General features: G+C 59.4%; 56 protein-coding genes and 1 pseudogene (2 of these 57 only partly in view). 33 read left to right on the top strand and 24 right to left on the bottom strand.

Features of this window, described 5'->3' with window-relative positions:
* The 5 genes from mnmE to rpmH all read right to left on the bottom strand — a co-directional run.
* Positions 1–761: the 5' portion of a tRNA uridine-5-carboxymethylaminomethyl(34) synthesis GTPase MnmE gene (mnmE, locus tag JQR87_RS19975; RefSeq protein ID WP_407293911.1), read on the bottom strand. The gene continues 607 nt to the left of window position 1, outside the view; the window shows 761 of its 1368 coding nt (coding positions 1–761); it begins with the start codon at positions 759–761; its stop codon lies beyond the left edge, outside the window.
* Between the two features lie 66 nt (positions 762–827).
* Entirely contained in the window at positions 828–2504 is a 1677-nt protein-coding gene (gene yidC, locus JQR87_RS19970) for a membrane protein insertase YidC (RefSeq protein ID WP_407293913.1), read from the bottom strand.
* Positions 2505–2506: 2 nt separating this feature from the next.
* Entirely contained in the window at positions 2507–2752 is a 246-nt protein-coding gene (yidD, locus tag JQR87_RS19965; RefSeq protein WP_407293914.1) for a membrane protein insertion efficiency factor YidD, read from the bottom strand.
* Complete coding sequence (gene rnpA, locus JQR87_RS19960) at positions 2745–3140, bottom strand: ribonuclease P protein component (protein ID WP_407293916.1); 396 nt, start codon at positions 3138–3140, stop codon at positions 2745–2747. The genes yidD and rnpA overlap by 8 nt, the downstream gene beginning before the upstream one ends.
* Before the next feature lie 17 nt (positions 3141–3157).
* On the bottom strand, positions 3158–3292 hold the full coding sequence (gene rpmH, locus JQR87_RS19955) for a 50S ribosomal protein L34 (RefSeq protein ID WP_019340723.1): 135 nt from the start codon (positions 3290–3292) through the stop codon (positions 3158–3160).
* Between the two features lie 511 nt (positions 3293–3803).
* On the opposite strand from rpmH, the gene dnaA reads away from it, so the two are divergent.
* The 5 genes from dnaA (at position 3804) to ahpF (ending at position 11705) form a co-directional block, all read left to right on the top strand.
* Complete coding sequence (gene dnaA / locus JQR87_RS19950; protein ID WP_407293918.1) at positions 3804–5264, top strand: chromosomal replication initiator protein DnaA; 1461 nt, start codon at positions 3804–3806, stop codon at positions 5262–5264.
* Positions 5265–5301: 37 nt separating this feature from the next.
* Entirely contained in the window at positions 5302–6405 is a 1104-nt protein-coding gene (gene dnaN / locus JQR87_RS19945) for a DNA polymerase III subunit beta (protein ID WP_407293919.1), read from the top strand.
* 9 nt (positions 6406–6414) lie between these two features.
* A complete protein-coding gene (gene recF / locus JQR87_RS19940; protein ID WP_407293921.1) occupies positions 6415–7527 on the top strand; it encodes a DNA replication/repair protein RecF in 1113 nt (370 codons plus the stop codon).
* Positions 7524–9938 (top strand): DNA topoisomerase (ATP-hydrolyzing) subunit B, encoded by a 2415-nt coding sequence (gene gyrB, locus JQR87_RS19935; RefSeq protein ID WP_407293922.1) that lies wholly within the window; start codon positions 7524–7526, stop codon positions 9936–9938. The genes recF and gyrB overlap by 4 nt, the downstream gene beginning before the upstream one ends.
* 201 nt (positions 9939–10139) lie before the next feature.
* Positions 10140–11705 (top strand): alkyl hydroperoxide reductase subunit F, encoded by a 1566-nt coding sequence (gene ahpF, locus JQR87_RS19930; protein WP_407293924.1) that lies wholly within the window; start codon positions 10140–10142, stop codon positions 11703–11705.
* A 66-nt stretch (positions 11706–11771) separates the two neighbouring features.
* Here the strand turns inward: ahpF and JQR87_RS19925 are convergent, their stop codons facing one another.
* Genes JQR87_RS19925 through glyQ form a run of 4 tightly spaced genes read right to left on the bottom strand, consistent with a single transcriptional unit; the run spans position 11772 to position 16051 of the window.
* A complete protein-coding gene (locus tag JQR87_RS19925; RefSeq protein WP_407293926.1) occupies positions 11772–12509 on the bottom strand; it encodes a lysophospholipid acyltransferase family protein in 738 nt (245 codons plus the stop codon).
* Positions 12506–13048 (bottom strand): D-glycero-beta-D-manno-heptose 1,7-bisphosphate 7-phosphatase, encoded by a 543-nt coding sequence (gene gmhB / locus JQR87_RS19920; protein WP_407297878.1) that lies wholly within the window; start codon positions 13046–13048, stop codon positions 12506–12508. The genes JQR87_RS19925 and gmhB overlap by 4 nt, the downstream gene beginning before the upstream one ends.
* A gap of 4 nt (positions 13049–13052) precedes the next feature.
* The gene (gene glyS / locus JQR87_RS19915) at positions 13053–15107 is read right to left on the bottom strand and encodes a glycine--tRNA ligase subunit beta (protein WP_407293928.1); all 2055 of its coding nucleotides are present in this window, start codon (positions 15105–15107) and stop codon (positions 13053–13055) included.
* Entirely contained in the window at positions 15104–16051 is a 948-nt protein-coding gene (glyQ, locus tag JQR87_RS19910) for a glycine--tRNA ligase subunit alpha (RefSeq protein ID WP_407293930.1), read from the bottom strand. Before glyQ ends, glyS begins: the two co-directional genes overlap by 4 nt.
* Before the next feature lie 138 nt (positions 16052–16189).
* Here glyQ and JQR87_RS19905 point away from each other — a divergent pair, with 138 nt between their 5' ends.
* The 3 genes from JQR87_RS19905 (at position 16190) to JQR87_RS19895 (ending at position 18019) form a co-directional block, all read left to right on the top strand.
* A complete protein-coding gene (locus JQR87_RS19905; protein ID WP_407293931.1) occupies positions 16190–16765 on the top strand; it encodes a DNA-3-methyladenine glycosylase I in 576 nt (191 codons plus the stop codon).
* Positions 16766–16832: 67 nt separating this feature from the next.
* Positions 16833–17720 carry a lysophospholipid acyltransferase gene (locus tag JQR87_RS19900; RefSeq protein ID WP_407293932.1) on the top strand — a complete coding sequence of 296 codons (888 nt, stop codon included), beginning with the start codon at positions 16833–16835 and terminating at the stop codon, positions 17718–17720.
* A 26-nt stretch (positions 17721–17746) separates the two neighbouring features.
* Complete coding sequence (locus tag JQR87_RS19895) at positions 17747–18019, top strand: PilZ domain-containing protein (RefSeq protein ID WP_407293935.1); 273 nt, start codon at positions 17747–17749, stop codon at positions 18017–18019.
* Between the two features lie 14 nt (positions 18020–18033).
* Here the strand turns inward: JQR87_RS19895 and JQR87_RS19890 are convergent, their stop codons facing one another.
* From JQR87_RS19890 to ehuB, 5 genes are all read right to left on the bottom strand, one after another.
* A complete protein-coding gene (locus JQR87_RS19890) occupies positions 18034–18351 on the bottom strand; it encodes a tetratricopeptide repeat protein (protein ID WP_407293937.1) in 318 nt (105 codons plus the stop codon).
* Positions 18352–18414: 63 nt separating this feature from the next.
* Positions 18415–19245 (bottom strand): ectoine/hydroxyectoine ABC transporter ATP-binding protein EhuA, encoded by an 831-nt coding sequence (gene ehuA / locus JQR87_RS19885; protein ID WP_407293939.1) that lies wholly within the window; start codon positions 19243–19245, stop codon positions 18415–18417.
* Positions 19242–19901: an ectoine/hydroxyectoine ABC transporter permease subunit EhuD gene (ehuD, locus tag JQR87_RS19880; RefSeq protein WP_046163264.1), complete on the bottom strand. Its 660-nt coding sequence runs from the start codon at positions 19899–19901 to the stop codon at positions 19242–19244. Before ehuD ends, ehuA begins: the two co-directional genes overlap by 4 nt.
* Positions 19898–20557, bottom strand: a complete 660-nt coding sequence (gene ehuC / locus JQR87_RS19875; protein ID WP_407293942.1) for an ectoine/hydroxyectoine ABC transporter permease subunit EhuC — start codon at positions 20555–20557, stop codon at positions 19898–19900. Before ehuC ends, ehuD begins: the two co-directional genes overlap by 4 nt.
* 241 nt (positions 20558–20798) lie before the next feature.
* A complete protein-coding gene (gene ehuB / locus JQR87_RS19870; RefSeq protein WP_407293944.1) occupies positions 20799–21653 on the bottom strand; it encodes an ectoine/hydroxyectoine ABC transporter substrate-binding protein EhuB in 855 nt (284 codons plus the stop codon).
* 244 nt (positions 21654–21897) lie between these two features.
* Here ehuB and JQR87_RS19865 point away from each other — a divergent pair, with 244 nt between their 5' ends.
* Positions 21898–23307 carry a PLP-dependent aminotransferase family protein gene (locus JQR87_RS19865; RefSeq protein WP_407293946.1) on the top strand — a complete coding sequence of 470 codons (1410 nt, stop codon included), beginning with the start codon at positions 21898–21900 and terminating at the stop codon, positions 23305–23307.
* A gap of 196 nt (positions 23308–23503) precedes the next feature.
* Positions 23504–24157: a 7-cyano-7-deazaguanine/7-aminomethyl-7-deazaguanine transporter gene (locus JQR87_RS19860; RefSeq protein WP_407293948.1), complete on the top strand. Its 654-nt coding sequence runs from the start codon at positions 23504–23506 to the stop codon at positions 24155–24157.
* Positions 24158–24220: 63 nt separating this feature from the next.
* Here the strand turns inward: JQR87_RS19860 and trkA are convergent, their stop codons facing one another.
* The 4 genes from trkA to def all read right to left on the bottom strand — a co-directional run bounded on the left by trkA (position 24221) and on the right by def (position 28485).
* Positions 24221–25594, bottom strand: a complete 1374-nt coding sequence (trkA, locus tag JQR87_RS19855) for a Trk system potassium transporter TrkA (RefSeq protein WP_407293949.1) — start codon at positions 25592–25594, stop codon at positions 24221–24223.
* 72 nt (positions 25595–25666) lie between these two features.
* Positions 25667–26989, bottom strand: coding sequence for a 16S rRNA (cytosine(967)-C(5))-methyltransferase RsmB (rsmB, locus tag JQR87_RS19850; RefSeq protein WP_407293952.1), 1323 nt, complete (start codon positions 26987–26989; stop codon positions 25667–25669).
* A gap of 5 nt (positions 26990–26994) precedes the next feature.
* The gene (gene fmt / locus JQR87_RS19845) at positions 26995–27936 is read right to left on the bottom strand and encodes a methionyl-tRNA formyltransferase (protein WP_407293955.1); all 942 of its coding nucleotides are present in this window, start codon (positions 27934–27936) and stop codon (positions 26995–26997) included.
* Positions 27937–27978: 42 nt separating this feature from the next.
* Positions 27979–28485: a peptide deformylase gene (gene def / locus JQR87_RS19840; protein WP_407293957.1), complete on the bottom strand. Its 507-nt coding sequence runs from the start codon at positions 28483–28485 to the stop codon at positions 27979–27981.
* A 148-nt stretch (positions 28486–28633) separates the two neighbouring features.
* Between def and JQR87_RS19835 the strand changes: the two genes are divergently transcribed.
* From JQR87_RS19835 to JQR87_RS19825, 3 genes are all read left to right on the top strand, one after another.
* A complete protein-coding gene (locus tag JQR87_RS19835; RefSeq protein WP_407293959.1) occupies positions 28634–29659 on the top strand; it encodes a LysM peptidoglycan-binding domain-containing protein in 1026 nt (341 codons plus the stop codon).
* An 87-nt stretch (positions 29660–29746) separates the two neighbouring features.
* A complete protein-coding gene (dprA, locus tag JQR87_RS19830) occupies positions 29747–30838 on the top strand; it encodes a DNA-processing protein DprA (protein ID WP_407293961.1) in 1092 nt (363 codons plus the stop codon).
* Between the two features lie 63 nt (positions 30839–30901).
* Positions 30902–31459, top strand: a complete 558-nt coding sequence (locus tag JQR87_RS19825; protein WP_407293964.1) for an L-threonylcarbamoyladenylate synthase — start codon at positions 30902–30904, stop codon at positions 31457–31459.
* 34 nt (positions 31460–31493) lie between these two features.
* Here JQR87_RS19825 and JQR87_RS19820 read toward each other — a convergent pair whose 3' ends face one another.
* Positions 31494–32471, bottom strand: coding sequence for a quinone oxidoreductase family protein (locus JQR87_RS19820; protein ID WP_407293966.1), 978 nt, complete (start codon positions 32469–32471; stop codon positions 31494–31496).
* A 151-nt stretch (positions 32472–32622) separates the two neighbouring features.
* Between JQR87_RS19820 and hemF the strand changes: the two genes are divergently transcribed.
* Together hemF and aroE are read left to right on the top strand one after the other, a co-directional pair.
* Positions 32623–33540 carry an oxygen-dependent coproporphyrinogen oxidase gene (gene hemF / locus JQR87_RS19815; protein ID WP_407293968.1) on the top strand — a complete coding sequence of 306 codons (918 nt, stop codon included), beginning with the start codon at positions 32623–32625 and terminating at the stop codon, positions 33538–33540.
* Positions 33541–33622: 82 nt separating this feature from the next.
* A complete protein-coding gene (gene aroE / locus JQR87_RS19810; RefSeq protein WP_407293969.1) occupies positions 33623–34441 on the top strand; it encodes a shikimate dehydrogenase in 819 nt (272 codons plus the stop codon).
* Positions 34442–34446: 5 nt separating this feature from the next.
* Here the strand turns inward: aroE and JQR87_RS19805 are convergent, their stop codons facing one another.
* Together JQR87_RS19805 and JQR87_RS19800 are read right to left on the bottom strand one after the other, a co-directional pair.
* Positions 34447–35058 carry an NAD(P)-dependent oxidoreductase gene (locus JQR87_RS19805; RefSeq protein WP_407293971.1) on the bottom strand — a complete coding sequence of 204 codons (612 nt, stop codon included), beginning with the start codon at positions 35056–35058 and terminating at the stop codon, positions 34447–34449.
* A gap of 15 nt (positions 35059–35073) precedes the next feature.
* Positions 35074–35385: a glycine zipper domain-containing protein gene (locus tag JQR87_RS19800; protein ID WP_407293974.1), complete on the bottom strand. Its 312-nt coding sequence runs from the start codon at positions 35383–35385 to the stop codon at positions 35074–35076.
* A 432-nt stretch (positions 35386–35817) separates the two neighbouring features.
* On the opposite strand from JQR87_RS19800, the gene pbpG reads away from it, so the two are divergent.
* From pbpG to JQR87_RS19780, 4 genes are all read left to right on the top strand, one after another.
* On the top strand, positions 35818–36759 hold the full coding sequence (pbpG, locus tag JQR87_RS19795) for a D-alanyl-D-alanine endopeptidase (RefSeq protein ID WP_407293976.1): 942 nt from the start codon (positions 35818–35820) through the stop codon (positions 36757–36759).
* A gap of 265 nt (positions 36760–37024) precedes the next feature.
* Entirely contained in the window at positions 37025–39094 is a 2070-nt protein-coding gene (gene treS / locus JQR87_RS19790) for a maltose alpha-D-glucosyltransferase (RefSeq protein ID WP_407293979.1), read from the top strand.
* A 124-nt stretch (positions 39095–39218) separates the two neighbouring features.
* Positions 39219–39803 carry an eCIS core domain-containing protein gene (locus JQR87_RS19785; RefSeq protein ID WP_407297880.1) on the top strand — a complete coding sequence of 195 codons (585 nt, stop codon included), beginning with the start codon at positions 39219–39221 and terminating at the stop codon, positions 39801–39803.
* An 87-nt stretch (positions 39804–39890) separates the two neighbouring features.
* The gene (locus JQR87_RS19780; RefSeq protein ID WP_407293981.1) at positions 39891–40073 is read left to right on the top strand and encodes a hypothetical protein; all 183 of its coding nucleotides are present in this window, start codon (positions 39891–39893) and stop codon (positions 40071–40073) included.
* 93 nt (positions 40074–40166) lie between these two features.
* Here the strand turns inward: JQR87_RS19780 and JQR87_RS19775 are convergent, their stop codons facing one another.
* Positions 40167–41978 (bottom strand): sensor domain-containing phosphodiesterase, encoded by a 1812-nt coding sequence (locus JQR87_RS19775; RefSeq protein WP_407293983.1) that lies wholly within the window; start codon positions 41976–41978, stop codon positions 40167–40169.
* Positions 41979–42424: 446 nt separating this feature from the next.
* Between JQR87_RS19775 and JQR87_RS19770 the strand changes: the two genes are divergently transcribed.
* From JQR87_RS19770 to JQR87_RS19725, 10 genes are all read left to right on the top strand, one after another.
* Entirely contained in the window at positions 42425–42625 is a 201-nt protein-coding gene (locus JQR87_RS19770) for a DUF2934 domain-containing protein (protein WP_407293986.1), read from the top strand.
* Between the two features lie 159 nt (positions 42626–42784).
* Entirely contained in the window at positions 42785–44833 is a 2049-nt protein-coding gene (locus JQR87_RS19765; RefSeq protein WP_407293988.1) for an ATP-binding protein, read from the top strand.
* 208 nt (positions 44834–45041) lie between these two features.
* On the top strand, positions 45042–46040 hold the full coding sequence (locus JQR87_RS19760; RefSeq protein ID WP_407293990.1) for an NAD(P)H-quinone oxidoreductase: 999 nt from the start codon (positions 45042–45044) through the stop codon (positions 46038–46040).
* A gap of 245 nt (positions 46041–46285) precedes the next feature.
* A complete protein-coding gene (locus JQR87_RS19755; protein WP_407293992.1) occupies positions 46286–46765 on the top strand; it encodes a hypothetical protein in 480 nt (159 codons plus the stop codon).
* Positions 46766–46852: 87 nt separating this feature from the next.
* Complete coding sequence (locus JQR87_RS19750; RefSeq protein WP_407293994.1) at positions 46853–47269, top strand: VOC family protein; 417 nt, start codon at positions 46853–46855, stop codon at positions 47267–47269.
* A gap of 128 nt (positions 47270–47397) precedes the next feature.
* Entirely contained in the window at positions 47398–47637 is a 240-nt protein-coding gene (locus tag JQR87_RS19745; RefSeq protein WP_434157913.1) for a YrhB domain-containing protein, read from the top strand.
* 102 nt (positions 47638–47739) lie between these two features.
* On the top strand, positions 47740–49140 hold the full coding sequence (locus JQR87_RS19740; protein WP_407293996.1) for a nucleotidyltransferase domain-containing protein: 1401 nt from the start codon (positions 47740–47742) through the stop codon (positions 49138–49140).
* 108 nt (positions 49141–49248) lie between these two features.
* Positions 49249–49596 (top strand): hypothetical protein, encoded by a 348-nt coding sequence (locus tag JQR87_RS19735; protein ID WP_407293999.1) that lies wholly within the window; start codon positions 49249–49251, stop codon positions 49594–49596.
* Between the two features lie 526 nt (positions 49597–50122).
* Positions 50123–50689, top strand: a complete 567-nt coding sequence (locus JQR87_RS19730) for a DUF1993 domain-containing protein (protein WP_407294002.1) — start codon at positions 50123–50125, stop codon at positions 50687–50689.
* Positions 50690–50882: 193 nt separating this feature from the next.
* The gene (locus JQR87_RS19725; protein WP_407294004.1) at positions 50883–51200 is read left to right on the top strand and encodes a hypothetical protein; all 318 of its coding nucleotides are present in this window, start codon (positions 50883–50885) and stop codon (positions 51198–51200) included.
* 157 nt (positions 51201–51357) lie between these two features.
* Here JQR87_RS19725 and JQR87_RS19720 read toward each other — a convergent pair.
* Positions 51358–51436: pseudogene (locus JQR87_RS19720) on the bottom strand (hypothetical protein); the annotation flags it as partial.
* Between the two features lie 30 nt (positions 51437–51466).
* On the opposite strand from JQR87_RS19720, the gene JQR87_RS19715 reads away from it, so the two are divergent.
* The 4 genes from JQR87_RS19715 (at position 51467) to JQR87_RS19700 (ending at position 56547) form a co-directional block, all read left to right on the top strand.
* Positions 51467–52177 (top strand): class I SAM-dependent methyltransferase, encoded by a 711-nt coding sequence (locus JQR87_RS19715; RefSeq protein ID WP_407294005.1) that lies wholly within the window; start codon positions 51467–51469, stop codon positions 52175–52177.
* 339 nt (positions 52178–52516) lie between these two features.
* On the top strand, positions 52517–54352 hold the full coding sequence (locus JQR87_RS19710) for an ABC transporter ATP-binding protein (protein ID WP_407294008.1): 1836 nt from the start codon (positions 52517–52519) through the stop codon (positions 54350–54352).
* 161 nt (positions 54353–54513) lie between these two features.
* Positions 54514–54918 carry a hypothetical protein gene (locus tag JQR87_RS19705; RefSeq protein ID WP_407294010.1) on the top strand — a complete coding sequence of 135 codons (405 nt, stop codon included), beginning with the start codon at positions 54514–54516 and terminating at the stop codon, positions 54916–54918.
* Positions 54919–55065: 147 nt separating this feature from the next.
* Positions 55066–56547, top strand: a complete 1482-nt coding sequence (locus tag JQR87_RS19700; protein WP_407294012.1) for a YdgA family protein — start codon at positions 55066–55068, stop codon at positions 56545–56547.
* A gap of 122 nt (positions 56548–56669) precedes the next feature.
* On the opposite strand, the gene JQR87_RS19695 is transcribed toward JQR87_RS19700, so the two are convergent.
* On the bottom strand, positions 56670–56778 hold the 3' portion of the coding sequence (locus JQR87_RS19695; RefSeq protein ID WP_407294014.1) for a bifunctional metallophosphatase/5'-nucleotidase. 1709 nt of this gene lie beyond the right edge of the window; only the last 109 of its 1818 coding nucleotides appear in the window; its start codon lies off the right edge, out of view — the gene reads right to left on this strand; its stop codon occupies positions 56670–56672.

Genomic DNA, 56778 nt, shown 5'->3' with positions numbered 1-56778 from the left:
AGATCGCGAGTGGTACCAGCGATATCTGTCACAATTGCGGCCTCTCTCCCTGCTAGAGCATTCAGCAGGCTGGACTTGCCGGCATTGGGGCGGCCTGCGATTACCACGTTCATTCCGTCACGCAGCAACGCTCCCTGCCCTGCCTCTCTCATCACAGCGGATAATTCGGTTCGAACATCGTCGAGAAGCGCTAGTACCCGTCCGTCTGCGAGGAAATCGATCTCTTCTTCCGGAAAATCGATCGCAGCCTCTACGTAAATCCTCAGTTGCACCAGGCTCTCGGTGAGCAGTCGAACCCGGCGAGAAAATTCGCCCTGCAACGACCTCACAGCGTTGCGGGCTGCTTGCGTAGAACTCGCCTCGATGAGATCAGCTATGGCTTCAGCCTGGGCCAGATCCAACTTGTCGTTCAGGAAGGCTCTTTCGCTGAACTCACCCGGTCGGGCTGGACGTATGCCGAGTTCGACACAACGCTGCAGCAGCATGTCCATGACGACCGGCCCGCCGTGTCCCTGGAGCTCCAGCACGTCCTCGCCTGTGAATGAATGCGGTCCCGGGAAGAACAGCATCAGCCCCTCATCTATGACCTCGCCATCATCGGCATGAAAGGGGCCATAGTGAGCGTGTCGCGGGATTGGCTCGCGGCCGCTGAGTGTGATTGCCACGGCTTTGGCTCGAGGTCCTGAGACGCGGACGACACCGATCCCTCCTCGCCCGGGTGCGGTGGCTACGGCGGCGATGGTTTCACGATCTTGACGCATCGAAGTCTCCCGGTGTCGATAATGCAAAACGCCCCAATCAAGGGGCGTTTTGTTCACTTCAGCGGATCAGCTAGCGCTGGCTGTCTGCCCCGTGATCTGGCGGGTAATGTACCACTGCTGCGCAATCGACAAGCAGTTGTTAACGACCCAGTACAGTACGAGACCAGCCGGGAACCAGAGGAAGAAGAAGGTAAAGATGATCGGCAACAGCTTCATCACCTTGGCCTGCATCGGATCCGGCGGGGTCGGATTCAGCTGCTGCTGAATGAACATGGTTACGCCCATGATGATCGGCAAGATGAAGAACGGGTCTTTGATCGACAGATCTGTGATCCAGAACATCCACGGCGCCTGGCGCATTTCAACGCTTTCCAGCAGAACCCAGTACAGGGCCAGGAAGACCGGCATTTGTACCAGGATCGGCAGACAACCGCCCAACGGGTTGATCTTCTCTTTCTTGTACAGCTCCATCATCGCCTGGGACATCTTCTGGCGGTCATCGCCAAACTGTTCTTTGAGCGCCTGCATTTTCGGCGACACCGCACGCATGCGCGCCATGGACCTGTAACTGGCAGCCGACAGCGGGAAGAAAGCCAGTTTGATGATGATGGTCAGAACGATGATCGACCAGCCCCAGTTGCCCAGCAATGCGTGGATATTTTCCAGCAGCCAGAAGATGGGCTGGGCGATGAACCAAAGAATGCCGTAGTCGACGGTCAGGCGTAGACCTGGCGACAACTCTTCCAGTTGGTCCTGGCTCTTCGGGCCAGCGTACAGAGTGGCGTGCGTTTCCCCCTGAGCACCGGGCGCCACCGTAACAGCGGGTCCGGTGAAGCCGATGATGTAGTTGCCTTGGCTATCCTTGCGTGTCTGAACGAGGTTGGTTTGATCCGACGCCGGGATCCAGGCAGTCACAAAGTAGTGCTGTAGCCAAGCGATCCAGCCACCCTCGACAGTCTTCTTGAGGCTCTTGTCATCCATGTCGCTCATGGAGACTTTGGTGTAAGGCTCTTCCTTGGTCCAGAGCGCTGCCCCTAGATAGGTGGCAGTACCTGTCGCTGTGCTCGAGGAAGGATCACCGCTGTCATCGCGCTTGAGCTGACCGAACATGTGTCCAGTCCAGACCTTATCGCTCTGGTTGTTGATCAAATAACGCACACCCAGATCGTAATCACCTCGTTTGAAGGTAAAACGCTTGGTGTATTCGATTCCGTCTGCGCTGTAATTCAGATCGACGACCAGTTGGTCCTGATTCTCGCCCAGTTCGTATTGCTGTTGCGCGCTGCTATACAGCGGACGGCCGCTGGCTTTGTCCGGGCCGTCACCGATCAATCCGCTCTGTGCCTCATAGGTCCGTTCGCCGCTACGCTCGAACAGCTGGAACGGGACGTCCGGCCGATCCTGGCGACGGGGATACTCGGGCAAGCGCAGGTCTACGATATCGCCACCGCGTGGATCAATCGCAAGATCCAGAACATCGGTGCGCACGTGAATCAACTGAGAACTGGCCTGGGTATCGGGAACCGCACTTGCCATTGGCTCACTGCTAACGACAGGAATATCGCCCTGTCCGTTTTCGTTGCTGGAGCTGGCTGGAACAGTGGGGACCTGTGCGGCCGCAGATTGCTCCTGGCGTGTCTCGTCAGGTAGGGCGGCCTGGCCGTAATCCTGGTTCCACTGCAACACCATCAGGTATGCAACGACTGCCAGGGCGACGAGCAGGATCGAGCGTTTGATATCCATGGTTACTCGGTCATCTGAGATGAATTGGAGGGGAATTTGGAAGGCACGGGATCATAGCCGCCCGGATTCCATGGATGGCAACGGCTGAGCCTGCGAAGGCTCAACCAGCCACCGCGCAGCAGGCCATATGTTTCGATGGCCTCTTGTGCGTAGCAGGAGCAACTTGGGTAGAAACGGCAATGGCTGGCCATCATCGGACTGATGGCATACCGGTAAATTCGAATTGGGACCAACGCTAGGCTACGCATCAGTCGCGGAACTCTGGAGTCGAGTGGTGGATTCCTGAACAGGGGTGCGAGACAGACGTCTCCACAGTTTGGCAAATTGCTTCGCCAATTCTGCATTGTTCAGTTCTGCCAGACCTTTACGTGAGATGACCACGATGTCCCATCCCGTCAGTTCCGTCTGGTGGAGACGAAAGGTCTCACGCAGTTGCCGCTTTATGCGATTGCGCTCAACCGAGAGCTTGACGCTCTTTTTGCCTATCACCAGGCCTATCCTGGGGTGCGGCAGTTGATTTTCGCGCACCAGAAGCAGGACGTTTCTACCCGGTAACTTGCCGGAGGGAGAGTCGAAGACTGCTTTGAACTGGCGCGGGGTCAGCAGGCGCTTTTCCCGACCGAAGTCTCGACTCACTACCTGTTCCGACGTCTTCAGACTGCCAGACGCTTACGACCTTTAGCGCGGCGACGCGACAGGACGGCACGGCCGTTCTTGGTGGCCATACGAGCACGGAAACCGTGTGTGCGAGCGCGCTTGAGAGTGCTGGGTTGGAATGTGCGTTTCATGATGCGTTACCTGGTGATCCGTTGCGGGCCGGAATGGCCCCCTTTTAAGAGACCGGCGATTGTAGAGAAGCCGTGCAGTGAGGTCAATTTCCAACCAACGCTGACAAGACAGAAAACAAGATATAAAGAGAAAGAATTTAAAGCTTTTCTAAAGCTGTGTTTATAGATGGTACAGCCGCACTCTGTGGATAACCACGTGGAGCGCCCATTTGACGTGGTCTGGGTGATTCCGGAAACCCCTGCGCAACCGGTGTGGCCATGGTGCAAATCCGCTGTGTTTGTTGTGGATAGAGTAGATATTTATACACAGGGCGGTTCTCGCAGCGGCTATCCACACGCTTTTCCAAAGTGTACAGGACGACTTATCAACAGCATTAAGGCCCAAGCTGCTCACGACGATTTCAAATGGGATCGCTAGCCGCGAAATATAGGCATCGCCGACTGTGGATAACTGAGCGGCTGGAGGCTACAATGGGCGCCGTTTAAAGCTCTACAGCGTGTAGGAGATCCCGTGTCGGTGGAACTTTGGCAGCAGTGCGTTGACCTCCTGAGGGATGAACTGCCGGCCCAGCAATTCAACACATGGATCCGCCCGCTTCAGGTTGAAGCTGAGGGGGACGAGTTACGCGTTTTTGCGCCTAATCGTTTCGTTCTGGATTGGGTCAACGAAAAGTACCTTTCTCGTCTTATCGAACTCTTGTCGGAACGCTCAACTGGCATAGCCCCGTCTTTGTCACTGTTGATTGGTAGCAGGCGAGTGGCCTCCGCGCGACCATCTGGGGGTGCTAATGCACGTCCTCAACCGCAGACAGGCGCTCCAGCTGCTGCAGCGCCGCCGCCTGCTGCTCTATCTGAGCCCGACGTTTCTGTATCGCCGGAACCTGCTAGCACACCGAGCGCTCCTGCTCGCCCTGCCGAGCGCAACGTCCAGGTTGAGGGTGGGCTCAAACACACCAGTTACCTCAACCGCACTTTTACGTTTGAGAACTTCGTAGAAGGTAAGTCCAACCAGCTTGCACGTGCAGCCGCGTGGCAGGTAGCAGACAACCCCAAGCATGGCTATAACCCGCTTTTTCTTTATGGCGGTGTTGGTTTGGGTAAAACGCACCTGATGCACGCGGTGGGCAACCATCTGCTGAAGAAGAACCCTAACGCCAAAGTCGTCTATCTTCACTCAGAGCGGTTCGTCGCGGACATGGTCAAGGCGCTTCAGCTCAACGCCATTAATGAATTCAAGCGTTTCTATCGCTCTGTGGATGCGTTGCTGATCGACGATATTCAATTTTTCGCCAAGAAAGAACGGTCTCAGGAAGAATTCTTCCATACGTTCAACGCCTTGCTAGAGGGTGGGCAGCAGGTCATTCTGACCAGCGACCGTTACCCAAAGGAAATTGATGGTCTTGAAGAACGATTGAAGTCGCGTTTCGGCTGGGGGCTGACCGTTGCTGTCGAGCCACCGGAGCTTGAGACTCGCGTAGCGATCCTTATGAAGAAAGCCGACCAGGCCAGCGTCGACCTACCGCATGACGCCGCGTTCTTTATTGCGCAGCGTATCCGTTCGAATGTTCGAGAACTGGAAGGTGCGTTGAAGCGGGTAATTGCTCATGCACATTTCATGGGCCGCGACATTACGATCGAGCTGATTCGCGAGTCCCTGAAAGACTTGCTGGCTCTGCAGGATAAGCTGGTAAGCGTCGACAACATCCAGCGAACCGTAGCCGACTACTACAAGATCAAGATATCCGATCTGCTATCGAAACGCCGCTCGCGCTCGGTTGCAAGACCTCGGCAGGTCGCGATGGCGTTGTCCAAGGAGCTTACGAACCACAGCCTGCCGGAAATCGGCGATGCCTTTGGTGGGCGTGATCACACGACTGTGCTGCATGCCTGTCGTAAAATTGCTGAACTTCGCGAGTTGGATGCAGATATCCGCGAAGACTACAAAAACTTGCTGCGTACTTTGACAACCTGAACAGACTGCGGCCAATTAATAGGCAAGGGACCAGACCATGCATTTCACTATTCAGCGCGAAGCCCTGTTGAAACCTCTGCAGTTGGTTGCCGGCGTCGTCGAGCGTCGTCAGACCTTGCCGGTGCTGTCCAACGTGTTGCTGGTGGTTCAGGATCATCAGTTGTCCCTCACCGGTACGGACCTTGAGGTCGAGCTCGTAGGGCGCGTTGCACTCGAGGACGCATCCGAACCAGGCGAGATTACCGTGCCGGCTCGCAAGCTGATGGATATCTGCAAGAGTCTGCAACCAGACGCGCTGATCGATATCCGGCTGGATGACCAGAAGGTAGTGATCAAATCAGGCCGTAGCCGCTTCTCTCTTTCAACGCTACCGGCTAACGATTTTCCCACCGTCGAGGAAGGACCGGGCTCGCTGAACTTCAGTGTCAACCAGGGCAAGATGCGCCGCCTGATCGAGCGAAGCAGTTTTGCCATGGCGCAGCAGGATGTCCGTTATTACCTCAACGGCATGTTGATCGAGGTATCCAGTGGCATGTTGCGGGCGGTGGCAACCGACGGACATCGTTTGGCTATGTGTTCCATGCAGGCGGGGATCGATCAACCTGACCGCCATCAGGTCATCGTTCCTCGTAAAGGTATTCTCGAGCTGGCACGTCTGTTAACGGATCAGGATGGGGAAGTCAGCATCGTTCTGGGACAACATCACATACGCGCGACGACCGGTGAATTTACGTTCACGTCCAAACTCGTCGATGGCAAGTTCCCCGACTATGAGCGGGTCCTGCCTCGTGGTGGCGACAAGCTTGTTGTCGGCGAGCGCCAGACGTTACGCGAAGCATTTAGCCGCACCGCGATTTTGTCGAATGAGAAATACCGGGGCATCAGGCTGCAGCTCGAAAATGGTCTGTTAAAGATCCAGGCAAACAACCCCGAACAGGAAGAAGCGGAAGAAGAAGTTGCGGTCGACTATTCTGGCGGCTCGCTGGAGATCGGTTTCAATGTCAGCTATCTGCTTGATGTCCTGAGTGTGATGACGACTGACCAGGTGCGGCTGATTCTGTCCGATGCGAACAGCAGTGCTCTGGTCCAGGAATACGACAACGATGACTCCGCGTATGTCGTTATGCCGATGCGCCTGTAACTTCGTTGAATGTCTCTTAGCCGTATCGCTGTCACCGGCATCCGCAATCTGCAGCCGGTGACATTAAATCCTTCCCCTCGTATCAATATCCTCTACGGCGACAACGGGAGCGGCAAGACCAGCCTCCTGGAGGCTATCCATCTTCTCGGAATGGCGCGTTCATTTCGCAGCACTCGACTTAATCCCGTCATAAGCCACGAGCAACTCAGCTGTACGGTCTTCGGTCAGGTTGAATTGGGAAATGGCCAGGCCAGCGCGCTTGGTATATCCAGAGACCGCAGCGGTGAGGTTCGCATACGCATCAACGGGCAAACCGTCAGAAGTGCCGCTGAATTGGCAGAGGCGCTTCCGTTGCAGTTGATTAACCCTGATAGCTTTCGCTTGCTCGAGGGGGCCCCCAAGTTGAGGCGTCAGTTTCTCGATTGGGGTGTGTTTCACGTGGAACCCCGCTTTCTGCCTGCCTGGCAGCGCCTCCAGCAGGCACTGAGGCAACGAAACTCATGGTTGCGACATGGTACACTGGATGCTGCTTCTCAGGCCGCCTGGAGCCGTGAGCTCGTTGGCGCAAGCGACGAAATCGACGGCTACAGACGGGCTTATATACAAGCGCTCAGGCCATTGTTCGAGGCAACCTTAGCTTCACTTTTGGACCTCCCAGACTTCCAGTTGAGTTACTACCGCGGCTGGGACAAGGAAAAGTCTCTGGCTGAGGTGCTCAGTGCTTCAGTCGAGCGCGACAGGATGATGGGGCATACCCAGGCGGGACCGCAGCGGGCAGACCTTCGTCTGAAAATTGCCAGCCATAATGCGGCGGAAACGCTGTCCCGTGGTCAGCAGAAGCTCGTTGTATGTGCGTTGCGGATTGCACAGGGCCATCTGGTCAGTGAAGCAAAACGAGGCCAGTGCATTTACCTGGTCGACGACCTACCGTCCGAGTTGGACGATCAGCACCGGCTTGCGTTGTGCCGATTGCTGGAACAACTGAATTGCCAGGTATTCATCACCTGTGTCGATTCGAACGTATTGCGAGACGGCTGGTGTCACGATACGCCAGTCTCAATGTTTCACGTGGAACATGGCGCTATAACCCATGACCACGGCCCCTCGGGAGTGAAGGCATGAGCGAGAACCACACGTACGATTCTTCGAGCATTAAGGTATTGAAAGGGCTTGATGCCGTACGTAAGCGCCCCGGTATGTATATTGGTGATACGGATGACGGTACCGGCCTACACCATATGGTGTTCGAAGTGGTCGATAACTCGATCGACGAAGCGCTTGCCGGTCACTGCAGCGATATCTCCATTACCATCCATGTAGATGAGTCAATCAGTGTCCGTGATAACGGCCGAGGCATCCCGGTCGATATTCACGAGGAAGGCGTTTCCGCCGCAGAGGTCATCATGACCGTGCTGCATGCGGGCGGTAAGTTTGACGATAACTCCTATAAAGTTTCCGGCGGCCTCCATGGCGTTGGCGTGTCGGTAGTCAACGCTCTCTCGGAAGAGCTGATCCTCACGATTCGTCGAGAAGGCAAAGTCTGGGAACAGACCTACCGCCACGGCGTGCCTCAAGCGCCGTTAACCGCCGTGGGCGAAACCGAGGATTCTGGCACTGAAATTCATTTCAAGCCTTCGGCAGAGACTTTTCAGAACATCCATTTCGTTTGGGACATCCTGGCCAAACGGCTGCGCGAACTGTCCTTCCTGAACTCTGGCGTCGGTATATCGCTGCGTGACGAACGGAGCGCTAAGGAAGAGCTGTTCAAGTATGAGGGTGGCCTTAGCGCGTTCGTCACCTATCTCAACACCAACAAAACACCGGTCAACGAAGTGTTTCACTTTAATGTGCAGCGCGATGATGGTGTTGGCGTTGAGGTTGCGCTTCAGTGGAACGATAGCTTTAACGAAAACCTGCTCTGTTTTACCAATAATATCCCTCAGCGCGACGGTGGGACCCACCTGGCGGGCTTTCGCTCGGCGCTGACCCGAAATCTGAACAACTACATCGAGCAAGAGGGGCTGGCCAAAAAGCATAAGGTATCGACCACTGGTGATGATGCACGGGAAGGTTTGACCGCGATCATCTCCGTCAAGGTACCTGATCCTAAGTTCAGTTCGCAGACGAAGGATAAGCTCGTATCTTCCGAGGTGAAGACAGCCGTCGAACAGGAAATGGGTAAGTACTTCGCCGATTTCCTGCTTGAACATCCCAATGAAGCCAAGGCCGTCGTGGGCAAGATGATCGACGCAGCACGAGCGCGCGAAGCAGCACGTAAAGCGCGCGAAATGACGCGCCGCAAGGGGGCGCTGGATATCGCCGGGCTTCCGGGCAAACTTGCCGACTGCCAGGAAAAGGACCCTGCGCTGTCTGAACTGTACATCGTGGAGGGTGACTCCGCGGGCGGATCTGCCAAGCAGGGCCGCAACCGCAGGACCCAGGCGATTCTGCCGCTCAAAGGCAAGATTCTGAACGTCGAGAAAGCTCGTTTCGACAAGATGATCTCGTCACAGGAAGTCGGCACCCTCATCACTGCGCTTGGCTGTGGTATAGGTCGTGAAGAGTACAACATCGACAAGTTGCGCTATCACAACATCATTATCATGACCGATGCTGATGTGGACGGTTCGCACATCCGTACGCTGCTGCTGACGTTCTTCTTCCGTCAATTGCCTGAGCTGATTGAGCGGGGCTACGTCTATATCGCTCAGCCACCTCTTTACAAGGTAAAGCGTGGCAAGCAGGAGCAGTACATCAAGGATGACGAGGCCATGGACGAGTATCTCACCCAGTCCGCGCTCGAAGATGCCAGCCTGCATGTCAACGAACACGCGCCGGGCTTGTCAGGTGAAGCGCTGGAGCGTTTGGTTAATGACTACCGCACCGTGATGAAGACGTTGCAGCGCTTGTCACGCCTGTATCCAAATGAGCTGACCGAGCATTTCATCTATTTGCCGAGAGTGACTGTCGAGCAGCTAGGTGATCAGGCTGCGATGCAGGCCTGGCTGGAACCCTATGCGGCGTTATTGAAGGGTGTAGAGCGTTCCGGACTGGCTTATAAAGTGAGCCTACGTGAGGATAAGGAGCGTAATCTCTGGCTACCGGAGGTCGAAATCGTCTCTCATGGATTGGCCAGTTACGTTACATTCAACCGTGATTTCTTCGGCAGCAACGACTACAAGACAGTGACCGGTTTGGGCGACAAGTTGAACAGCCTTCTTGAGGAAGGCGCTTACGTTCAGCGTGGCGAGCGCAAAAAGTCTGTTTCCACGTTCAAGCAAGCGCTCGATTGGCTGATGACCGAAGGTACGCGTCGCCATAGCGTCCAGCGATACAAGGGACTGGGTGAAATGAACCCCGACCAGCTATGGGAGACCACCATGGACCCCGCGGTGCGTCGGATGCTCAGGGTTAGCATCGACGATGCGATCGCTGCGGACCAGATCTTCAATACTCTCATGGGGGATGCTGTTGAGCCTCGTAGGGACTTTATCGAATCCAACGCGCTTGCGGTTTCCAACCTCGACTTCTGAGGTATACCCCCAATCGCTGTAAACGAAACCCGGCCTAGGCCGGGTTTTTTGTTCCACGTGGAACCTCTGTACTGCAGCAATAGGCTTAATAAATCGCCACACTTTGCTTAATCAATTTTAAGAAGATCAACACGCTGCGTAAGATTTCCTCATTGAATTTGAATACCCTCAAGTACGTGAGGGAATGACTGGAGATTCGTAATGCTTGATAGCAACCTCAAAACGCAACTGAAGGCCTATCTGGAAAAGGTCACCCAGCCGTTCGAGATCGTCGCGTCCCTCGATGATGGCGCCAAGTCCCAGGAAATGCTCAGCCTGCTGGAAGAAATCACCAGCCTGAGCGACAAGATCACCCTGCGCACCGACGGCAATGACGCCCGCAAACCTTCGTTTGCGCTCAATCGCATCGGTGGCGACATCAGCCTGCGTTTCGCCGGCATCCCGATGGGTCACGAATTCACTTCGCTGGTACTGGCGCTGCTGCAGGTAGGGGGCCATCCGTCCAAGACCGCGCCTGAAGTCATCGAACAGATCAAAGGCCTTGAAGGCGAGTACAATTTTGAAACCTACTTCTCGCTGTCCTGCCAGAACTGCCCGGACGTAGTCCAGGCGCTCAACCTGATGGCCGTGCTCAACCCGAACATCCGCCACGTCGCCATTGATGGTGCGCTGTTCCAGGAAGAAGTTACGGTACGCCAGGTCATGTCGGTGCCGAGCATCTACCTCAACGGTGAGTTGTTTGGCCAGGGGCGCATGGGCGAAGAAGAGATCCTTGCCAAGCTCGACACCGGCGCTTCGGCGCGCGATGCGGAAAAGCTCAGCGCGAAGGATGCTTTCGACGTGCTCGTGGTCGGAGGTGGCCCAGCCGGTGCTGCGGCGGCCATCTACGCGGCGCGCAAGGGCATTCGTACCGGTGTCGCAGCCGAGCGCTTCGGCGGTCAGGTGCTGGACACCATGGCCATCGAGAACTTCATCTCGGTCAACGAGACCGAAGGCCCGAAACTGGCTCGTGCGCTGGAGAACCATGTGCGCGAGTATGACGTCGACATCATGAACCTGCAGCGTGCTGCCCAGCTGATCCCCGCTTCAAGCGACGGTGGCCTGCATGAAATCAAGCTGGAGAATGGCGGCTCCCTGAAAGCCAAGACATTGATTCTCGCGACCGGTGCTCGCTGGCGTGAGATGAACGTCCCGGGCGAGCAGGAATACCGTGGACGTGGCGTGGCCTACTGTCCGCACTGCGATGGCCCCCTGTTCAAGGGCAAGCGCGTGGCGGTGATCGGCGGCGGCAATTCGGGCGTGGAAGCAGCGATCGATCTGGCGGGCATCGTTGCTCAGGTCACCCTGATCGAGTTCGACAGCCAGCTGCGTGCGGATGCGGTGTTGCAAAAGAAGCTGCACAGCCTGTCCAATGTCACCGTGATCACCAGTGCGCTGACCAGTGAAGTCATTGGCGACGGTCAGAAGGTCACCGGCCTGACCTACAAGGATCGCAACTCCAGTGAGTTTCATGAGCTGGAACTCGAAGGCATCTTCGTGCAGATCGGCCTGCTGCCCAACTCCGACTGGTTGAAGGGAACTGTTGAGCTGACCTCGCGCGGCGAGATTATCGTCGACGCGCGTGGCGAGACGTCGCTACCGGGTATCTTTGCCGCTGGTGACGTCACCACAGTGCCCTACAAGCAGATCGTCATCGCTGTGGGCGAGGGCGCCAAAGCCTCGCTGAGTGCCTTCGATCACCTCATTCGAAGCTCTGTCGCAGACTGAGCGTCGACGCAAAAATAAAGGGGAGCAGACCTGGGTCTGCTCCCCTTTTTTTACGCTCGTTTCGGGTCAGACGTGTCGTTCGAGGTCCGACACGGTCGAATTGATCCAATCTTCGGCGCGCTGATTGAGTTCCGCTGCTGCACGAGGGCCTTCGCTTTCGGCGTGCATGGCCGGCCCTATCACGACCTTGATAACACCAGGCCGCTTGCCCCAACCGGACTTTGGCCAGAACGAGCCCGCATTGTGCGCAACCGGCAAGACCGGGAGCTTGGCGTTGACGGCCAAGGCGGCACCGCTTCGCGAGAATTTGCCAACCTGCCCGACTGGAACGCGAGTACCTTCCGGAAAAATCAGCACCCAGGCGCCCTGCTCTAGCCGCTCCATTCCCTGTTTAGCAACTTGGCGTAATGCTTCTTTGGGATTCTCACGATCAATCGCAATCGGCTTGAGGAGCCGGATGGCCCATCCGAAGAAGGGTACGTTGAGCAATTCCCGCTTGAGTACCTGACTTAACGGCTCGAAATAAGCCGAAAGGAAAAAGGTCTCCCAGGTGCTCTGGTGTTTGGAAAGAATGACGCAAGGTTTTGCTGGGATGTTTTCCGCGCCGCTCACTTCATAGCGCAAGCCAACAATGTTCTTGGCTAACCATATGGCACTGCGGCACCAGGTTTGAACCACGAACCGGTAGCGAGTGCGAAACGACATGAACGGCGCACATACCAGACTGATCAGACACCAGGCGAAGGCCGTGAACGACAGCAGCAGATAGAACAGCACGATGCGTATCGGCAGCAGAAAACTCATCGTGCAGCTCCCAACAGATGATCAACAACGGCCGCCAGGTTATCGAACACCTGGGTGCCGGTGGGCAGCGCACCTTTCAAGGTTTTCATACCCTTGCCGGTGCGAACCAGGTAAGGAACGCCGCCCAGACGCATTCCGGCGACCAGATCGCGTTCGCTGTCGCCCACCACCGGGACGCCCTCCAGGTCATCAAGATGGAAGTGTTGCGCTATTTGCTGGAACAAGCCGGGCAGTGGCTTTCGACAGTTGCAGCGATCGTCTGGCCCATGCGGGCAATGCACGATCAGGTCGACTCGACCACCCTCTTCCATCGCCAGCTGCTGCATCTTGAAATGCATGTCGCCAAGGGTAGCGGCGTCAAACAGCCCGCGCGCCAGGCCGGACTGGTTGGTCGCAACCGCCACCGTCCAGCCTGCCTTGCACAGCCGCGCAATCGCCTCGATTGAACCCGGGATCGGAACCCATTCATTCAGGTTCTTCACGTAGGCGTCGGAGTCCTCATTGATCACACCGTCGCGATCCAGCACGATCAGCTTCACCGGCTTAGCCAAGTGCGGAAATATCGGCAACGCCAAGGAACAGTCCTCTCAACCGGGCAAGCAAGGCATAGCGGTTGGCGCGTACCGAAGCGTCTTCGGCGTTGACCAGTACCGCTTCGAAGAAGGCATCCACTGGACCGCGCAGATGCGCCAGACGCTCGAGCGCCTCGCGGTACTGGCGATCGGATGCCAAAGGCAGCACGGCTTGTTCAGCCTGCTGCAGCGCAGAGTAAAGCGAGAACTCAGTGGCATTGTCGAAATAACGGGGCTCGACGGTTTCCGGCAGCTTGGCCTCGAACTTACTCAACAGATTCGAGACGCGCTTGTTCGCAGCCGCCAACGCTTCAGCTTCCGGCAGATTGCGGAACGCCTGTACGGCTTGCACGCGCTGATCGAAGTCCAACGCTGAACCCGGCTGTACGGCGCGAACCGATAGATAGGAGGCCACCTCGACGCCTTCGTCCTCGTAGCGTGCGCGCAAGCGATCAAAGATGAAGTCGAGTACCTGATCGGCCAGGCCCTCAGCCTTGACCTGGCTGCCAAACTGGCCAACAGAGAACTGAATGGCCGCGACCAGATCCAGATCCAAGCGCTTCTCGATCAGGATGCGCAGGATGCCCAAGGCTGCGCGGCGAAGCGCATAAGGATCCTTGCTACCGGTGGGAAGCATGCCGATGCCGAAGATTCCCACAAGGGTGTCGAGCTTGTCGGCTACTGCGAGAATGGCACCAGTCTGGGTGCCTGGCAGATCGGCACCAGCGCCACGGGGCATGTATTGCTCGTTCAATGCCAACGCGACGTCGGTGGGCTCGCCATCATTGACGGCATAGTAATAACCAGCGATGCCCTGCATTTCCGGAAACTCGCCAACCATCTCGGTCGCCAGGTCGCATTTGCTCAACAGGCCGGCACGTGCTGCCCACTGCGCATTGCCCTCGGTACGTTCCGCGATGAATGCTGCCAGCCTTGAGACGCGCACCGCCTTATCGTAGACGGTGCCTAGTTGTGCCTGGAAGACAACGTTTTTCAGGCGGTCATTGAAGCTTTCGAGCTTTTGCTTCTTGTCCTGTTTAAAGAAGAATTCGGCATCGGTAAGTCGGGGACGAACAACCTTCTCATTCCCTGCGATGATCTGAGCCGGATCCTTGGATTCAATGTTAGCGACTGTAATGAAGCGCGGAAGCAGCTTGCCGTTGGCGTCCAGCAGGCAGAAATACTTCTGGTTGTCCTGCATGGTGGTGATCAAGGCTTCCTGGGGCACTTCCAGGAAGCGTTCCTCAAACGAGCACACCAGCGGTACAGGCCATTCGACCAGAGCGGTCACTTCGTCCAGCAGCGCTGGCGGCACGATCGCGCTGCCGTTTTGCTCGCTGGCCAACTGCTCGACACGCTTGGAGATCAGCTCGCGACGTTCTGCAAAATCGGCAATGACATGAGCGCGGCGCAGGTCGTCCAGATAGCTCGTCGGCTTGGAAATGCGTACCGGGCTCGGACTGTGGAAACGATGGCCGCGCGATTCACGACCGGCGCGTTGAGTAAGAATGGTGCAGTCAACGACCTGATCACCCAATAGCATGACGAGCCACTGGGTGGGCCGGACGAATTCTTCCTTGCGATCGGCCCAGCGCATGCGTTTGGGAATGGGCAGCTCGTTGAGCGATGTCTCGACGATAGCAGGCAACAACTCAGTAGTCGCCTTGCCGGGTATCGAGCGGCTGTACCTGAGCTTCGGGCCGCTGCGGTCGATCTGCGCAATATCCACGCCGCATTTGCGAGCAAAGCCGAGGGCAGCCTGGGTCGGTTCGCCTTCAGCGTCGAAGGCCGCCTGCAGAGGTGGCCCGTCAAGGTTGATGCTGCGGTCGGGCTGTTCGGTCTCGAGCTGTTCGATCAGCACGGCGAGGCGTCGGGGCGCTGCAAATGCCTGTACCCGCCCATGCTTGAGGCCGGCGTCCTTCAGGCCTTTCTCGATGCCCGTGCGAAGCGCGTCGGAGAGCTTTCCCAAGGCCTTAGGGGGTAGCTCTTCGGTGCCGAGCTCGACCAGAAAATCCAGTGCACTCATTCTGCAGCCTCCAGCTTGGCCAGTACTTCGTCACGCAGGTCCGGGGTGGCCATGGGGAAGCCAAGTTTGGCGCGTGCCTGCAAATAGCTGTGCGCAACCGAGCGAGCCAGTGCCCGCACGCGCAGGATGTACTGCTGACGCGCTGTTACCGAGATAGCCCGGCGCGCATCCAGCAGGTTGAAGGTATGCGAAGCCTTCAGCACCATCTCATAGGTGGGCAAGGGCAGCTCCAGTTCGATCAACCGGTTGGCTTCCGATTCGTAGAAGTCGAAGAGTTCGAACAGCTTGTCGACGTTGGCGTGTTCGAAGTTGTAGGTGGACTGCTCCACCTCGTTCTGATGGAACACATCGCCGTAGGTAACGGTGCCGAACGGGCCGTCCGTCCAGATCAGGTCGTAAACCGAATCCACACCCTGCAGGTACATGGCAAGACGCTCGAGACCGTAGGTGATCTCACCGGTAACGGGATAACACTCGATGCCGCCAACCTGTTGGAAATAGGTGAACTGGGTGACTTCCATACCGTTGAGCCAGACCTCCCAGCCGAGTCCCCAGGCACCGAGTGTCGGCGACTCCCAGTTGTCCTCGACGAACCGTACATCGTGTACCGAGGTGTCGACGCCGATGTGACGCAGGGATCCCAGATACAGATCCTGGATGTTGTCCGGGTTGGGCTTGAGCACAACCTGAAACTGGTAATAGTGCTGGAGACGGTTTGGGTTCTCGCCATAACGGCCATCGGCAGGACGACGCGAAGGCTGCACATAAGCTGCGTTCCAGGTTTCAGGACCGACAGCGCGCAAGAATGTAGCGGTGTGGAAAGTGCCGGCGCCCATTTCCATATCGTAGGGTTGCAGAACGACGCAACCCTGCTCTGCCCAGTAGCTTTGCAGGGCAAGGATCAAGTCTTGGAAGGTGCGCACGGCAGGCGTAGGCTGGGTCAAAATATCACCTGTGCTGGCTTCGACAGAAAGCTTCGGAGTATACCTGATAACGGCTCGAACCCGTGGTGACGCTTGCTTTACGATAACGCGCCGGTGCGCTGCCGATCTGTTCTTCGCCCCGTTCAAGGACCTGAAAACATGCCCCGTTGCGCCTGGTGCAATGACGACCCGTTATATACCGACTACCACGATAACGAATGGGGTGTGCCCACGCGGGACCCTCAGATTCTGTTCGAATTTCTCATCCTCGAAGGCGCACAGGCGGGTCTGTCCTGGATCACCGTGTTGCGCAAGCGCGAACGTTACCGTCAGGTGCTGTTCGACTTCGACCCGAAGCGTCTTGCACGCATGACGGACGCCGAGATCGACGAGCGCATGCTTGACGCTGGGATCATCCGCAATCGACGTAAACTCGAAGCGGCGCGGCGCAATGCCCAGCTCTGGGTTGAGCTGGAAGATCCGGTCGGCTGGTTGTGGTCCTTCGTGGGTGGCGAGCCGAAGATCAACCATTTCGAGTCGTTCAGTCAGGTACCGACGGTGACCGCAGAAGCCGAGGCGATGAGCCGTGCGCTGAAGAAAGCCGGCTTCAGCTTTGTCGGCCCGACCATCTGTTACGCCTATATGCAGGCGTGCGGCATGGTCATGGACCATACCACTGACTGCGATCGTTATGCCTCGCTGGCGGCGGTCTCGGCTCAAGCCGGTCGGCCATGACTGCTCCAGGAGTAGCCAAGCGCGCGAAGCAGTTACACTAGCGTCTTTGATTTTTCGGGAGAGATGCTTGGACAAGCTCAAAGGTGCGCTGGTGGTTGGCTTTCTGCGCCTGTTCGCCCTACTCCCCTGGCGCGCGGTTCAGGGGTCGGGGCGCTTCATTGGCTGGCTGATGTGGAAGCTGCCTAACCGTTCCCGGGAGGTCGCCCGGATCAATCTTTCCAAATGCTTTCCGGAACTCGATGCTGCCGAACGGGAGCGTCTGCTCGGGCAAAGCCTGAAACAGATCGGCATGGCATTCACCGAGAGTGCCTGCGCCTGGATTTGGCCAGCGGACAAGACGCTGCGGCTGGTCAAGGAAGTCGAGGGGCTGGACGTGCTGGAGCACGCATTGGCTTCAGGCAAGGGCGTCGTGGGCATTACCAGCCATATAGGTAACTGGGAAGCACTCAATCATTTCTATTGCGCCCAATGCAAACCAATCATTTTCTATCGACCTCCCAAGCTCAAGGCCGTCGACGATCTCCTGCAACGCCAGCGGGTTCAGTTGGGCAACAAGGTGGCGCCCTCGACCCGAGAAGGCATCATCAGCGTCATCAAGGAGGTTCGTAAAGGCGGCGCGGTGGGCATTCCCGCTGATCCGGAGCCCAGCGAAGGCGCTGGCGTTTTCGTACCGTTTCTCGGCACCCAAGCGCTGACAAGCAAGTTCGTGCCGGGCATGCTCACGGGGGGCAAAGCGGTAGGCGTATTTCTTCACGCGTTGCGCTTGGAGGACGGTTCGGGCTACAAGGTGATCCTCGAGGCGGCGCCACCAGCCATGTACGATGAGAATGTCGAGGTTGCGGTGGCTGCCATGAGCAGCGTCATCGAGCGTTACGTTCGTACCTGGCCCAGCCAGTACATGTGGACCATGAAGCGCTTCAAGAAGCGGCCAGCCGGCGAGAAACGCTGGTATTAACGACTACCCAGCACAAAGGGAATTCGATGGGAAACCCGAATCAGCGACAGCATCCACGCGCACCGATGAAGTGCCGAATCCGCATCACGCACGAGTCATTTGGTGAAGTGTTCGCGCATACCCGCGATCTTTCGGATGGTGGCGTATACGTCAAGCATCCAACGCTGACCGAGCTACAGCCGGGCATGACCGTCAGTGGGCAGGTTCAGGATCTCCCGATTCCTGCACCGGTGCTGCAGATGGAAGTGATGCGTGTCGATGCCGAAGGTGTTGGCCTGCGTTTCGTCCAGCAAGACTGAAAACCCGGCTGGCGCTAGGCGCCGGCCTGTTTGTTCAGTTTGCGTAAAAAGACATCCATTTCCCTCTCGGCCTGTTTGTCGCCGTGTGCACGAGCGGCGAGCAGGCCCTGTTCCCAGGCGTGCCGCGCACCGTCGAGATCCCCGCAGGTCTGCCGTGCTTTGCCGAGCAGCTTCCAGGCGGCAGAGTATTTCGGATCCTGTTCAACGCAGCGCTGCAGATGATCCGCAGCCCTTGGCGCCTCACCTGCATCCAGGAAGCCCTTGCCAAGCCCGAAGCGAAGCATGGGGTTGTCCATGCCTTGAGCAAGCATCTTCTGCAGTGATTCGAGCATCGCTTCCCCCGTTAGCACTTCGTTGAGCGGAGACTGGAGCAGTGACCTGCTTCCCTCTTCAGCCTAGCTCGCCTGGGTAACCGCGCTGAGGAATTCCTTCGTGCGCGTTTCCTGAGGGTTGCCGAACAGTTCGTCTGGCGTGCCTTGTTCGTGGATCCGACCCTCGTTGAAAAAGCATACCCGGTCGGCGAATTCCCGGGCGAATCCCATCTGATGGGTCACCATCAGCATGGTCAAACTGTGCGCATCGCCCAATCGACGAATGACATTGAGTACCTCACCACACAACTCAGGGTCCAATGCAGAGGTCACCTCGTCGAACAGCATGACCTTGGGCCGCATCGCCAGCGCACGGGCAATGGCAACCCGCTGCTGCTGGCCGCCAGACAGTTGCGAGGGGTAATGGTCGAGTTTGTCCTCAAGTCCGACCATAGCCAGCAGTTCTTCGGCTCGCTCGCGGGCTTCCTTTTTCGAAAGCCCAAGCACTTGAACAGGCGCTTCCATGACGTTCTGTCGGGTGCTCATGTGCGGGAACAGATTGAAACTCTGGAATACCATGCCGACTTTGCCGCGGACGCGACGCAGATGCCGTGCATTGGCACGAACCAGATTGCCGTTGGCATCAGGCATATGGGTCAGCGGTTCGTCACCGACAATGATGACGCCTTCGTCAATGTCTTCAAGCGTCATCAAAGCCCGGAGCAGCGTGGATTTACCCGATCCGCTGGGGCCGATGATGGCCACTTTCTCGCCGGTTCGGACATCCAGGTCAAGATGGTTAAGTACGGTCAGATCGCCGAAGTGTTTGCTCACATCTCGAAACTGGACCATCAGCTCCGGCTCATTGGCGCTGGCTGAGTTCTGTGTATCGCCGGCAGGCATCGATGCGTTCATCGGGCAAGCTCCATACGGTTTTCCAGTCGGCGTACGAACCAGGCGAGGCCGAGGCTGAGAATGAGGAAGAACAGGCCGACCATGGTGATCGGCTCCAGATAGCGGAAGTGTTCCGAGCCGATGTTCTTGGCCCGCTGCATGATCTCCACCACGGTGATGGCGGAAAGCACGGGCGTGTCCTTGAGCATCGAGATCATGTAGTTACCCAACGCTGGCAGGATCGGTCGCAATGCCTGCGGCAGGATCACCTTGCGATAGGCGTTGAGCGGCTTCATGTTCAGTGCCGTCACGGCTTCCCACTGAGCGCGCGGCACCGCATCAAGCCCGGCGCGGTAGACCTCGGCGGTATAACAGGCGTAGTGCAGCGCGATGCCGATGATCCCCGCCTGCAGTGCGGACAGGTTGAAACCATAGTTGGGCAGCACGAAGAACAGGAAATACACCTGGATCAGCAGCGGCGTGCTGCGGATGAACTCGATCAAGCCGGTCATGGGCCATGACAACCAGCGATGTCGGCTCCGGCGCCCTACCGCCAAGAACAGGCCCAGCACAATAGCGATGGAAAATCCGGCGATGGTGATGCCGATGGTTTTCAGCGAGGCATCAAGCAGTCTAGGCAGGATCTCCCAAGCGAACTCCCAATCGAAGAAGTTCATGACATGCCTCCCCGCATCCGGCCGCGCGCCAAACGTCGTTCGAGGCTGCGCATGGAGAAATTGATGATCTGCGCGAGCACGAAGTACATCACCAGCGCCAGACCGAAGATCTCCAGTGTCATCAGTGTGGCCTGGTCGAGCTGACGTGCCCGGAACGCCAGGTCGGACAGCGTGATCAGTGACACCAGCGAGGTGTTTTTCAGCAGTTCGATCAGCAGGTTGGTGCCTGGCGGGATCGCAGCCAGCAATGCCTGCGGCAGGATGACCCGGCGCAAGCGTTGCCCGGCGGTCATGTTCAGCGCCTGGCACGCCTCGTACTGCCCTTCGTGCACCGAGCGTATGGCGCCGCGCAGCACCTCGGCCCCGTAGGCGCCAATGTTCAGACCGAGGCCGATCACTGCGACGTTAAACGCGCTCATGGCGATATTGAAAGGCGGCATCGGCAGAACAAAGTAAAGCCAGAATAACTGCACCAGCAACGAGCTGCCGCGGAACACCTCGATGTATACGATTGCCAACCAGCGCAGCGGCGCAATTGGCGAAAGCCGGCCCAGCGCGCCGACTAGCGCAGCGACGATTGCCAGCAGGGAGCCCCAGAAGGTGATCTGCACAGTCACCCAGGCCCCTTGCAGCATCAGAGGAAGTAATTCGTTCATTGTGGATTTCCAATTGGCGATACGGCCTCAGTGCTGCCGTTGCGGGGTAATTGGTAGGCTTTGCTACGAGGAAACGCATACGTCGAAAGGTCGCGTTTCGCAGCGGGCAACAGGACGGAGCTAGCCGAGAGTGGCCGCATCGCATTGGTGCGACGGGGCTGGAAAGTGATGGCGAATCTGGCGTAAGGCTATTCACTGAAGGTTCGGCGCGGTGTTGAATCAACCGCGCCGGATCCGTTCGTCAGGCTTTGCAGAGCTCTTCGGCGGTCTTGTCGGTGATATTCGAGCGATCGAATCCGAACGGTTCAATGGTCTTGAGGTGCTCTTCGCTACCGAGCCATTTCTTCAACTCAGCATTGACTGCGTCACGAAGCGCTTTGTCCTGTGGACGGAACGCCAACGCGCCGTAACCGGTATTGGCGGGGTCGTCCTTGAAATCATCGGTGGCCTCGACCTGGTCACCGGCCTTCTCGGCCAAGCCACGCATGGTCAGCTGGGTGCCTACTGCCGCATCGGCGCGGCCGGTACGCACGGCCTGCAGCTGCGAGGTGGTGTCAGGCACCTGAACGATCTGCGAGTCCTTGATACCGGCCTTGCGTGCGTAATTGAGATTGACCGTACCGGACATGATGGCCAGCTTGATCGACTCATCCTTGGCGATGTCTTCGTAACTCTGCAGCTGCTTCGGATTGCCCGCCTTCACCAGCAGGGTGTCCTGCAGCTGATAGTGCGGATCGGTAAACAACACCTGCTTGCAGCGCTCGGGCGTGATGTACATGCCGGCGGCGATCAGATCGAAACGGCTGGCGCGAAGGCCCGGAATCAGCGAGCCCCATTCCGTAAGCACTGGTTTGATGGTGTCGATGCCCATCTGCTGGAAGATCTTTTCAACGATCTCCGGGGATTCGCCGGTTACGCTGCCGTCAGTGTCGGTATAGGCGAAGGGGGTTTCGTTGGCATAGCCAATACGGACGCTGCTCTCAGCCTTGATGTCATCGAGCGTATCGGCCTGGGCCAGGCCGCTCAGGGAGAAACTGGTAACGATTGCGGAGGCCAGCAAAAGCTTACCGAAACGGAAAGGTCGTGCGCGATTCATCGTGAATTCTCCTGTGCTTTTTATCGTTCGCGGACCGGAGCCTGCAGTTTTAGGGCAGCTTCAAGAGCATCAGGACAGGGCATTCCCTGCCTCAACGCGGTTGACCCCTTTGTCTGCCAGAGGCGTGCCGCGTTTTTCGCTGTCCGAGCATAGCAAAAGCGGTTTTCCTCGCAGGATTGCACTAGGACAATTGCAGAACATTGCACTTCAGCTGATCCTGTCAGCTCGACAGGGGTTAGACGTCATGTTCGATTGGAAACAGGCCTTGCTCGCCGCTCACGGCGGCGGATCGAAATACAAACTGTTGGTAACCGCCATTGCCAGCGACATCGAGCGGGGTGCGCTGCAGGATGGCCAGCGCCTGCCGACGCAGCGGTTACTGGCCGAGCAGCTGGGCATTAGCGTGCAGACGGTGACCAACGCCTATAAAGAGCTGGAGCGTCAGGGCTGGGTGCGTTGTGAGGTTGGACGGGGCAGCTTTATCAGCCGGCGCATCAGCGAGCGAGTCGCTACCTCCATGCTTGATCGCGGCGAACATTCGCTGCTCGACTTCTCCACGGTCCGCATCGTCCGCAGCGAAGTCCACGACCGATACTGGCGGCAGACCTGCCAGGAGTTGGCAGCCGAACATGAGCAGCCGTGGGTACATGCCTGCCGGCCGATTGCCGGATTCGAACATCACCGGGAGGCCGGCGCGCAATGGCTCTCCGAGCTGGGACTCAGCGTAGCGCCGCGTGATCTGCTGCTGACCAACGGCGCTTCTCAAGCGGTCTTCCTTGCGCTCGCCTCCCTGGCCAGGCCTGACGACCTCGTGCTCTGTGAAAGCTGCACGGATCACGGCGTGATCGGTACTGCTCAGGTACTCGGCTTCAAACTTCAAGGCGTGGAAGCTGATGGCGACGGACTCGACCCGGAGCATTTCGAAGACATCTGCGCCAACGAACGGGTCACCGCTCTGGTTTGCACGCCGAACCTGAACAATCCGACAAGCAGCCTGATGCCGGGCGTGCGCCGGCGGGAAATCGCCGAAATCGCCCGCCGCTATGGTGTGTATGTCATCGAAGACGATGTATACGGCCCATTGTTGGGCGAAACCCGAGCGGCCCCGCCAATCAGCCATTACCTGCCGGAGCTGTCTTTCTACTGCACCAGCCTGACCAAATCCGTGCTGACGGGTTTGCGCCTCGGCTATCTGGCGATGCCCCGACGGTTGGCGTTGCGTACCGAAAGCATCTTCAGGGTGAACAGCTGGATGGCTGCGCCCCTGCTTGGCGAGATCGCTACGCGCTGGATCGAGCGCGGTCGGGCCAGAGAACTGGTGAGCTTGCAGCGGGACCTGATCGCCGCCCGGCAGGCTGCGGTGACCGCCGAGCTGGGTGATTATCTGCGTGGCAGCCACCCCGCCTCGCTCAGTGCCTGGCTGAGTGTGCCCGAACACTGGGACCTCGATGCCCTGCAGCACGAGTTGCGCGCGCGCGGGATCGCGTTGACGCTGCCTGATCCCTTCCTTCCGCCGGGCAGACAGAGGCCTAGGGCGATGCGTCTGTGCATTGGCGCTGAATGCAGCGATCAGCGCTTGCGGACGGGCCTCGCAAGCATACGAGACGTCTTCGAGCAGTACCCGGAAATCCATGAGTTCCGCGGTGCGCGTTAGCCTGCCGGAGGGCGGTTGCAACGAGCAGTGAAAGCCAAAAGCTTTGGCGAACTGGGCTCGGCAACAAGTGAACGCCTCCGGCGTTCCGACCGGCGCGCTATCTTCCGGCCTGAAATGCCACTAGAATGCGCGCCGCTCGGGCCATGTCGGCACGGCAATGGGTTCCCTCACCCCATCACTCCAAAAAGGAAATGCCATGTTGCAGCTCCCTTCATCGGTCCGCCGAGCCACCTTGGCCGGTCTGATTGCGTTTCACATTCTGATCATCATCGCCAGCAATTACCTGGTGCAGCTGCCGATCACCCTGTTCGGCTGGCATACCACCTGGGGCGCGTTCAGTTTCCCGTTTATTTTTCTCGCCACTGACCTCACTGTACGTTTGCTCGGCAAGGGGCCGGCGCGTCGGGTCATCGCTCAGGTCATGATTCCGGCGCTGGCCGCCTCCTACGTGGTCTCGGTGCTGTTTCACCAGGGCGTGTTCGCTGGGCTCGGGGCGCTGGGCGAGTTCAACCTGTTCGTGTTCCGTATAGCGGTGGCCAGCTTTCTCGCCTATGCGTTCGGCCAGATCCTCGACATTCAGGTATTTGATCGCCTGCGCCGCTTGCGCCAGTGGTGGATCGCGCCGACGGCCTCCACGATTTTCGGCAACCTGCTGGATACTTTTCTGTTCTTCTCCATCGCCTTTTGGCACAGCGATGACCCGTTCATGGCGGCGAATTGGGTGGAGATTGCCAGCGTCGATTACGCCATCAAGCTGATCATCAGCCTGGTGCTGTTCGTCCCGCTCTACGGCATGCTGCTGAATGCGATTGTGCGTCTGCTGCCCGGCCAGCGAGCGGCGACGGCATAGGGCATTTTGACTCCCTACCGCTCGGCCTTCAGGCAAGCCGAGCGCACAGCGCACGGCGGACGTTCAGAAGAAGGTGAGCCCCGCCTGGAATAGGCGTTCCACATCGCGAATATGCTTCTTGTCGACAAGGAACAGGATCACGTGATCGCCTGATTCGATGACCGTATTGTCATGGGCAATCAGTACCTCTTCGTCACGTATAACCGCGCCGATTGTGGTGCCAGGCGGCAATGCGATCTTGCCAATGGCCCGGCCAACCACCTTGCTCGAACGAGAGTCACCGTGGGCGATCACTTCGATCGCCTCGGCTGCACCACGGCGCAAGGAATGGGCGCTGACGATGTCGCCGCGGCGCACGTGCGTCAGCAAGGTACCGATGGTGGCCAGCTGCGGGCTGATGGCGATGTCGATTTCACCGCCCTGAACCAGATCGACATAGGCCGGGTTGTTGATGATGCACATCACCTTGCGAGCGCCGAGACGCTTGGCTAGCAGCGACGACATGATGTTGGCTTCGTCGTCGTTGGTCAGCGCCAGGAAGACATCGGCATCGTTGATGTTCTCCTCCACCAGCAGGTCGCGATCCGAAGCACTACCTTGAAGGATGATGGTGCTGTCCAACGTATCGGAGAGGTAGCGACAGCGCGCCGGGTTCATCTCGATGATCTTGACCTGGTAGCGGCTTTCGATGGCTTCAGCGAGGCGCTCGCCGATGTGGCCACCGCCAGCGATGACGATGCGCTTATAGGTGTCATCCAGCCGGCGCATCTCGCTCATCACTGCGCGGATGTGTCCACGCGCCGCGATGAAAAACACCTCGTCGTCCGCTTCGATAACCGTATCGCCCTGCGGCAGGATCGCCTGATTGCGTCGGAAGATCGCCGCTACACGGGTGTCGACATTGGGCATGTGCTTACGAATCTGACGCAGCTCCTGGCCCACCAGTGGCCCACCGTAGTACGCCCGCACCGCCACCAGTTGTGCCTTGCCACCGGCAAAGTCGATGACCTGCAGCGAGCCGGGATGCTCGATCAGGCGCTTGATGTAATTGGTCACGACCTGTTCAGGGCTGATCAGTACATCGACCGGAATTGCCTCGTTACTGAACAGGCCGGAGCGGGTGAGATACACCGACTCCCGCACTCGGGCAATCTTCGTTGGCGTATGGAACAGGGTGTAGGCGACCTGACAGGCGACCATGTTGGTTTCGTCGCTGTTGGTGACGGCGACCAGCATGTCCGCGTCATCCGCACCCGCCTGGCGCAGCACCGTCGGGAATGAACCGCGACCCACCACGGTACGGATATCCAGCCGATCACCAAGATCGCGCAGGCGGTCGGCGTCGGTGTCGACCACCGTGATGTCGTTGGCTTCGCTGGCGAGGTTTTCGGCAAGCGTACCGCCTACCTGCCCTGCGCCGAGAATGATGATCTTCACGCGATCGCTCCTGAAAGGCGGCTCGTAACCGCCACAGCATGAGGCAGCCGAGACATTGGCGTCTGGCTCACCTTAGGATGGTCGGCCATTGGGTTGGGCCGCGATTTTTATCAATTTGGCGTAGTAAAAGCCGTCGTGACCATTGTCCTGCGGTAATAACTGGCGTCCATGTGTCTGTTCGACGCCGAAACCCGTGGGTAGATCCAGTTCGCGCGCGCCTGGCGTCCGCGCTAAAAAGGCTTCGATTACCTCGCGGTTCTCGGTAGGCAGAACCGAACAGGTGGCATACAGCAGAACCCCGCCCACAGCCAGGGTCGTCCATAGCGCATCGAGCATTTCACCCTGCAGCGTCGCCAACGGCGCGATGTCGTCGGCCTGTCGCGCGAGCTTGATGTCGGGGTGCCGTCGGATGACGCCGGTTGCCGAGCATGGCGCGTCAAGAAGGATCCGCTGGAAAGGCTGACCGTCCCACCAGCCGTCGGTCGCGCGTGCGTCGGCAGCGATGAGCTTGGCGTCGAGCTGCAAACGCTCGAGATTTTCCTGCACGCGCTGCAAACGTTTCGGCTCGAGATCCAGCGCAATGACCTCAGCCAGTGCGGGTTCACGCTCGAGGATGTGGCAGGTTTTTCCGCCTGGGGCACAGCATGCATCCAGAACGCGCTGACCCGGTGCAAGATCAAGCAGCCCGGCGGCCAGCTGAGCGGCTTCATCCTGCACACTGACGCGCCCCTCTGCAAAGCCCGGCAGCTGGGTCACATCGCCAGCCACAGCGAGCCGAATGCCGTCTTCGCTATGGCTGCATGGGAACGCATCGATACCGGCTTGCTGCAGTTCCGCAAGATAGGTGTCCCGCTCGGCCTGACGATGGTTGACCCGCAGTATCATCGGGGGATGCAGGTTGTTTGCGGTGCAGATGGTTTCCCAGTGCTCGGGCCAGTGAGCCTTTAACGATTTCTGCAGCCAGCGCGGGTGGGCAAAGCGAATCACCGGGTCACGTTCCAGCTCGGCGAACAAGGCTTCGCCATCACGCTGGGCGTTGCGCAGCACCGCGTTGAGCAGGCCTTTCGCCCAGGGCTTTTTCAGCTTCTCGACGCAACCAACGGTCTCGCCGATGGCCGCATGCGGCGGGATTCGGGTGTAGAACAGCTGGTACAAGCCGACCAGCAGCAAGGCTTCGACATCGCGGTCCGCTGCCTTGAACGGCTTCTGCAGCAGGCGTTCGGCAAGACCTGACAGACGAGGCTGCCAGCGAGCGGTACCGAATGCTAGATCCTGGGTCAGGCCGCGGTCGCGCGCATCGACTTTACCCAATACATCCGGCAGGCTGCTGTTCAGCGAGGCTTTGCCCGACAGCACCGCGGCCAAGGCCCGGGCTGCGGCCAGACGTGGGTTCATCGACATTATTCGAACACCTTGCCGACGGCGAACTGTTCACGGCGGCTATTGAACACGTCGCTGACGGCCAGCGCCTTGCCGCCAGGAAGCTGCAGGCGAGAGAGTATCAGCGACCCTTCACCACAGGCTACTTTCAGGCCGTCCTTGCTTGCTTCGATGATCTGCCCAGGCGCGCCCTGCCCTGTGGATGCGTGCGCAGCGTGGATTTTCACCGGAGCGCCATCGAGACTGCTGTGGCAAATCGGCCAGGGGTGGAACGCACGGACCAGCCGCTCAAGCGCTACTGCAGGCCGCTGCCAGTCGAGGCGCGCTTCATCCTTGTTCAGCTTGTGCGCGTAAGTAGCCAGGGTGTCGTCCTGGACCTCGCCTTTTAGCGTGCCGGCTTCCAGCGCCGCTACCGCTTCTATCACGGCGCGCGAGCCAAGGTCGGCCAGGCGGTCATGGAGCGTGCCGCCCGTGTCCTCCGGCGTGATCGGCGTGCTGACCTTGAGCAGCATCGGCCCGGTATCCAGCCCTGCTTCCATCTGCATGACGGTCACGCCGGATTCGGCATCCCCCGCTTCGATGGCACGCTGGATGGGCGCGGCGCCACGCCAGCGAGGCAGCAGGGAGGCATGGCTGTTGATACAGCCCAGACGAGGCATGTCCAGCACGGCCTGCGGCAGAATCAAGCCATAGGCGACCACCACCATCAGGTCCGCCTGCAAGCGGGCCAGTTCTTCCTGAGCAGCCGGGTCGCGGAGGGTCTGTGGCTGATATACCGGAATATCATGCTGCAGGGCCAGCTGCTTGACTGGGCTGGGCATCAGTTTCTGGCCACGGCCTGCGGGACGATCCGGCTGCGTATACACCGCCACGATCTGACGCTTGGCGTCGAGCAGGGCTTGTAGATGCTGAGCGGCGAATTCCGGCGTGCCGGCGAAAACGATGCGCATAGAAAGACTCATCAATAAAAAAGGCTTGCTGCTGCAAGCCTTTGGGATAGGAGATCAAGCCTGCTGACGGTGAAGCTTTTCCAGCTTCTTCTTGATCCGGTCGCGCTTGAGAGTGGACAGATAATCGACGAACAGCTTGCCGTTGAGGTGATCGCATTCGTGCTGGATGCATACGGCGAGCAACCCTTCGGCAACCAGCTCGTACGGTTGGCCGTCTCGGTCCAGCGCCTTGATCTTCACCTTCTGAGGTCTGTCGACGTTCTCGTAGAAGCCGGGGACTGACAGACATCCTTCCTGGTACTGGTCCATCTCGTCGGTGAGGAACTCGAACTCGGGGTTGATGAAAACCCGCGGTTCGGACTTGTCCTCGGACAGGTCCATCACCACCACCCGCTTGTGCACGTTGACCTGCGTTGCGGCCAGGCCGATGCCCGGTGCGTCATACATGGTCTCGAACATGTCGTCGATGAGCTGACGAATGGTGTCGTCAACCACGTCCACCGGTTTGGCGATGGTGCGCAGGCGTGGATCAGGAAATTCTAGGATGTTCAGGATTGCCATATGCGTTTGTGATGCACTTATGGAATAAAGTCAAAAGCCGCTGCTAAGATGCCGAGCAGCTTGTAAACGGCTTAACGCCGCTTTCCACAAGGGTTTATGCGGCGCTAGGGCGCTTTACGTGAAGGCACATCATAAAGGGATTCACCACATGAGGAAATCACTACTCGCCCTGCTGTTGGTGGCGGTTGGCGGTATCGCAGACGCCGCAGTGCAGCTCAAGGATGGCCATCCTGAGCGGTACACCGTAGTGAAAGGCGACACACTCTGGGACATTTCCGGGCGGTTCCTGAGCGAGCCCTGGAAGTGGCCAGAGCTCTGGCACGCCAATCCTCAGATTGAAAACCCGCATCTAATCTATCCCGGCGACAGCCTAAGTCTGGTCTACATTGACGGCCAGCCGCGTCTGATGCTCAACCGTGGCGCATCGCGCGGGACCATCAAGCTGTCCCCCACCGTTCGTACCACACCGATTGCCGAAGCCATTTCTACCATTCCGCTCGAAGCGATCAACAGCTTCCTGCTGAATAACCGCATCGTCGACAGCGCTGAAGAATTCCAGGCTGCGCCGTACATCGTCGCAGGCAATGCCGAACGCGTGATCAGCGGCTCGGGCGACCGCATCTATGGACGCGGCGAATTCAAGGATGGCATCAGCGTCTACGGCATCTTCCGTCAGGGCAAGACCTACAAGGACCCGGAGACGGGTGAAGTACTCGGTATCAACGCCGATGACGTGGGCACTGCTGAAATCGTCGACACCGAAGGCGACATCGCAACCATGTTGCTCACACGAGTCACTCAGGAAGCGCGCATTGGAGACCGCCTGTTCCCCAGCGAAGAGCGTGCGGTGAACTCCACCTTCATGCCGAGCGAGCCGGAAGGCGACATCAATGGTGTCATCCTGGACGTGCCTCGTGGCGTTACCCAGATTGGACAGCTCGACGTCGTGACGCTGAACAAGGGCGAACGGGACGGCCTGAAAGTCGGTAATGTTCTGGCGGTCTACAAAACTGGTGAAACCGTTCGCGACCGGGTCACCGGCGAAAACGTGAAAATCCCGGACGAGCGTGCGGGCCTGCTGATGGTGTTCCGGACCTATGACAAGCTCAGCTACGGCCTGGTCCTGCAGGCGACTCGCTCCCTGTCGGTGATGGACAAGGTGCGCAACCCCTGATGCTCCCAAGCCCCGCCACTGCGGGGCTTGTCATTTCTGCTGGACAGCACCGCACGGACGCGGTGCGACGAGACAAGGACTGTTCTCATGCCCTCGATTTCCCCTGCCGAACTTGAAGCTCGCCTGCGCCTGCACCTGTTGCCGGAACTGGGCCCGCGTCGCCTGCATAAGTTATTCAGTGCCTTTCCCGATGCGTCGTCAGCGCTCAGTGCGCCTGCGTCTGCATGGCGCTCGCTGGGATTGCCGGCCAGTTGCGCCGAAGCCAGGCGCAGCCCGTCGATACGTGAGCGCGCCGCAGCCAGCCTCAACTGGCTGGAGGCACCGCAGCATCACCTGTTGATGTGGGATGACCCTGCTTATCCTGGGCTGCTGGAGGAACTGCCAGACGCTCCGCCGCTGCTGTTCATAGCGGGTGATCCGAGCGTGTTGGCCCAACCGCAGCTGGCGATGGTTGGTAGCCGTCGCGCCTCTCGGCCTGGGCTGGATAACGCTACCGCCTTTGCTCGCAACCTGGCACGCGGTGGTTTCGTGATCACCAGTGGATTGGCGCTGGGCATCGACGGTGCGGCTCATCAGGGTGCGCTGGATGTGGGCGGCAAGACCGTCGCTGTGCTGGGGACCGGGCTCGAGCAGCTGTATCCACGTCGTCATTCGGGGTTGGCCGCACGAATCGTCGAAGGTGGCGGTGCGGTGGTATCCGAACTGCCACTCGATTGCCCACCGCAAGCGGCCAACTTTCCCCGCCGCAATCGCATCATCAGCGGTTTGTCGCTGGGTGTGCTGGTGGTCGAGGCAAGCCCTTCGAGCGGTTCGCTGATCACGGCTCGGCTGGCTGCCGAACAGGGGCGGGAGGTCTATGCGATTCCAGGTTCGATCCACCATCCCGGCGCCCGTGGCTGCCATCAACTGATCCGCCAGGGTGCGGCACTGGTGGAGAGTGTCGAGGACGTCCTGCAAGCCCTGCGCGGCTGGCAGCAAGCGCCAGCCACACCTGAAACGCAACGATCCGAGCCAACGCACCCACTGGTCGCCCAGCTGCATGCCGCGCCCATGAGCAGCGAGGCGCTGGCCAGCGCCGTCAGCCAGCCCCTTGCGCAGGTCCTCGCAGCGCTCACCGAACTGGAAGTGGAGGGCCTGGTCGCTTGTGAGAACGGCCGCTGGATCGCCTGTGCCGGTTAAGGGCAGCTGTACTGCCATCATCGCTTGGGTACACTTCGCCGATCGGTCTCAGTGGAGGTGGCAATGGTCGGCAATTGGCGTGTGCAGCAGGCGGCGCGGGTGGTAAGACGTGGCGGAGTGATCGCTTATCCGACCGAGGCCGTCTGGGGCTTGGGCTGCGATCCCTGGGATAGCGATGCGGTTCACCGGCTGCTGGCCCTCAAAGAGCGCCCGGTGGAAAAAGGACTGATCCTGATAGCCGATTGTGTCGAGCAGTTCGATTTTCTGCTGGAAGACCTGCCCGAGCGCTGGCTGGACCGCTTGGTTGGCAGCTGGCCGGGACCGAATACCTGGTTGGTCCCGCACCGAGATCGTCTGCCGGACTGGATCACCGGCAAACACGACAGCGTGGCGCTGCGTGTCACTGATCATCCACTTGTTGCCAGGCTCTGTGCCTTGACCGGACCGTTGGTCTCCACCTCAGCCAACCCGGCCGGTCGACCTTCGGCGCGGTCGCGTCTGCGGGTCGAACAGTATTTTCCCCGCGAACTGGACGGCGTGCTTGGCGGCAGCCTGGGTGGGCGCCGCAACCCCTCGACCATCCGCGATATACGCAACGGCGAAGTCATCCGCGCATCCTGACGCCCTGGCGCCAGGGGCGGAGATTTTTGCCAGCTCAGGGCAAGAGGATGGTCGAACCGGTCGTCTTGCCCGCGGCCAACTGGCGCTGCGCCTCGGCGGCTTCGGCCAATGGGTAGCGTTGGCCGATCTCCACTTTGATCTTGTCGGTGGCGATCATTTCGAACAGCTCGGCAGCCATGTCCCGCAGGCGCTCGGCAGAGGTGGCGTAGCCGGCCAGGGTCGGGCGCGTGACGTACAGTGAGCCTTTTTGTGCGAGCACACCGAGGTTGACGCCCGTAACCGCGCCGGACGCATTGCCGAAACTGACCATCAGGCCACGTGGTGCGACACAATCGAGCGAGACGTCCCAGCTGCTCTTGCCCACCGAGTCGTAGACCACCGGACACTTCCTGCCCTCGGTCAGCTTCATTACCCGCTGGACAACGTCTTCCTGAGTACGATCGATGGTTGCCCAAGCGCCCAGTGACTGGGCGCGCTCGGCCTTTTCCGCGGAGCCGACCACGCCGATCAGTTTGGCGCCGATGGCCTTGGCCCACTGGCAGGCGATCGATCCGACACCACCCGCCGCTGCATGGAACAGTACGGTTTCGCCGGCCTTCAGCGCGTAGGTCTGGCGCAGCAGGTACTGCGTCGTCAGACCCTTGAGCATGACCGAAGCCGCTTGCTCGAAGCTCACGCTGTCGGGCAGCTTGACCAGATGCCGCGCCGGCAGGGTGTGGTATTCGCCGTAAGACCCAAGCGGACCGGTCGCATAAGCCACACGATCGCCCACCGCGAAATCGTCGACGCCCTCGCCCAGCGCCTCGACCACACCGGCGCCTTCGGTACCCAGGCCCGACGGCAGGCTCGGCGGTGCGTAGAGTCCGCTGCGGTAGTAGGTGTCGATGAAGTTCAGGCCGATGGCATGGTTGCGAACGCGAACCTCACCGGCGCCAGGCGCGGCGACCGGAACGTCGACCCGTTCGAGGACTTCGGGACCACCGTGCTGACTGAACTGGATGCGCTGCGACATATCGACTCCTGATAAATACAAAGAAGCCTATCCAACGCTTCCCGGACGCGTCCGTCAATTGGCGGGTGATATGCTTGCCCACCTTCTGTTTCCAGCTTCGCCGCACTGGCCCGTGCCAGGCGGCGGCGCAGCCACTTGCCAAGGTGAATTCGTGAACGAGCGTACCGAAGCCGTCAAAGCCTACCTGCTCGACCTGCAGGACCGTATCTGCGCCACCCTCGAAGCCGAAGACGGCGGTGCCCGTTTCGTCGAGGATGCCTGGACGCGTCCCGCAGGCGGTGGCGGCCGTACCCGCGTTATCGAAAACGGCGCGCTGATCGAAAAGGGCGGTGTCAATTTCTCCCATGTGCACGGGAGCGGCCTGCCGCCTTCTGCAAGCGCCCATCGTCCGGAGCTGGCTGGTCGTGGCTTCGAAGCGCTCGGCGTGTCCCTGGTGATCCATCCGGAAAACCCCTACGTGCCGACCTCCCACGCCAACGTGCGATTTTTCATCGCTGAAAAGGAAGGTGAGGAGCCGGTCTGGTGGTTTGGCGGCGGTTTCGATCTCACGCCCTACTACGGCAACGAAGAGGACTGCGTCCACTGGCATCGCGTGGCCCGTGACGCCTGTGCACCGTTTGGCGCCGATGTGTACCCGCGCTACAAGGAGTGGTGCGATCGCTATTTCCACATCAAGCACCGCAACGAGCCTCGCGGGGTCGGCGGCCTCTTTTTCGATGACCTCAACGAATGGGACTTCGACACCAGCTTTGCCTTCATGCGGGCGGTGGGTGATGCCTACATCGACGCCTATCTGCCGATCGTCCAGCGGCGCAAGGCGATGCCCTTCGGCGAGCGCGAGCGCGCTTTCCAGGAGCTGCGCCGTGGACGCTATGTCGAATACAACCTGGTCTACGACCGCGGCACCCTGTTCGGCCTGCAATCGGGCGGCCGCACCGAGTCGATCCTGATGTCGCTGCCGCCGCTGGTGCGCTGGGGTTACGACAAGCACCCCGAGCCCGGCACGCCAGAGGCGAGACTGACCGAATATTTCCTGCAGGATCGTGACTGGCTGGGCGAGCAGCCATGAACGCTGTCTCTCACAGGGCTCGCCTACCGGTCTCGTGATCGCGACGCGCTCAGAACAGAACTCATTGCAAAGGTATCGTTTGATGGATCGCTACGGCGTCTTCGGCAACCCCATTGACCACAGCAAATCGCCTCAGATTCACCGCCTGTTCGCCGAGCAGACAGGTCAGGATCTCTGTTACGAGCCCCTGCTGGCGCCGCTTGATGATTTCCCGGCTTTTGCCAAAGGATTTTTCGAGACGGGGCTGGGCGCCAATGTGACCGTGCCGTTCAAGGAACAGGCCTACCGTCTGGCCGACAGGCTGAGCGAGCGCGCCCAGCGAGCCGGTGCTGTGAACACCTTGAAGAGACTCGAAGACGGTACCTTACTGGGGGACAACACTGACGGTGTAGGCCTGGTTCGGGATCTGCTGGATAACGCCGGTGTCACGCTTGATGGCAAACGGGTCCTGCTGCTGGGCGCGGGCGGTGCGGTGCGCGGTGTGCTCGAGCCGCTGCTTTCGCAGCGACCGGCCGCAGTGGTGATTGCCAACCGCACCCTCGCCAAAGCCCAACAACTGGTCGGCGAATTCGCCGAGTTAGGACCGGTCAGCGCGAGCGCCTTCGAGCAGCTGTACGGGCCGTTCGATGTCATCATCAACGGCACTTCGGCGAGCCTCGGCGGCGTATTGCCGCCGCTGCGCAATGACCTGAGCGAGCCGGGCCACACCTTCTGCTACGACATGATGTACGCAGCCCAGCCGACCCCCTTCTGCCAGTGGGCAGCCGAACGCGACGCGCCCAGTCGGGATGGTCTCGGCATGTTGGTCGAGCAGGCAGCAGCAGCCTTTGAGCTTTGGCGGGGGGTGAGACCAGACTCGAACACAGTGCTGGCAGCACTGCGGCGTCAGCTGGCGGGCTGACAGGCTCAGAGGCGGAAGTGAATCTGCTCGTGCAAGTGCTGCGGCATCTCCAGCTCGTCGACGATCCCTGCGGCAATCCGGCGTAACTGCACGCGACGATCATTGGGGTCGAGATCGTCGATCAGGCTGAAATCCTCGATCGACAGGTCGTCGCCATCGGCTCGGGTATCGACCAGGGTCCACTTCATCGGATGAGCGGCGATCCGCTGCAGTGCTGCCGCGACGTTCGGGTCGTCGCCAAACGCAGACAGGTCCGCGACCAGCAGCAGGCGCTCGACGCCAACCTTCGGCAAGCCGGACAACAGCGCATCGACTGCCCGATACAGGTCATGGGGCTGTTCTGCTGCCGCCTCGCCCGAGGCGGTTGCCAAGGACGGGCTGTCATACAGACAGATCACCGCATCCATTCCCGCCACGCTCTGTGACACGCTGACTGCATCGAACAGATCACCGGTCTTGGCTCGCAGGCCTGGGCGGACTGTCATGGAGTTGAGATCGTCGACCAGGGTCACGGCCTCGTGCTGACGGGTCAACAACTCGCAAAGCAGTGCGTTGCCCAGGCTCGAGTGCGCACCATAGAGGGCAAACTTGAGCCGGGGCGTTTCAGCGTTGAGCATGGCGAAGCGACTCGATCAGCGGCGCGTGACCAGGTAACCGATCAAGGCGACCGCACCCGCGGCCAGCGCAACAGTGCTCAACGGATGTTCACGTGCGCAGTCCTTCGCCATGCGGCTGGCTTCACGGCCACGCAGGGTCAGGTCGCGGCGGTGTGTATCCAGGTCGGCATCGTTCCATAGCGACTCGGCGCGCGCGCGCAGGGAGTTGAAGCGACTACGAGACTCGCGCGTGGCGTCCTGCTTGAGGTCGTCGAGTGCGGCCATCAGGTTCTGGATTTCGTTCTCGATCTCGTCGCGGGTGGTGGGCTTGCGGCTGAAGCGGGACATAACGTTCTCCCCTTTTGAATGTACCGTTTGGACTCTGCGAAGCGGTGAAGGTGCGCTCGGCTGCGCTCAGTCGAAACACGATGACTGCTAGCAGCGGACCAGACTCTTGCGGGCGGGTTCCCGTCGGTCGGTTGGATTGCGGCGAATTGCCGCGCGGCCGATATCGCGATCAGGAAAGGGCAAAACGAGTCGGTCCGCCCTGGCAGCCGTTGCGTATGGTGTTCTACGCTGATGTCCGGAAATTCGATTGCACTGCAGCCCGGATCAGCGAAACGAGCGAAACGGCAGCGCCGGCGCAATCGGCCAGCGGGCTGCAAGGGCCGAATTTCAAAGGCCACAGGTCACGTTTAGGCTTGGCTTTTCCGTATACTGCGCGCCGCGTTCGTCTGCTTCGGCGCGCCTTTTTTCAATGCCATTTCATCGGTGTCCATCTTGAAGCTTCGTCATTCCATTCTCGGTCTGCTGCTCGCCTGCAGCAGCGTCATGTCGTCCCCCGTTTCCCTCGCTGCATCCAGTGCCCCTGTTCGACAGGAGCTGGCGTCTGGCAGTGCCATGCTGGTCGATTTGAAGACCAACGAAATCCTTTATTCCAGCAATGCAGATGTGGTGGTGCCGATTGCCTCGGTCACCAAACTGATGACGGCCATGGTCGTGCTTGATGCCAAGCTGCCGCTCGATCAGCGTCTATCCGTCACGATTCGCGACGCGCGAGAGATGCAAGGTGTGTATTCGCGCGTTCGCATCGGTAGTGAAATCAGCCGTCGGGAAATGCTGCTCCTGACGCTGATGTCATCCGAGAACCGCGCTGCCGCGAGCCTGGCGCACCACTATCCGGGCGGTTACCAGGCCTTCGTTCAGGCCATGAACGCCAAAGCCAAGGCGCTGGGCATGACCCAAACGCGCTACGTCGAGCCGACCGGTCTGTCCGAACGGAACGTGTCCAGCGCCAAGGATCTGGTCAAACTGCTCAAGGCCAGTCAGGCCTACCCGCTGATCGAACAGTTCAGCACCACCAGCGAAAAGACCGTGGCCTTCCACAAGCCCAACTACACCCTGGGTTTCCGTAACACCAATGGTCTGGTGCGCAAGCCTGACTGGAGCATTCAGCTGACCAAGACCGGGTTCACCAATGCTGCGGGTCACTGCCTGGTGATGCGTACCGTTATGGACAAGCGCCCAGTGGCCTTCGTCGTGCTCGACGCCTTTGGCAAATACACCCACATGGCCGATGCGAACCGTCTGAAGAAGTGGATGGAAACAGGCAAAGTCACGCCGGTTGCCCCCGCTGCTCTGGCATACAAGCAGCAAAAGATGGCCCAGCGTCAGCTGGCCGGGCAGCCCGGTGACGCGGCGGCGGTGATCGGCACTCGCTAAAACCCGAATCGGCCGTGGTGTCTCACCTCCGAGGCGGACAACGGCCGATCCAGCTGCCACGATTGCGGGTATTCGTCGGTGGGTATCACCGCGTCGGCGCGCCAGCCGGCGCGCACCCGCGTGCGTAGAGGCAGGTCGCCTGTCATTGCTGTCATGACCGGCACAGCGTATGGCTTCAACGCATCTCGATTTCGATGCAACGATGCCGGCTCACTCGACTCAAACGACTACATTTCCCTCAGCGCACCGGGAACCAGACATCGTTATGAGCACACCAGACAATACCTACGTCGAGTGGCTGGAAAGCCAGTCCATGCTTAAAGCCGCCCGTGATAGGGCCCGTCTCTATGCAGGCCAGGCGCGGCTATGGCAGCGCCCTTATGCCCAGGCGCGGCCACGCGATGCCAGCGCGATCTCCTCGGTGTGGTTTACCGCCTATCCGGCCGCGATCATCACACCCGAAGGCGGCTCGGTGCTGCAGGCCTTGGGCGACGATCGCCTCTGGAGTGCGCTCTCCGAGCTTGGTGTACAAGGTATTCACAACGGTCCGATGAAGCGATCCGGTGGCTTGCGCGGGCGCGAGTACACGCCGACCATCGATGGCAATTTCGACCGCATCAGCTTCGATATCGACCCGAACCTTGGCACCGAGGCGGAGATGCAACAGCTCAGCCGCATGGCCGCCGCGCACAACGCGATCGTCATCGATGACATCGTTCCGGCGCACACCGGCAAAGGCGCGGACTTCCGACTCGCCGAGATGGCCTACGGTGATTACCCCGGTCTTTACCACATGGTCGAGATCAACGAGGAAGACTGGCCCTTGCTGCCGGACGTGCCCAAGGGGCGCGACGCGATCAACCTGCCACCGCCGGTGGTCGATCAGCTTAAGGAAAAGCATTACATCGTCGGCCAGCTGCAGCGCGTGATTTTCTTCGAGCCGGGCATCAAGGACACCGACTGGAGCGTGACTGGCATCGTGACCGGCGTCGACGGCAAGCGCCGGCGCTGGGTCTATCTGCACTACTTCAAGGAAGGCCAGCCGTCGCTGAACTGGCTCGACCCGACGTTCGCCGCGCAGCAATTGATCATCGGCGATGCGCTGCATGCCATTGATGTCTCCGGCGCGCGGGTGCTGCGCCTGGACGCCAACGGCTTCCTCGGCGTCGAGCGCCGCGCTGAAGGAACCGCCTGGTCCGAGAGCCACCCTCTCTCGGTGACCGGAAACCAGCTGATCGCGGGTGCTATCCGCAAGGCCGGCGGCTTCAGCTTCCAGGAGCTGAACCTGACCATCGACGACATTGCTTCGATGTCCCATGGCGGCGCCGATCTGTCCTATGACTTCATCACACGTCCGGCCTATCACCACGCCCTGGTCACGGGCGATACCGAATTTTTGCGGCTGATGCTGCGCGAAGTGCACGCGTTCGGCATCGACCCGGCATCGCTGATCCATGCCATGCAGAACCACGACGAGCTGACCCTGGAGCTGGTGCACTTCTGGACACTGCATGCCTACGACCATTACCACTATCACGGCCAAACGCTGTCGGGCGGCATCTTGCGCGAGCACATCCGCGAGGAGATGTACGAACGCCTGACTGGCGAGCACGCGCCTTACAACCTCAAGTTCGTCACCAACGGCGTGTCGTGCACCACCGTCAGTGTCATCACCGCGGCGCTGGGTATCCGCGACCTCAATACCATCAGCGCGGCCGATATCGAACAGATTCAGCGCCTGCACATCCTGCTGGTGATGTTCAACGCCATGCAGCCCGGCGTGTTCGCCCTCTCCGGCTGGGATCTGGTCGGTGCGTTGCCGCTGGAAGCCGAGCAGGTCGAACACCTGATGGCCGATGGCGACACGCGCTGGCTGCACCGCGGCGGCTATGACCTGGCCGATATCGCACCCGAGGTGGAGGTCTCCAGCGAAGGTCTACCCAAGGCGCGTTCGCTGTACGGGAGCCTGGTTGAGCAACTGAAGAACACCGGCTCCTTCGCCTGTCAGCTCAAGCGCATCCTCAGCGTGCGGCGTGCTTACGATATTGCCGCGAGCAAGCAGATCCTGATTCCGGACGTCCAGGCCCCGGGGCTGTTGGTCATGGTCCATGAGTTGCCAGCCGGCAAGGGCGTGCAGATCACTGCGCTCAACTTCAGCGCCGAAACCATCAGCGAAACCGTCACGCTTCCCGGCGTTGCGCCCGGTCCGGTGGTCGACATCATCCACGAAAGCATCGAAGGCGACCTGACCGAAAACGGCGAGATGACTTTCAATCTCGACCCTTACGAAGGCCTCGCTCTGCGCGTGGTCAGCGCCGCCTCGCCGGTGCTCTGACCGGACGTCAGCGCCTCTTCGCCTTGGCTACCGGCGCGGCTATAGTGCGCGCCGGTCGGCCCTTCGGGCTGCCTTGGTCCGCTCGAAGAGAACGCTCGTGTTCGCCACATCCCGCTTCCGTTTCCTGAGTGCAGCATTCGCCTGCGTGCTCGGCTCGTCGATCTTCTCGAGCCAGGCGCAAACTGCCTGCGCCCCTGGCCAGCAGCCGCTCTGCCTGGGGGGCTGCGCCTGCGTGCCGGTCTCTCCGCAGCACTACGAGCCGCTGCATGAACAGGTGCAATGGTTGGCGGCAGCTGGGCTGGAAACATGGATCCGCCAGTCACACGCTCAGCTGATGCTGCAGGACACCCACCCTATTCCGCTGCATATCCGCTCGCAGCTCGAGCCCTACTTCGACCTGGCTGTACTTGAAACCGCCCGCTACCGGGTCGGCGACGACAATGTGCTGACGGCCGCCAACACCTTGCTGCGCAACCCTGACATAGCGGCGGTGACGCTGATCGACATTATCGTTTTCCGCAACGAGGCCGACGCGCAGGATAACGTTGCGCTCTGGGCGCACGAGCTCAAACACGTCGAGCAATACCTGCAATGGGGCGTCGGCGAATTCGCGCGGCGCTACACGCGCGACTTCCGCAGCGTCGAGCAGCCGGGCTATGCCATGGAGTTGCAGATCGAGCGCGAGCAGGCGCTGCGTCTGGTCGATTAGCGGGCGCGCAAACACAGCCGCTTGGCCGATTCAGGGATCGGTAGGCGCGAGGTTTGGTCTCTATGTTATTGCCATAAGGAGACCGCCATGCCCGTCACCGTGACCAAGCTTCAGGGCGACGATATCCCGGGGCATCTGCGCGGCCCCGCTGTCGAGATCGTGTTTCGCGTCACCGATGAGCAGGGCAACGAGCGCTACCTGCTGGACGACATCGAAGCCGCGAAATTGGCCGTGCGCGTCAGCGAAGAGGCGCAGCAATCCAAGGAGTGAGGTGCGTTGCGCCGAGCTGGAATGGCACGGCGAAGGTCGCTGGCTATTCGTCAATCGGGCTGTGCTCGATGCCTATGCGCCGCACGGCGTTGATCACGTGGGCAAGACCGAGCGAGAGCTGGCCACGTTCATCGCCTGGGCGTTTTCTGTCACCCAGCCCAGCAATAGCTCCGGTGCCATGGGTCGCGCGATAAGATAGCCCTGCCCCTCGTCGCAACCCCAGCGGGTCACCAGGTCGCGCACCGCTTGGGTCTCGATACCTTCTGCAACGACACGCAATTCCAAACGCTTGGCCAGGTCGATGATCGTCCGCACCAGTCGACGATCCTTTTCGTCATCGCCCAGGTGGCGGATGAAGGATTGATCGAGCTTGACCGTCGTGGCTGGCAGGTCGCGCAGATAGGTCCAGTTGCTGTAGCCGGAGCCGAAATCATCAATGGCCACCTCTACGCCCAACGAGCGCAGGCGCTGCAACTGGCGGCTGACTTCGCCGGGGTTGCGCATCAGCGCGCTCTCGGTGAACTCCACCTCCAGGCTCGCCGGGTCGATACGCTGTTTGCCCAGTAATTCGATGACGCGGTCGGCAAAGGCCGGGCTGTCCAGGTCTGATGCCGATACGTTGATCGCGACCTTGAACCTTGCCCCTTGGCGCTGCCAGGCCGTCGCCTGCATGACCGCAGCCTCGGCCACCCACAGGCTCAGCTCGCGAATCAGCGCGGTCTTCTCGGCCAGCGGAATGAACTCGGCAGGCCCAATGGCGCCGAGCGTCGGGTGGTCCCAGCGCAGCAGCGCTTCGACCGAGGTGCAGTGGCCGGCCTCCAGGCTGATGCGCGGCTGGTAAACCAACCGCAGCTGCCCCTTGCTGTGCAGCGCCTCGGCGAGACCGCTGAGCAAAGTGAAGGCCCGCTGCTGGGCCGCATCGAGCCGGGATTCGTAGGGCGACCAGCCGATGCCGCGCTCCCGCGCGTCGTCTGCCGACGTGATCGCCAGTCGCAGCCAGTCCTGTTCCAGCACCCCGCTGTGCAGCGGCAGCACGCCGAGACCGACCTGTGTCTTGATCGGGATCGAATTGCACTGCACCGGCGCGTCGAATGCCGCGATGATCCGGTCATACAGTGGTGTCAGCTCGCGATGTGGCGCATCCGGGACCAGAAAGGCAAACCGACTCGGGCTGATGCAATACAGTTCGCACTGGAACGGGAGCTGCGCTTGCAGCGTCTGTTTCATGCTCAGCATCAGCGCTTGGGCAAAGCCATGACCCAGCACCTTGATGATGTCGTTCAAGAGTGTCGGCCCGATCACATCGACCACCACCAGTACATTTCCATGGCGGTCTTTTGCGGTTGACCGCGCTACGTCGTCTTCGAGCCGCGACCGGTTAAGCAACCCGGTGGATGCATCAATGAAATTGGCGTTGCGCAGTGAAAGAATGCGCGCCATGGCCAGCTTGGAGAAATGGCCGAGCATTGATAATTCATGTGGCGTCATCGCTTGTCGCGGCTTGGTGTCGATGATGCACAAACTGCCAAGGGCGAGCCCCTCCGGCGTAACCAATGGCATGCCCGCATAGAAGCGGATGCCCGGCTCGCCAGTCACAAGAGGGTTGTCGCAAAAGCGTGCATCAAGCGATGCATCAAGCACCTGGAACGGCTCATTGGCGAGGATCGCATAGGCACAGAACGAGTCCCGACGCGGCGTTTCCCTGGCCTGCAAGCCGACCCGCGCGGTAAACCACTGGCGTTGTTCGTCGACGATCGAGATCAGCGCAATCGGAGTTTGAAAATACTCCGCCGCCATGGTCACGATGTGCTCGAACACATCGTCTGGCGTCGTATCGAGCCGGCACAGTTGCGTCACCTGCAGCTGGCGTTGCGCTTCATTTATCGGAGTTGGGGCACCAGCCATAGGATCGCTGCCTTGATGATCGGAGAGGCCGAGCCGTCGGCGACGGTGCGGTTGAGGTGCAACGGGCCACTAACGCAGCGGCTGGGTGAGCGGCACAATGTGCCTTTGGCGAATGTATCGGCCGGCTCAAGTTTTACTTGAAGGTTGTGCCGACTGGAGGGGCGGTGGCTTACGGCCAGACACCGCTCTCGACTTGTCAGTAGTGGATAATGAGGACGTGATTAGCGCCCTTCGAGCACCTTCGTGGCAAACTTGCTCACCGAAAATAGCGCTGCGCTTTGTGGCTGAACGTCCCACCCTTTTGCTAGGACTTTCGTCGGCTTGCTTGTCTGCACCGGAACCATCCGCCTGCTAATCCTCTCTGCTGAATACGAGATGTGAAAACACCGAACCGCGCCGCGGCGTCGCGCAACGGCGTCTCGATCAGCACAGCGAGGGTTAGACAGATGGCAGACGAACAACGTATCCGCGAACGCGCCCATGAAATATGGGAAGCCAAGGGCCGTCCCGAAGGACAGGAACAAGAACACTGGGCGCAGGCCCGTGACGAAATGGAGCCTTTTTACAAAGAGGGCGATGCAACCGCTGGCAGCATCGAAAGCAGCGTCGCGATTCCCATGCCCAAACAGCCTGAAGACGAACGCTGATCTGGGCCATAGTGAAGCCCGGCGATACCCGATCACTACCGCTTACGGTGTCTTTCACAGCCTGGCGCTGCACCTGGGCAGGCGCCTTCCGTTGCGAGGCGTTGTATCCGCCATCCGGAACCTCCATCAGTCGAACCAACTAACAGACCTGCCGTCCTGATGAGCCGAACACTAGACCTTGAGGCAATTTTCAAAGCCCTGCCAAACATCAACCTGATTCTCTCCGCAGATCCGGAGTTCATCATGTTGGCGGCTAGTGATGCTCGACTGCAGGCAACCAACTCGACTCGCGAGGAATGCATCGGTCGATCGATTTTCGAGGTGTTCGGAAACAACCCGGAAGAAACGGCAGCATCCGGCACAGGTGTATTACGCGCCTCGCTGGAGCGTGTACTGGAAACGCGCGCGCCGGACCGTATGGCGATTACGAAATACGACATTCCTCGGCCAGCCTCAGAGGGTGGCGGGTTCGAAGTTCGCTACTGGAGCCCCATCAATGTGCCTGTGCTCAATGAGCGAGGCGACGTCACCTGCATCATTCACCAGACGCAAGACGTCACTGAACAGATCCTGAGCCAGGACGCTACGACACTTGGACATTCTGACGAACGCTTTCGCGCCGCTTTGCTAGCGTCCGGCACCGGAACCTTCAATTGGTATCTGGCCGACAGCAGCCTGTATGTTGACAGTGCACTCGAGCAGATTTTCGGTTTAAGCCTGGAGCAAAAGCTCGACACCTTCGAGCGCTTCATCGAGCACGTTCACCCGGACGATCGAGCACGGGTTCGCTTCGCCTTCGAGCGATACAGCCAGGCGCGGGACCTCACCGTCGAGTTCCGTCTGGCGCGGCCTGGCAAAGAACAATGGCTGGTGTGTAGGGCCCGCGCCTTCCGTGACGCCAGCGGCAATCTTTCATACGTGGCGGGTGCCTGTAGCGACATCAGTGCGCGTAAGCGTGCCGAAGAATCCCTGCGCGTCAGCGAACACAGATTGCGCCAGCTCAATGAGACCCTCGAAGCCCGGGTGGCCGCTGAGGTAACCGAGCGCAGCCGAGCCGAACAGGCCCTGCGCCAGTCACAGAAAATGGAAGCCGTCGGCCAGCTCACAGGCGGCATCGCCCATGATTTCAACAACTTGCTGACCGGCATTATTGGCAGTCTTGACCTCATGCAGAGGCGGCACCAGCGGGGCGAAACCGTAGATATCGAGCGTTACATCAATTCCGCCGTCAGCTCGGCTCAGCGTGCCGCTGCGCTAACGCAACGTCTGCTGGCGTTTGCTCGACAGCAGGCACTCGACCTCAAACCGGTCGATGTCAACCAGCTAGTCGCCTCGCTGGAAGACTTGCTCCGTCGCACCACCGGCGAAAACATCAAGGTGGTCACCGAGCTGAGTGCCGGGCTACCGCCGGCCTGCATGGACATCAACCAACTCGAAAGCGCCGTGATCAACCTTGTCATCAACGCGCGCGATGCGATGCCCCATGGGGGACGCGTTACCCTGCGCACCAAACGTTTTCTCATGGGTGATGAGCCAGACCCCGACAGACCCGGCCTGATAGCAGGCGACTATGTGCTGCTGACGGTCGCCGACACCGGCACGGGCATGGCGCCGGAGTTGATCGAGCGGGCATTTGAGCCCTTCTTCACCACCAAGCCGATCGGCCAGGGCACCGGCCTTGGGCTCTCGATGGTTTACGGCTATATCAAACAGGCCAAAGGCTACGTGCAGATCGAGTCCAAGCCGTCCAACGGCACGCGCGTGCACCTGTACCTGCCTGTCCATCATGGCGAGACGACGACTGTGGAAGTGAAGCCTGAACGCACGCCACAGGGCACCGGCGAGACGATTCTGGTGGTGGAAGACGAACCCGTGGTCCGCTCGCTGGTGGTCGAGGTGCTCAACGACCTCGGCTACGAGACGCTGGAAGCTAGCGAAGCTTCCGAAGCGCTGCTGATCACCGAAAGCCAGCAGCGGATCGACCTGATGGTCTCGGACGTTGGCCTGCCTGGCATGAACGGCCGGCAGCTGGCGGAACTCGTCCGCCAACAACGCCCCGGCCTGAAAGTGCTCTTCGCCACAGGCTACGCTGAAAGCTTCGCCGCCAACGACATCCTTGGGCCGGACATGGCTGTGATGACCAAGCCGTTCGCAATCGATGTGTTCGCCCAGAAGGTCGGGGAGATGTTGGGCTCGAACGTCAGTTGACGCCGCCCTCTAGGCATTGCGCAGGCCATGTACCGGCCTATCAGCGCCATGACCCTGGCTTTGCTGAACGCCTAGATGCTGCCTTTCGACCAGCCCCCTCGGATCAGCCTGACCTACCAGGGTTGGCTCGGCGACGCGCGGGGGCTACCGTGTACCACCGAGCCGGTTTGAATCAATGCCGCTATAAACTGCTTATGAAGGAAAATGTATGAGTGCTGAAACCATGCGTCATATCGATCACCGCCCCGGCGGCGGCCCCGAGTGCCTGCAAATGGCTGAAGGCTCAGTGCCAGAACCCGGCCCGCAGGATGTCCTGGTGCGGGTGGCCTATGCAGGCATCAATCGCCCGGACGTGTTCCAGCGATCCGGTAGCTACCCGCCGCCTCCGGACGCCTCGCCCCTGCTCGGTCTGGAAATCTCTGGCGAGATCGTCGCCCTCGGTGCCGAAGTCAACGGCTGGAAAGTCGGCGATCAGGTCTGCGCGCTGACACCCGGCGGTGGCTACGCTGAATATTGCGTGGCCCCGGCTGAACACTGCCTGCCGGTGCCCGCCGGGCTGTCACTACTGGAAGCGGCGGCGCTGCCGGAAACCTACTTCACCGTCTGGAGCAATGTGTTCGAGCGCGGTCGCCTGCAACCCGGCGAAGCCTTCCTGGTACACGGCGGCTCCAGCGGCATCGGCCTGACCGCCATCCAGCTGGCCAAGCAGTTCGGCGCCACGGTCTACACCACCGTCGGCAGTGGCGAAAAGGCCGACGCTTGCCGGCGCGCCGGTGCGGATCGGGTGATCAACTATCACGAAGAAGACTTTGTCGATGTGCTAAAACAGGCCACCGACGGCAACGGCGTGGACGTCATCCTCGACATGGTGGGCGGCGACTACATCCCCCGCAACGTCAAATCCCTCGCAGTGGAAGGCCGCCTGGTACAGATTGCCTTCCTCAAAGGCAGCCGCGTCGAACTCGATACCATGCCGATCATGCGCAAGCGCCTGACCTTCACCGGCTCCACCCTGCGCCCTCGCAGCCGCGAGGAAAAAGCAGACATTGCCAGGGCGCTGCGCGCCAAGGTCTGGCCCCTACTGGACCAAGGCCTGTGCCACCCCGTGATCCACGCCACCTTCCCCCTCGCTGAAGCCGCTGAAGCCCATCGGCTGATGGAAAGCAGCAAGCACATCGGGAAGATCATGTTGGAGGTTGGGCGGTAGACACGAGGACGGGCCGGTAACGCTCCGGCCCTTGCTGTGTTTGAACCAGATGCCGAAGCAGCGGAATGGTGCGCATCCAGCTGAAAAAATCATGGTGTATAACATTCCGAACGGATGCCGATAACGTTGTAGCGCCTATGCTAGAGCTGTTCGGATAGGCGTAGAAGGAATGTTATACGCCACGCCCGTCCGGCGTCTTATACACCAAATGGTGTCTAATTATAGTTATATGTATTAATAAAATCATGAGAAATTTTCAAGAGTTTCAAAAGGCCTACACACTAGAGCGCAACACACACACAAAAGATAAATTCTATACCTTGCCAGGTTTATTCAGTCGAATATTTAAGTCGGAAACCTACTGGGAAAAATTTCTTGAGCGAGAATCTGCTAATGCCCGTCACGATGTGGCTTGGCTTTCCGAGCTTATTTCAAAGAAAGTTGTCACAACTGCAGAGCTAAAAGCTCACCAACTAGCACTGAAGAACACAAATTCCACTCTTACTGAGCGCAGCAACTTTATTCTAATAGCCATTAGCGCAATCTCAGTACTAGGCCTTAGCTCTTTGAATGTTGTATTCAGTGACTTCCTAAAAAGTCCACCAGCATTTTTTATGACGTTCATTGCGATAATAATTTCACTCATACTGGCAGAAAGGATTCGAATCCAGGCTAAAATTGCAGAGCATGAAGTGCTGTCAAACATAATCGACAAATGCATATAACAAGTGGTTCAAAACGCTCGCTGCGCTCGCTGGGACGGGCTAAAGCCCGCCCCTTAACCAAACGTTAGGCCTCACAGGAGAGATAGCGTGCAGCCCAGAGTCACTGTTATCACGTTGGGCGTCACTGACCTTGAAGCATCACTACGCTTCTATCGCGATGGGCTTGGATTTCCCACCGAAGGAGTCGTGGGAAAGGAGTTCGAATGTGGTGCTGTGGTGTTCATCCAGTTACAGCAGGGGTTGCGTCTCGCTCTCTGGCCACGCGCTAGCATTTCGCACGATACCGGCCTTCCGCTGACAGCCGGCAGTTCCACGGATATGACTTTGGGCCATAACGTCGCGTCCCGAAAGGAAGTCGAGCAGGTTATGGATCAAGCGGCGGCAGCCGGTGCGGTCGTTGTCAAACCAGCCCATGACACCTTCTGGGGCGGGTATTCGGGCTATTTTCGCGATCCCGACGGTCACGTGTGGGAAGTGGTGTGGAATCCACAGTGGACGGAGTGAGCCCTAACAATTCGTCCAAGCCGACGCCCCTTCGGGGCGCGGCTTAACTCAGGTGTTAGGCTTTCACATGGTTACGAAAGAAGTCGCTCACACTCGTTCTAGAAGCAGTCTGTGGCGAATTTGATTGGCTGCCCGAAGGCGATGAAATAATAATTGTCGAAGAAAATACTATCGAGAAACCATGGGGCTGGGTCATCTTCCACACATCGAAGCTGTGGCTAGAAACCCACGATATTAGGTACGCAATAGCAGGGAATGCACCAATCATCGTGGAGCGAGAGACAGGGAAGCTCATACCAACTGGTACAGCTATGAACATTGAAAGATACATTGAAAACTACGAGAGAACTGGTAGTCCGCATGCCTAACCAGTGGTTCAAATCGTTCGCTTTGCTCACTGGAACGGGCTAAAGCCCGCCCCTTAACCAAACGTTAGCCATCACCATCCGTACCCAGCAGGCTCGCACCCGATGACCACCACTCGAAAGTCAATTCCACTGAATACTGCCCGGCAGCTGTGGGCACAGTGCGGCGGCTTCTGTCAGAACCCATCCTGCAACAAGCCACTCTTTCGGGAAGTTGCAGAGGAGTCGGTAAGCCTTGCGAACGTGGCGCACATCATCGGACATGGGAGCTCTGGCCCGAGAAGCGATCATGAACTTGCAGAGCACATTGATAGGGATGGGATCCCCAACCTCATCATGCTCTGCCTGGAGTGCCACAAGGTGGTCGACGAGCTGGACAGACGCTTCACCGTCGAAGAGATGCAAGCTTGGAAGACCGCGCACGCGAGAAAAATCACGTCGCTATTTGCCGTTCCAACTATCAAAGACGAGCGCGCCCTTTTAGCTGAAGTCAATGATCTTCTAGAAGAGAACGCAGCACTGTTCCGAGAATGCGGCCCGTACTCAGAAAGCGTTCTTGGCGGCCTGGGCGGTGACGGCCTGGAGGTTTGGAAGAAGCGTTGCTTGGATACGATCCTTCCAAACAATCAAAGAATCATTGCTCTCATAGAAGGCAACAAGCGAAACTTCCCATATCCGTGGGACGTCTACCCTAGGATGCTTGAGTACAAGATTCATGTTGATGCGTTCCAAGACAACTGTTTAACAGATCAAAAGATCAACGACTACAAGCTGTTCCCGCGAGGCTTTGATCATTTCGTCAAGACGCGACTTGGTATCGACTCACCACCTCCTCAAGTTGTTGCCCAAGAAGAACTGGAGTTCCGATACAACACGGTCAAGAAGTTCGTCGAAGAATTTCTCTCCGGTCACAGTGCAATAGAAAATCTTCAAGAGCTCAATCGTGGCACTATGCTCGTTGAACTCCGAGACGGACGCAAACTCAAGGTCTTCGTAACCAACACCTACTACTTCACCGACTACACGTTAGAGCGCGTTCTTGAGGTCGATCCCGCCGTTAACGCGATCATCTGCTCTAGCCCTGCCGGCCAATACTCTGATTCGGCTAAAGAGCTGTGTATTGAGCGCGGAATTGGGCTGTTCATGCTTGGTGAGTTTATGGGTGCTATTCATCAGAGCGGGGAACAGTACTTAAACTTTTTGCTTCGAGCCGATCGCGAGCGACGAATAAACGACCTCAAACAACTATGTCGAGAGGCCGCCCCGCCGCCAAGAATTCAAGTATTTGCTTTCGGCTCCTTCATACGCCGAAAGCACTACCAGGACGTTGATCTCATGATCGTGTACGAAGAGCCTGCAGTCTCAGCCAAGCTGAAGGAATTCGAATCGGAGCTCGATCGATTGATCCGCAAAAGATTTGGCGAACCTGACATCTCCGTTGCTTCAGCACGAGAGTTCACTGCCTTGCGTCTCAAGTACGACAACCTTTCGCGGGCTTATCCCTGATCGGCAGGCCAACAGCAGCGATGTCTAACCCTTCCATCGAGAGGACGTCACAAGGGCTGCGCCCTTGCGCCGCCTCTCATGTCAAACGTTAGCCGCCAAGGAAAGGTTATGGGCCGATTCAAAATATTTTGTGGGTCAACACTAATTGGATGGTCGGACCTAGAGGCCGGCGACCCGTCAATGGGTGTGGCATTTGGCCTATTTCTACCTACAAGCGCATACGCTGATTTCCAAGGCTCACCGATCGAGAACCAAAATCATACATCTCTCTCTATCACCACTGCTGAAAACACGCCCATAGAAGCAAGCGGTGGCATCCACATTGAGGACTTATCGTCTCAATTAGATGAGCAAGCCATTGAGATCACGGCGCTCGGCATGGAGAGCGCCGCGTATAAAAGTCTATTTCCAGAGCACGTGTTGGCTTACAAAAGGCAGTTCCATAACGTCGGCTAACAACACGCTCAACTTCGCTCACTTCGTTCGCTGGACAGTCAAAAGCTGCGCTTTTGCCTGCCAGCTAGCTTAATCGTTAGGGCAAACAACCACATGCCATACCCAGCAACATTGGAAGATATTTTCGGGGCCTTTGTGAATCAAGAAACTCTCGAAGAAGCTGCACTATGGATGGCAGAGGTAGCGGAAGAAGACCCAGCGAGGTAGCCTGGACGTTGCGCGTGGAAAAGGCTTCGCCGTTTTCCACCCTACGCACTGCCTGAGCCTGGGCGGAGCAGGGGGATCTGGTGGCGTAGCGAGGTAGCCTGGACGTTGCGCGTGGAAAAGGCTTCGCCGTTTTCCACCTACGCACTGCCTGAGCTTGGGCAGATCAGGGGGATTTGGTGGCGTAGGGTGGACAACGCTTCGCTTGTCCACGCGTTGAAGCTCGGAAAAAGGGGCTGATGTATTTTCGAGTGGTTAGCTTCACACTCCGGTTACTTTCATCGGCGTAGGCTCTCCGCTCCCATTCACAAGATAAGAAGCCATGCAGCTAACAACACTCCTCGTCCCAACCTATACGCAGATGCTCAGAACCCTCTCAGGCTGGCTGAAGAAGGCACAGGACCAGCTGCCGGAAGCCGATGCACAAGCATTGCTATCGGCACGGCTGGCACCGGATATGTTTCCTTTGTCGACTCAGGTTCGCTTTGCCTGTGTGCAGGCGCGAGAGGCCATGTGCCGGCTGAGAGGCGAGGCCTTTCCGGCTGCCATCAACGAGCTGTTGGACGAAGGGCGGCAGGCTGGCGAGCAGCCAGGCTCGCTTGCCGATGCCTACGCCCGGATCGATGAAACGGTCGCCTTGCTCGAAGGTCTCGCAGCCGATGCGCTGGATGCGAACGCGGACAAGCCAATCGCCCATGAGCTGGCTAACGGGATGATCTTCGACCTGACCGCAGAGCAATACGCCCGTGATTGGACGCTGGGTCAGTTCTATTTCCACCTCATGACAGCTTATTCGATCTTGCGTAACCAAGGGATCAACCTCGGTAAGGCGGACTACGTGGCGCACATGCTGCCTTATTTGCGTCCTGAGTCGATTCCAAAGGGCTAGCAGCGGCGCTTCGGTGTTCTACCGCTAGCGGATGTAGGTGGGTTAAGGCCCCGCAGATTTGCTGGGGCGAGCCTTGAGGCGAGGCGACAGATCTCCCAATACCAGTCTGTTCCGTCCTCTCCGAACGTCCGCTTGTTAGCGTCAGCGGGTATGTGGTTGTTGGCTAGCGATTAATAGCGAGGCGTAACTTGTCATGCGCAATGTCTCCTCAGGCGACGCCATTACTAAAATTGGCGTTCGGTTCAGATTGCTTTTTATGGTCATGTTCTTGGTGGCTGTCGCAATTTTCGCTTTTGGAAAGATCAACTGGGGCTACAAAACCGTCCCGGTCGATCCCGAAGCTACTGCAGCTGTGATTGATTACCTGCATACAGACGGCACCCATCTGCAGTTTCGAGACCAGCAAGGTCGTTGTGGGCAAGTGAAGGACGGCTTGGGGTTCGTTCGCTATATCGTCGATGAAAAAAAACGTCGTTCATATGGATACTTTCGGGCTAGAGAAGTCCTTTGAAAAAGCATGGCGCGACTCGCCGTGCTGGTATCCGCCGATGAGGCCGTCGTCTGATTAATGGCTAGCCAGCGGGCTTGGAGTGGGTGACAAGACAGAAAGGGAAAACGGGACAGATTATTTTTCCGAAGGCTGCTAGCTTCAGATAACCCTGTCCCGCTGTCGGGCTGGTTGCAGGTATCGGCGCCGCCATGCAGCACCAGCGTCGGTAGCGACAAAAGGGGCGCCGGGTGCAGACGCGCCGTTCAGGCAAGAATCTGGAGGCTGAGATGCACCAAGACGAGGTCAGGGCCATATTCGATCGGCAGGCCGCCGGCTACGATTCGCAGTGGGCTAAAACTGCGGCCATCAACGATTGCTTGTATCTCCTTCTGAATGCGTTGCTCACCGACTTGCCTGCTGACGCGCGGATTCTCTGTGTAGGTGCGGGAACGGGTGCGGAGATGGCCTACCTGGCCAGCCGGAATCCCGCGTGGCGGTTTACCGCTGTGGAGCCTTCCGGGCCCATGCTTGATGTCTGTCGACAGCGGGCAGCCAAGGACGGATTCGCCGCTCGCTGTTATTTCCATGAAGGCTACCTTGACTCACTCCCGACGGCCGAGCCGCATGATGCGGCCACGTGCTTTTTGGTGTCCCAGTTCATCCTGGATCAACATGCACGCTCGGAATTCTTTCGACAGATCGCGTCCAAGCTCAAGCCGGGCGGGACGCTCGCCAGTTCCGATCTGGCATCGGACGTGACGTCGGCCGACTATGAAGTGCTGTTGCTTGGCTGGGTTCACATGATGGCCGCGGCGGGTATTTCGCCTGAGGAGATGGCGCGCATACGCAGAGCCTACGCTCATGATGTGGGTGTGCTCCCACCGCACAGAATTGCATCCATGATCGAGGCAGGCGGCTTCGCGTCTCCGGTGCAGTTCTTTCAAGCTGGGCTGATTCATGCCTGGCTTTCGAAGCGTGCCGTGAGCGCTGCTGGCTAACGATTCGCAGGCCATGCGATCTTGATCCCGCCGTATCATGCCTGCCCGCCATCGGCGTGTCGGTCTTCGCTGCGCTCGGAGGCCGGTCGCTAGGCAGCCGGGACGTAACGCGTGGAAAAGGCTCCGCCGTTTTTCATCCTACGTAATGCCCGGTGTCGGCAGAGGGATACGGAGTAGCGTAGGGTGAACATCGCCCCCGCTTGCCCACCCATGCGAATCGACCGGAAGGGCATGGGTTTGCGAAACACTCGCGGGCTCGGGGCGTCCAACCGACATGCCGCGCCCGATCAGTCGTATTTCAGATTCCACCCGCCCACTCGCCAGAGCAGACCGTACCCCATGTTGTTCAGCCGTTTCGAAAGCCTGATCGATGTCTTCAAGCCCAGCCCGGACGTCGCGCCGCCCGCCGGGATGCTGCGCTTCTACAGACACTACCTGAAGCAGGTCTGGCCGCTGATGACCGCCGTGCTGGTGGTCGGCTTTTTCGCGGCGGTGATTGAAGTCGCGTTGTTCAGCTTTCTCGGCCAGCTGATTGATATGGCGCAGACGACCGATGACGCGCAAACCTTCTTTGCCGAACACCGCAACGCATTGCTGTGGATGGCGGTGGTGGCGCTGGTCATCCGGCCTCTGGTGTTCGGCCTGCACAACCTGCTGACCCATCAGGCGATCAACCCGGGGCTGACCAATCTGATCCGCTGGCAGAACCACCGTTATCTGCTCAAGCAGAGCCTGAATTTCTTCCAGAACGACTTTGCCGGCCGCATCGCCCAGCGCGTGATGCAGACCGGCCCCTCGCTGCGCGATTCAGCCATGCAGGTGATCGATGCCCTGTGGCATGTCGTGGTCTATGCCGGCAGCGCGTTGTATCTGTTCGCGGCTGCTGATGTGCGCCTGATCGTGCCCCTGATGTTGTGGATCATTGGGTACAGCGCTGCGCTCTGGTACTTCGTGCCGCGCATCCGAGCGCGCTCGGCGGCTGCTTCCGCTGCGCGCTCCAAGGTAATGGGGCGAGTGGTGGACGGTTACAGCAACGTCGCCACGCTCAAGTTGTTCGCTCATTCACGTGAAGAGGAAAGCTACGCGCGCGAGGCCATGCAGGAGCTGCTTGGCAAGTTCCGCCTGCAGTCGCGCGTCATCACCAGTCTGGATTTTCTCATCACCTGCATGAACGGTCTGCTGATCGTCGGCACCGGCGCGCTGGCGCTGTGGTTGTGGAGCGAGGGATTGATTACCACCGGGGCCATTGCCCTGGCGCTGGGCCTGGTTATTCGCATCAACAACATGGCCGAGTGGATCATGTGGGTGGTCAATGGCATCTTCGAGAATGTCGGCACCGTGCAGGACGGCATGCAGACCATCGTTCAGCCGCGGCACGTGGTCGACCGCGACGACGCCAAGCCGCTCAAGGTGGAGCAGGGCGGTGTTCGCTTCGAGGATGTGCATTTTCACTACGGCAAGCAAGGCGGCGTGATCAGCGGCCTGTCCATCGACATACGCCCCGGCGAGAAAATCGGCTTGGTCGGGCCTTCCGGTGCCGGCAAGTCGACCCTGGTCAACCTGCTGCTGCGCCTCTATGACCTGGAAAGCGGACGCATCCTCATCGACGGTCAGAACATTGCCGAGGTCAGCCAGGAGAGCCTGCGCGCCAACATCGGCATGGTCACGCAGGATACGTCGCTGCTGCACCGCTCGATCCGCGACAACCTGCGCTACGGCAGGCCCGACGCCAGCGATGAGGAACTATGGGCCGCGGCGCGCAAGGCACGCGCGGATGCTTTTATCGCCACGCTGGACGACAGCCAGGGTGGCCTGGGCTTCGAGGCCAAGGTGGGTGAGCGCGGCGTCAAACTCTCCGGCGGGCAGCGCCAGCGCATCGCCATCGCCCGAGTGCTGCTCAAGAACGCACCAATCCTGGTGCTGGACGAAGCCACCTCTGCGTTGGATTCGGAAGTCGAATCAGCGATACAGGAAAGCCTCGACAGCCTGATGGAGGGCAAGACGGTGATCGCCATTGCGCACCGGCTGTCGACCATCGCCCGTATGGATCGGCTGGTGGTGATCGACCAGGGCCAGGTGATCGAGACCGGCACGCACGCTGAGCTGATCGAGCGGGGCGGTCTCTATGCGCGTCTGTGGCATCACCAGACAGGTGGCTTTGTCGGTGTCGATTGATATGGAGCGCAGGCGAGAACGCGACGCGAAGGTGCTGCTGCTCACCTGAGCCGACGCCACCGCCAAGCGCTCGCTGGCTGCACGATCGCTGTGGGGTATCGCTTCGCTCAACGTCATCCTAGGGTTGGTTCACTTTGGCCGCTTTCGATAAGGGAACGTGCATGGACAGTCGAGAGTTCGTTTGGGCTCATTTCAAGCTCAATGCCGAGCAGCGCCTGCGGGGGTTCAACTTCTTCGTGGTGCTGGCGATCTTTGCCGATGGCGGCGTGCTGACGGCGCTGGAGCGGGGCTTCTCGCCGGGGCTGCTGGTGTTGTTGGGGGCTTTTACCGTGCTGCTGGCGCTGGTGTTCTGGCTGGTGGATGCACGCAGTCGTCAGCTGTTGCAACTGACCATCACGGCGCTCAAGGAGATGGAAAGTGATTTTCCGGTCAGTCACCGGCTGTTTGCCGCCGATGCGCTGGGCCAGAGCAGGGTCATCAGCTACACCTTTGCCATACGTGCGTTGCTGCTGGCGCAAATGGGGTTTGGGCTAGGCGTGCTCGCCTATGGGCTGTATCGATGGTGAAGGCACCTGGATGTGTTGCCGTGTTCTCACCCTTCCGATTCCGCTGCTTGAGGCGCTGGAGCCTGCACAGGCGCGCTGATAGAGTGCCGCCGCTTGCCCACCATCGGCTGACAGGATGTCTGCCCAGCCGCCGCACAGGATGCTTTCATGAAAAAGCTCGCACTCGCCGTTGCCGTACCTCTGGCCCTGATCGGGGCCGCCACGTTCTACACCAGCACTCAGGTCGAATCCACCGCGCGCGACGCGGTCGACCAGGCCAATAGCAAGCTGCGCGAGATGAGCCTTGGCACCGGTGCCGACGTCACCGTACAGATGCTCAGTTTTGACCGCGGTTTTCTGTCCAGCGATGTCCGCTATCAGGTCGATGTCCACTTGCCGGATGACGAGGGCAACACGCGGCACTATTCGGTGCTGATGCAAGACCACCTCGAGCACGGCCCCTTCCCGCTTTCCCGCCTGGCCCGTGGTCGGCTGATGCCGGTTGCGGCGCAAAGCCATGCCCAGCTGGAACGGTCGCCGCTGACCGAAAAGCTGTTCGAAGCCGCATCGGGTGAAGTCCCGCTGGTGAGCGATGTCGCCATCGGCTACGACGGCAGTCAGCAGGGTGAACTGCGCTCGGCTGCGTTCAACCTGCAAGACGAACAGGGCACGGTTCGTGTCGCGCCCGGTGTCATCACCTTCGATGTGGCCAAAGACGCCACTGCTGTTCGCATGGATGGCGAGCTGCCGGAAGTGGACATCAACCTGCAGGGCAGGGAAGGCGGCAAGCCTGTACGCTTTAGCCTGCGCAACATCGGCCTGAGCGCCGATAACCATGAAGACGCCAACGGCTTCGCCCTGGGGCCGTCAGCTGTCACGCTTGAGCGTATGGAAATCCAAGCTGGCGACGACCCGGCCATGGTCATCCAGAACGCATCGTTCAACGGTGCAATGACTGAGGGCGAGCGCGGCCTTGATGTGTCGACCGGCTACCGTATCGGTCAGGTGGACGTGCAAGACCAGCGTTTCCGCAATATCGCGTTTGTCCTCAGTCTGCGCCACCTCGATGGTGCCAGCCTCAAGGCACTGATCGAAAGCTACACGCAAATGCTCGACAGCAGCGCCACCCCGCAGGACGCCTTCGCCGACATTACCGCCGCCCAGCAGCAGGCGCTGCAGATGGGTGCCGTACAGCTGCTTGAGCACAAGCCGACCCTGGCACTCGACGAGTTCGGTTTCGAAACGGCCAACGGTGCGGCCCGTCTGTCCGTAATCATCGACCTGCAAGCCCCGAGCGAGGATGCTTTTACTCCTGACGCGATGATCGCCAGCATGCTCACGTCCCTGAAAGCCGAGGCGGGTGTCGACAAAGGGCTGGTACGCGACATGGCGAGCCTTGTCGCTCAGCGCGAGCAGCTCGACGTCCAGGCTGACCCGGCTGCGTTGCAGCAGCAGGCCGCGATGACAAGCGAGATGTTCAGCGGCATCGCGCTTGGTACAGGTTGGTTCCAGCTGCAAGGCGACCGGCTGGCCAGCTCGCTGCACTACGCCAACGACAAGGTGACCCTGAACGGTCGAGAGATGAGCGTGCAGGAATTCATCGGCTTCGCCTTCGGGTCAGTATCGGGTGCTGGTCTGCTCGGCCAGTGAGCAATCGATGCATGTGAAGAAGGCGGCTCAGGGCCGCCTTCCTTGTTTCTGCGGCAGACCCACAGCCGCTACACGTAACGAAAGCGCCGGGCAGACCGATGCCCGGCGGTTTGCTCGGGTAATCAGTCCACCCGCACGATCCGTCCTTCGATGCTCCCGCTGAACGGCTGCGGCAGGGCTTCGATGTAATCCACCAGCGCATCCAGATCCACCGGACCGACGACGCGGTTG

It is taken from the genome of Stutzerimonas stutzeri, assembly GCF_051028275.1.
Lineage (GTDB): Bacteria > Pseudomonadota > Gammaproteobacteria > Pseudomonadales > Pseudomonadaceae > Stutzerimonas > Stutzerimonas stutzeri_AS.
The sequence above is the reverse complement of the archived record's forward strand: the minus strand, read 5'-3'. Positions and strand labels throughout refer to the sequence as shown.

Excerpts from the sequence above, each read along its gene's own strand:
- JQR87_RS19890 (WP_407293937.1), bottom strand. The coding sequence starts at position 18,351 with ATGCTCGAATCACTGCAGAAGATGCTTGCTCAAGGCATGGACAACCCC.
- rsmB (WP_407293952.1), bottom strand. The coding sequence starts at position 26,989 with ATGAACCCACGTCTGGCCGCAGCCCGGGCCTTGGCCGCGGTGCTGTCG.
- def (WP_407293957.1), bottom strand. The coding sequence starts at position 28,485 with ATGGCAATCCTGAACATCCTAGAATTTCCTGATCCACGCCTGCGCACC.
- JQR87_RS19780 (WP_407293981.1), top strand. The coding sequence starts at position 39,891 with ATGCCCGTCACCGTGACCAAGCTTCAGGGCGACGATATCCCGGGGCAT.
- ahpF (WP_407293924.1), top strand. The coding sequence starts at position 10,140 with ATGCTTGATAGCAACCTCAAAACGCAACTGAAGGCCTATCTGGAAAAG.
- JQR87_RS19760 (WP_407293990.1), top strand. The coding sequence starts at position 45,042 with ATGAGTGCTGAAACCATGCGTCATATCGATCACCGCCCCGGCGGCGGC.
- JQR87_RS19710 (WP_407294008.1), top strand. The coding sequence starts at position 52,517 with ATGTTGTTCAGCCGTTTCGAAAGCCTGATCGATGTCTTCAAGCCCAGC.
- JQR87_RS19835 (WP_407293959.1), top strand. The coding sequence starts at position 28,634 with ATGAGGAAATCACTACTCGCCCTGCTGTTGGTGGCGGTTGGCGGTATC.
- recF (WP_407293921.1), top strand. The coding sequence starts at position 6,415 with ATGTCTCTTAGCCGTATCGCTGTCACCGGCATCCGCAATCTGCAGCCG.
- JQR87_RS19730 (WP_407294002.1), top strand. The coding sequence starts at position 50,123 with ATGCAGCTAACAACACTCCTCGTCCCAACCTATACGCAGATGCTCAGA.
- JQR87_RS19715 (WP_407294005.1), top strand. The coding sequence starts at position 51,467 with ATGCACCAAGACGAGGTCAGGGCCATATTCGATCGGCAGGCCGCCGGC.
- JQR87_RS19725 (WP_407294004.1), top strand. The coding sequence starts at position 50,883 with ATGCGCAATGTCTCCTCAGGCGACGCCATTACTAAAATTGGCGTTCGG.
- JQR87_RS19755 (WP_407293992.1), top strand. The coding sequence starts at position 46,286 with ATGAGAAATTTTCAAGAGTTTCAAAAGGCCTACACACTAGAGCGCAAC.
- JQR87_RS19895 (WP_407293935.1), top strand. The coding sequence starts at position 17,747 with ATGGGAAACCCGAATCAGCGACAGCATCCACGCGCACCGATGAAGTGC.
- JQR87_RS19805 (WP_407293971.1), bottom strand. The coding sequence starts at position 35,058 with ATGCTCAACGCTGAAACGCCCCGGCTCAAGTTTGCCCTCTATGGTGCG.
- JQR87_RS19705 (WP_407294010.1), top strand. The coding sequence starts at position 54,514 with ATGGACAGTCGAGAGTTCGTTTGGGCTCATTTCAAGCTCAATGCCGAG.
- aroE (WP_407293969.1), top strand. The coding sequence starts at position 33,623 with ATGGATCGCTACGGCGTCTTCGGCAACCCCATTGACCACAGCAAATCG.
- JQR87_RS19735 (WP_407293999.1), top strand. The coding sequence starts at position 49,249 with ATGGGCCGATTCAAAATATTTTGTGGGTCAACACTAATTGGATGGTCG.
- JQR87_RS19775 (WP_407293983.1), bottom strand. The coding sequence starts at position 41,978 with ATGGCTGGTGCCCCAACTCCGATAAATGAAGCGCAACGCCAGCTGCAG.
- JQR87_RS19925 (WP_407293926.1), bottom strand. The coding sequence starts at position 12,509 with ATGAGTTTTCTGCTGCCGATACGCATCGTGCTGTTCTATCTGCTGCTG.
- rpmH (WP_019340723.1), bottom strand. The coding sequence starts at position 3,292 with ATGAAACGCACATTCCAACCCAGCACTCTCAAGCGCGCTCGCACACAC.
- JQR87_RS19740 (WP_407293996.1), top strand. The coding sequence starts at position 47,740 with ATGACCACCACTCGAAAGTCAATTCCACTGAATACTGCCCGGCAGCTG.
- JQR87_RS19820 (WP_407293966.1), bottom strand. The coding sequence starts at position 32,471 with ATGTCGCAGCGCATCCAGTTCAGTCAGCACGGTGGTCCCGAAGTCCTC.
- JQR87_RS19865 (WP_407293946.1), top strand. The coding sequence starts at position 21,898 with ATGTTCGATTGGAAACAGGCCTTGCTCGCCGCTCACGGCGGCGGATCG.
- fmt (WP_407293955.1), bottom strand. The coding sequence starts at position 27,936 with ATGAGTCTTTCTATGCGCATCGTTTTCGCCGGCACGCCGGAATTCGCC.
- dprA (WP_407293961.1), top strand. The coding sequence starts at position 29,747 with ATGCCCTCGATTTCCCCTGCCGAACTTGAAGCTCGCCTGCGCCTGCAC.
- gyrB (WP_407293922.1), top strand. The coding sequence starts at position 7,524 with ATGAGCGAGAACCACACGTACGATTCTTCGAGCATTAAGGTATTGAAA.
- ehuA (WP_407293939.1), bottom strand. The coding sequence starts at position 19,245 with ATGAACGCATCGATGCCTGCCGGCGATACACAGAACTCAGCCAGCGCC.
- ehuB (WP_407293944.1), bottom strand. The coding sequence starts at position 21,653 with ATGAATCGCGCACGACCTTTCCGTTTCGGTAAGCTTTTGCTGGCCTCC.
- yidC (WP_407293913.1), bottom strand. The coding sequence starts at position 2,504 with ATGGATATCAAACGCTCGATCCTGCTCGTCGCCCTGGCAGTCGTTGCA.
- JQR87_RS19905 (WP_407293931.1), top strand. The coding sequence starts at position 16,190 with ATGCCCCGTTGCGCCTGGTGCAATGACGACCCGTTATATACCGACTAC.
- yidD (WP_407293914.1), bottom strand. The coding sequence starts at position 2,752 with ATGCGTAGCCTAGCGTTGGTCCCAATTCGAATTTACCGGTATGCCATC.
- JQR87_RS19800 (WP_407293974.1), bottom strand. The coding sequence starts at position 35,385 with ATGTCCCGCTTCAGCCGCAAGCCCACCACCCGCGACGAGATCGAGAAC.
- dnaN (WP_407293919.1), top strand. The coding sequence starts at position 5,302 with ATGCATTTCACTATTCAGCGCGAAGCCCTGTTGAAACCTCTGCAGTTG.
- JQR87_RS19765 (WP_407293988.1), top strand. The coding sequence starts at position 42,785 with ATGAGCCGAACACTAGACCTTGAGGCAATTTTCAAAGCCCTGCCAAAC.
- JQR87_RS19825 (WP_407293964.1), top strand. The coding sequence starts at position 30,902 with ATGGTCGGCAATTGGCGTGTGCAGCAGGCGGCGCGGGTGGTAAGACGT.
- ehuC (WP_407293942.1), bottom strand. The coding sequence starts at position 20,557 with ATGAACGAATTACTTCCTCTGATGCTGCAAGGGGCCTGGGTGACTGTG.
- JQR87_RS19770 (WP_407293986.1), top strand. The coding sequence starts at position 42,425 with ATGGCAGACGAACAACGTATCCGCGAACGCGCCCATGAAATATGGGAA.
- ehuD (WP_046163264.1), bottom strand. The coding sequence starts at position 19,901 with ATGAACTTCTTCGATTGGGAGTTCGCTTGGGAGATCCTGCCTAGACTG.
- treS (WP_407293979.1), top strand. The coding sequence starts at position 37,025 with ATGAGCACACCAGACAATACCTACGTCGAGTGGCTGGAAAGCCAGTCC.
- JQR87_RS19860 (WP_407293948.1), top strand. The coding sequence starts at position 23,504 with ATGTTGCAGCTCCCTTCATCGGTCCGCCGAGCCACCTTGGCCGGTCTG.
- glyS (WP_407293928.1), bottom strand. The coding sequence starts at position 15,107 with ATGAGTGCACTGGATTTTCTGGTCGAGCTCGGCACCGAAGAGCTACCC.
- JQR87_RS19700 (WP_407294012.1), top strand. The coding sequence starts at position 55,066 with ATGAAAAAGCTCGCACTCGCCGTTGCCGTACCTCTGGCCCTGATCGGG.